This window comes from Oceanibaculum nanhaiense (assembly GCF_002148795.1).
Classification (GTDB): domain Bacteria; phylum Pseudomonadota; class Alphaproteobacteria; order Oceanibaculales; family Oceanibaculaceae; genus Oceanibaculum; species Oceanibaculum nanhaiense.
Map to the genome: position 1 here is coordinate 1 of NZ_MPOB01000002.1, position 57,671 is coordinate 57,671.

Annotated in this window: 47 protein-coding genes (1 of these 47 running past the window's edge); 30 read left to right on the forward strand and 17 right to left on the reverse strand. The window is 66.4% G+C overall.

Going from position 1 to position 57,671, the window contains the following annotated elements:
• The 3 genes from BKM74_RS18665 to BKM74_RS03105 form a co-directional block, all read left to right on the forward strand.
• Positions 1-301, forward strand: a 301-nt coding sequence (locus BKM74_RS18665) for a hypothetical protein (RefSeq protein ID WP_176342372.1), incomplete at its 5' end; no start/stop codon positions are given.
• 108 nt (positions 302-409) lie between these two features.
• Positions 410-1,816 (forward strand): threonine synthase, encoded by a 1,407-nt coding sequence (gene thrC, locus BKM74_RS03100; RefSeq protein WP_086464265.1) that lies wholly within the window; start codon positions 410-412, stop codon positions 1,814-1,816.
• A gap of 3 nt (positions 1,817-1,819) precedes the next feature.
• On the forward strand, positions 1,820-3,091 hold the full coding sequence (locus tag BKM74_RS03105) for a M16 family metallopeptidase (protein WP_086464266.1): 1,272 nt from the start codon (positions 1,820-1,822) through the stop codon (positions 3,089-3,091).
• A 168-nt stretch (positions 3,092-3,259) separates the two neighbouring features.
• On the opposite strand, the gene BKM74_RS03110 is transcribed toward BKM74_RS03105, so the two are convergent.
• On the reverse strand, positions 3,260-3,736 hold the full coding sequence (locus BKM74_RS03110; protein WP_086464267.1) for an Hsp20 family protein: 477 nt from the start codon (positions 3,734-3,736) through the stop codon (positions 3,260-3,262).
• A 297-nt stretch (positions 3,737-4,033) separates the two neighbouring features.
• Between BKM74_RS03110 and BKM74_RS03115 the strand changes: the two genes are divergently transcribed.
• On the forward strand, positions 4,034-4,522 hold the full coding sequence (locus BKM74_RS03115) for a DUF1465 family protein (RefSeq protein WP_245825776.1): 489 nt from the start codon (positions 4,034-4,036) through the stop codon (positions 4,520-4,522).
• A 71-nt stretch (positions 4,523-4,593) separates the two neighbouring features.
• Here the strand turns inward: BKM74_RS03115 and rpmE are convergent, their stop codons facing one another.
• Positions 4,594-4,815, reverse strand: a complete 222-nt coding sequence (gene rpmE / locus BKM74_RS03120; protein ID WP_086464268.1) for a 50S ribosomal protein L31 — start codon at positions 4,813-4,815, stop codon at positions 4,594-4,596.
• 216 nt (positions 4,816-5,031) lie between these two features.
• Here rpmE and BKM74_RS03125 point away from each other — a divergent pair, with 216 nt between their 5' ends.
• The 4 genes from BKM74_RS03125 (at position 5,032) to rpsD (ending at position 10,460) form a co-directional block, all read left to right on the forward strand.
• The gene (locus tag BKM74_RS03125; protein ID WP_176342373.1) at positions 5,032-6,855 is read left to right on the forward strand and encodes an ABC transporter transmembrane domain-containing protein; all 1,824 of its coding nucleotides are present in this window, start codon (positions 5,032-5,034) and stop codon (positions 6,853-6,855) included.
• A 169-nt stretch (positions 6,856-7,024) separates the two neighbouring features.
• Positions 7,025-7,846 (forward strand): universal stress protein, encoded by an 822-nt coding sequence (locus BKM74_RS03130; RefSeq protein ID WP_086464269.1) that lies wholly within the window; start codon positions 7,025-7,027, stop codon positions 7,844-7,846.
• Positions 7,847-8,161: 315 nt separating this feature from the next.
• The gene (locus tag BKM74_RS03135) at positions 8,162-9,637 is read left to right on the forward strand and encodes a DEAD/DEAH box helicase (protein ID WP_086464270.1); all 1,476 of its coding nucleotides are present in this window, start codon (positions 8,162-8,164) and stop codon (positions 9,635-9,637) included.
• 208 nt (positions 9,638-9,845) lie between these two features.
• Positions 9,846-10,460, forward strand: coding sequence for a 30S ribosomal protein S4 (rpsD, locus tag BKM74_RS03140; RefSeq protein ID WP_086464271.1), 615 nt, complete (start codon positions 9,846-9,848; stop codon positions 10,458-10,460).
• 316 nt (positions 10,461-10,776) lie between these two features.
• Here rpsD and grxD read toward each other — a convergent pair whose 3' ends face one another.
• The 5 genes from grxD to BKM74_RS03165 all read right to left on the reverse strand — a co-directional run bounded on the left by grxD (position 10,777) and on the right by BKM74_RS03165 (position 15,558).
• On the reverse strand, positions 10,777-11,112 hold the full coding sequence (gene grxD, locus BKM74_RS03145; RefSeq protein ID WP_086464272.1) for a Grx4 family monothiol glutaredoxin: 336 nt from the start codon (positions 11,110-11,112) through the stop codon (positions 10,777-10,779).
• An 87-nt stretch (positions 11,113-11,199) separates the two neighbouring features.
• Positions 11,200-11,436 carry a BolA family protein gene (locus BKM74_RS03150; protein WP_086464273.1) on the reverse strand — a complete coding sequence of 79 codons (237 nt, stop codon included), beginning with the start codon at positions 11,434-11,436 and terminating at the stop codon, positions 11,200-11,202.
• Positions 11,437-11,469: 33 nt separating this feature from the next.
• Positions 11,470-13,701, reverse strand: a complete 2,232-nt coding sequence (gene purL, locus BKM74_RS03155) for a phosphoribosylformylglycinamidine synthase subunit PurL (protein ID WP_086464274.1) — start codon at positions 13,699-13,701, stop codon at positions 11,470-11,472.
• Between the two features lie 34 nt (positions 13,702-13,735).
• The gene (purQ, locus tag BKM74_RS03160; protein WP_086464275.1) at positions 13,736-14,425 is read right to left on the reverse strand and encodes a phosphoribosylformylglycinamidine synthase subunit PurQ; all 690 of its coding nucleotides are present in this window, start codon (positions 14,423-14,425) and stop codon (positions 13,736-13,738) included.
• Between the two features lie 224 nt (positions 14,426-14,649).
• Entirely contained in the window at positions 14,650-15,558 is a 909-nt protein-coding gene (locus BKM74_RS03165; protein ID WP_086464276.1) for a LysR family transcriptional regulator, read from the reverse strand.
• A 139-nt stretch (positions 15,559-15,697) separates the two neighbouring features.
• Here BKM74_RS03165 and wrbA point away from each other — a divergent pair, with 139 nt between their 5' ends.
• A complete protein-coding gene (gene wrbA / locus BKM74_RS03170; RefSeq protein ID WP_086464277.1) occupies positions 15,698-16,294 on the forward strand; it encodes an NAD(P)H:quinone oxidoreductase in 597 nt (198 codons plus the stop codon).
• 60 nt (positions 16,295-16,354) lie between these two features.
• Positions 16,355-17,071, forward strand: coding sequence for a pirin family protein (locus BKM74_RS03175; RefSeq protein ID WP_086464278.1), 717 nt, complete (start codon positions 16,355-16,357; stop codon positions 17,069-17,071).
• 45 nt (positions 17,072-17,116) lie between these two features.
• Here BKM74_RS03175 and BKM74_RS03180 read toward each other — a convergent pair whose 3' ends face one another.
• Entirely contained in the window at positions 17,117-18,241 is a 1,125-nt protein-coding gene (locus BKM74_RS03180; RefSeq protein ID WP_086464279.1) for a DSD1 family PLP-dependent enzyme, read from the reverse strand.
• A 137-nt stretch (positions 18,242-18,378) separates the two neighbouring features.
• Between BKM74_RS03180 and BKM74_RS03185 the strand changes: the two genes are divergently transcribed.
• The 3 genes from BKM74_RS03185 (at position 18,379) to BKM74_RS03195 (ending at position 22,305) form a co-directional block, all read left to right on the forward strand.
• Entirely contained in the window at positions 18,379-19,335 is a 957-nt protein-coding gene (locus BKM74_RS03185; protein WP_176342374.1) for a DMT family transporter, read from the forward strand.
• 117 nt (positions 19,336-19,452) lie between these two features.
• Positions 19,453-20,994: an acetolactate synthase large subunit gene (locus tag BKM74_RS03190; RefSeq protein ID WP_086464280.1), complete on the forward strand. Its 1,542-nt coding sequence runs from the start codon at positions 19,453-19,455 to the stop codon at positions 20,992-20,994.
• Positions 20,995-21,063: 69 nt separating this feature from the next.
• Entirely contained in the window at positions 21,064-22,305 is a 1,242-nt protein-coding gene (locus BKM74_RS03195; protein WP_086464281.1) for an MFS transporter, read from the forward strand.
• A 6-nt stretch (positions 22,306-22,311) separates the two neighbouring features.
• Here the strand turns inward: BKM74_RS03195 and BKM74_RS03200 are convergent, their stop codons facing one another.
• Positions 22,312-22,722: a universal stress protein gene (locus BKM74_RS03200; protein ID WP_086464282.1), complete on the reverse strand. Its 411-nt coding sequence runs from the start codon at positions 22,720-22,722 to the stop codon at positions 22,312-22,314.
• A gap of 169 nt (positions 22,723-22,891) precedes the next feature.
• Between BKM74_RS03200 and BKM74_RS03205 the strand changes: the two genes are divergently transcribed.
• Positions 22,892-23,458 (forward strand): DUF2478 domain-containing protein, encoded by a 567-nt coding sequence (locus tag BKM74_RS03205; RefSeq protein WP_086464283.1) that lies wholly within the window; start codon positions 22,892-22,894, stop codon positions 23,456-23,458.
• On the opposite strand, the gene BKM74_RS03210 is transcribed toward BKM74_RS03205, so the two are convergent.
• The 4 genes from BKM74_RS03210 to BKM74_RS03225 form a co-directional block, all read right to left on the reverse strand.
• Positions 23,409-23,759: a type II toxin-antitoxin system HicB family antitoxin gene (locus tag BKM74_RS03210; protein WP_086464284.1), complete on the reverse strand. Its 351-nt coding sequence runs from the start codon at positions 23,757-23,759 to the stop codon at positions 23,409-23,411. The two genes, BKM74_RS03205 and BKM74_RS03210, sit on opposite strands and share 50 nt — an antisense overlap.
• Complete coding sequence (locus tag BKM74_RS03215) at positions 23,756-24,010, reverse strand: type II toxin-antitoxin system HicA family toxin (RefSeq protein WP_086464285.1); 255 nt, start codon at positions 24,008-24,010, stop codon at positions 23,756-23,758. The genes BKM74_RS03210 and BKM74_RS03215 overlap by 4 nt, the downstream gene beginning before the upstream one ends.
• A 93-nt stretch (positions 24,011-24,103) precedes the next feature.
• The gene (locus BKM74_RS03220) at positions 24,104-24,967 is read right to left on the reverse strand and encodes an MBL fold metallo-hydrolase (RefSeq protein WP_086464286.1); all 864 of its coding nucleotides are present in this window, start codon (positions 24,965-24,967) and stop codon (positions 24,104-24,106) included.
• Positions 24,968-25,007: 40 nt separating this feature from the next.
• Entirely contained in the window at positions 25,008-25,532 is a 525-nt protein-coding gene (locus BKM74_RS03225) for a rhodanese family protein (RefSeq protein ID WP_086464287.1), read from the reverse strand.
• A 155-nt stretch (positions 25,533-25,687) separates the two neighbouring features.
• On the opposite strand from BKM74_RS03225, the gene BKM74_RS03230 reads away from it, so the two are divergent.
• Complete coding sequence (locus tag BKM74_RS03230; protein WP_176342375.1) at positions 25,688-27,958, forward strand: PAS-domain containing protein; 2,271 nt, start codon at positions 25,688-25,690, stop codon at positions 27,956-27,958.
• A gap of 10 nt (positions 27,959-27,968) precedes the next feature.
• Here BKM74_RS03230 and BKM74_RS03235 read toward each other — a convergent pair whose 3' ends face one another.
• Together BKM74_RS03235 and BKM74_RS18670 are read right to left on the reverse strand one after the other, a co-directional pair.
• Positions 27,969-29,480, reverse strand: a complete 1,512-nt coding sequence (locus BKM74_RS03235) for a sensor histidine kinase (RefSeq protein ID WP_086464289.1) — start codon at positions 29,478-29,480, stop codon at positions 27,969-27,971.
• A 79-nt stretch (positions 29,481-29,559) separates the two neighbouring features.
• Positions 29,560-29,706, reverse strand: a complete 147-nt coding sequence (locus BKM74_RS18670) for a hypothetical protein (protein WP_176342376.1) — start codon at positions 29,704-29,706, stop codon at positions 29,560-29,562.
• A 309-nt stretch (positions 29,707-30,015) separates the two neighbouring features.
• Here BKM74_RS18670 and BKM74_RS03240 point away from each other — a divergent pair, with 309 nt between their 5' ends.
• The 11 genes from BKM74_RS03240 (at position 30,016) to BKM74_RS03290 (ending at position 41,908) form a co-directional block, all read left to right on the forward strand.
• Positions 30,016-31,128: a helix-turn-helix transcriptional regulator gene (locus tag BKM74_RS03240; protein ID WP_140056007.1), complete on the forward strand. Its 1,113-nt coding sequence runs from the start codon at positions 30,016-30,018 to the stop codon at positions 31,126-31,128.
• 261 nt (positions 31,129-31,389) lie between these two features.
• Positions 31,390-31,914, forward strand: a complete 525-nt coding sequence (locus tag BKM74_RS03245; RefSeq protein ID WP_086464291.1) for a PAS domain-containing protein — start codon at positions 31,390-31,392, stop codon at positions 31,912-31,914.
• Positions 31,889-33,199 (forward strand): methyl-accepting chemotaxis protein, encoded by a 1,311-nt coding sequence (locus BKM74_RS03250; protein ID WP_140056008.1) that lies wholly within the window; start codon positions 31,889-31,891, stop codon positions 33,197-33,199. Before BKM74_RS03245 ends, BKM74_RS03250 begins: the two co-directional genes overlap by 26 nt.
• Before the next feature lie 34 nt (positions 33,200-33,233).
• Positions 33,234-33,638 (forward strand): DUF1622 domain-containing protein, encoded by a 405-nt coding sequence (locus BKM74_RS03255; RefSeq protein ID WP_086464293.1) that lies wholly within the window; start codon positions 33,234-33,236, stop codon positions 33,636-33,638.
• A 121-nt stretch (positions 33,639-33,759) separates the two neighbouring features.
• On the forward strand, positions 33,760-36,282 hold the full coding sequence (locus tag BKM74_RS03260) for an ABC transporter permease (protein WP_176342377.1): 2,523 nt from the start codon (positions 33,760-33,762) through the stop codon (positions 36,280-36,282).
• 85 nt (positions 36,283-36,367) lie between these two features.
• Positions 36,368-37,195, forward strand: coding sequence for an FkbM family methyltransferase (locus tag BKM74_RS03265; protein ID WP_245825813.1), 828 nt, complete (start codon positions 36,368-36,370; stop codon positions 37,193-37,195).
• A 2-nt stretch (positions 37,196-37,197) separates the two neighbouring features.
• Positions 37,198-38,451, forward strand: coding sequence for a cytochrome P450 (locus BKM74_RS03270; protein WP_086464296.1), 1,254 nt, complete (start codon positions 37,198-37,200; stop codon positions 38,449-38,451).
• A complete protein-coding gene (locus BKM74_RS03275; protein WP_086464297.1) occupies positions 38,448-39,716 on the forward strand; it encodes a hydroxymethylglutaryl-CoA synthase family protein in 1,269 nt (422 codons plus the stop codon). The genes BKM74_RS03270 and BKM74_RS03275 overlap by 4 nt, the downstream gene beginning before the upstream one ends.
• 17 nt (positions 39,717-39,733) lie before the next feature.
• Positions 39,734-39,979, forward strand: coding sequence for an acyl carrier protein (locus BKM74_RS03280; protein WP_086464298.1), 246 nt, complete (start codon positions 39,734-39,736; stop codon positions 39,977-39,979).
• Positions 39,960-41,162 carry a beta-ketoacyl synthase N-terminal-like domain-containing protein gene (locus BKM74_RS03285; protein WP_086464299.1) on the forward strand — a complete coding sequence of 401 codons (1,203 nt, stop codon included), beginning with the start codon at positions 39,960-39,962 and terminating at the stop codon, positions 41,160-41,162. The genes BKM74_RS03280 and BKM74_RS03285 overlap by 20 nt, the downstream gene beginning before the upstream one ends.
• Positions 41,159-41,908, forward strand: coding sequence for an enoyl-CoA hydratase/isomerase (locus tag BKM74_RS03290; RefSeq protein WP_086464300.1), 750 nt, complete (start codon positions 41,159-41,161; stop codon positions 41,906-41,908). Before BKM74_RS03285 ends, BKM74_RS03290 begins: the two co-directional genes overlap by 4 nt.
• A gap of 4 nt (positions 41,909-41,912) precedes the next feature.
• Here the strand turns inward: BKM74_RS03290 and asnB are convergent, their stop codons facing one another.
• Complete coding sequence (gene asnB / locus BKM74_RS03295) at positions 41,913-43,883, reverse strand: asparagine synthase (glutamine-hydrolyzing) (protein ID WP_086464301.1); 1,971 nt, start codon at positions 43,881-43,883, stop codon at positions 41,913-41,915.
• Positions 43,884-43,885: 2 nt separating this feature from the next.
• Positions 43,886-44,155 (reverse strand): acyl carrier protein, encoded by a 270-nt coding sequence (locus tag BKM74_RS03300; RefSeq protein WP_086464302.1) that lies wholly within the window; start codon positions 44,153-44,155, stop codon positions 43,886-43,888.
• A 285-nt stretch (positions 44,156-44,440) separates the two neighbouring features.
• Here BKM74_RS03300 and BKM74_RS03305 point away from each other — a divergent pair, with 285 nt between their 5' ends.
• The 4 genes in view from BKM74_RS03305 to BKM74_RS18425 are tightly spaced (each overlapping or abutting the next) and all read left to right on the forward strand, a layout consistent with a single transcriptional unit that may run on beyond the window.
• Entirely contained in the window at positions 44,441-46,090 is a 1,650-nt protein-coding gene (locus BKM74_RS03305; protein ID WP_086464303.1) for a cyclic peptide export ABC transporter, read from the forward strand.
• The gene (locus tag BKM74_RS03310; protein ID WP_086464304.1) at positions 46,090-47,742 is read left to right on the forward strand and encodes a cyclic peptide export ABC transporter; all 1,653 of its coding nucleotides are present in this window, start codon (positions 46,090-46,092) and stop codon (positions 47,740-47,742) included. Before BKM74_RS03305 ends, BKM74_RS03310 begins: the two co-directional genes overlap by 1 nt.
• Entirely contained in the window at positions 47,739-50,087 is a 2,349-nt protein-coding gene (gene fabD, locus BKM74_RS03315) for an ACP S-malonyltransferase (protein ID WP_086464305.1), read from the forward strand. The genes BKM74_RS03310 and fabD overlap by 4 nt, the downstream gene beginning before the upstream one ends.
• Positions 50,084-57,671 carry the 5' portion of an SDR family NAD(P)-dependent oxidoreductase gene (locus BKM74_RS18425; RefSeq protein ID WP_099045569.1) on the forward strand. Its footprint extends 12,572 nt past the window's final position, so the window shows 7,588 of its 20,160 coding nt (coding positions 1-7,588); the start codon lies at positions 50,084-50,086; its stop codon lies beyond the right edge, outside the window. Before fabD ends, BKM74_RS18425 begins: the two co-directional genes overlap by 4 nt.

Sequence of the window (57,671 nt, forward strand, 5' to 3'; positions counted from 1 at the left end):
GATAGTTGTTGAGTTTGAAAAAAATATAGAAAACTTATTTGTGAATTTTTCAACAATATCTGGAATTGTGGGCGAATCTATGAAGTATACGCCACATAAAAATGAAAATATTGGATTTATTAGATTCGCTATCGGTGCAGATAATACAAAGATCGCTGGCCTAAATCCTGTGCCATTCACGATAGAGCGTCGTGTGGGTTCTCCTTTCGAACACAATCGCTTTTTTTGCGAGGCACCGCTACCGACTGATAAGCACGTGAAAGCGCTTGAGGCTATAGAGACTAGACTTTCCTCTGCTTAAGCCGAAAGAGGCTACACTCCGCCCCGCCTTGAAGAGTCCCCGGTCCGGCATTAGGTTGTGCGCTCCGATGAACCGCCTTTGGCCCGCGTGAGCGATGGAGCCTGCCCGATGAAGTATGTGAGCACGCGCGGAAGCGCCCCGACCCTCGATTTCGAAGGGGTGCTGCTGGCGGGCCTCGCCACCGATGGCGGCCTCTATGTGCCGCAGGAATGGCCGGTCTTCAGCGCCACCGAGCTGCGCGCGATGCGCGGGCTTTCCTATGTCGAGATCGCAGAGCGAATCATGCGCCCCTTCCTGGGCGGCGCCATTTCCGATGCCGATTTCGCGCGCATCGTGCGGGAGTCCTACGCCAGCTTCGACCACAAGGCGGTCACGCCGCTGAAGCAGCTGGACCAGAATTTCTGGCTGCTGGAACTGTTCCACGGGCCGACGCTGGCCTTCAAGGATGTGGCGCTGCAGCTGCTGGGGCGCTTGTTCGATCATGTGCTGACCAAGCGCGGCGAGCGCGTGACCATCGTCGGCGCCACCTCCGGCGATACCGGATCGGCCGCCATCGAGGCCTGCCGCGACCGGTCGTCCATCGATATCTTCATCCTGCACCCCAGGGGCCGCACCTCCGAGGTGCAGCGCCGGCAGATGACCACGGTGCTGTCCTCCAACGTGCACAATATCGCGCTGGAAGGCACCTTCGACGACTGCCAGGACCAGGTAAAGGCGATGTTCAATGACCCGGCCTTCCGGGCGCGGCAGAACCTGTCGGCGGTGAACTCGATCAACTGGGCGCGCATCATGGCGCAGATCGTCTATTATTTCGCCGCCGGGGTGGCGCTGGGCGCGCCGGACCGCCGCATCGCGTTTTCCGTGCCGACCGGCAATTTCGGCAATGTCTATGCCGCCTATGCCGCAAAGCAGATGGGCCTGCCAATCGAGAAGCTGATCGTCGGGTCGAACCGCAACGACATCCTGACCCGCTTCTTCCAGTCCGGCGAGATGAAGATCACCGGCGTCGAGCCCAGCCTCAGCCCGTCCATGGATATCCAGGTCTCCAGCAATTTCGAGCGTCTGCTGTTCGACATGCTGGACCGCGATGGCGCGCTGGTGGCCGAGACCATGAAGGGGTTCCGCGCCACCGGCAGCTTCACGGTGGGCGATAACCAGCTGGGCCGCGCCAGGGCATTGTTCGAAGCACACCGCATCGACGATACCCAGACCCAGGGAATCATCCGCGCCGTGCATGGCGAAACCGGGGAGATCCTCGATCCGCACACCGCTGTCGGTGTCGGCGCGGCCAGGGCATTAGAGCTCGATCCCGATATCGCGGTGATTGCGCTGGCCTGTGCGCATCCCGCCAAATTCCCCGATGCGGTGGAACAGGCGACCGGCATCCGCCCGGCCCTCCCGCCGCGCCTGGCCGATCTGTTCGAGCGCGAGGAGCGGGTGGCGGTGCTGCCCAACGAGCTTGCCGCCGTGCAGGCCTATGTTTCCGAGAAGACCGGCCAGAAGGAGGCCGTCTGACCCATGAAGAACAGCGACAGCGTGCGCATCACCACCCTGCCGAACGGGCTGCGCGTCGCCACCGACCATATGGCGCATGTCGAATCCGTCTCGCTTGGCGCCTGGGTTGGCGTGGGCACGCGCCATGAGGAAGCCGAGATCAACGGTATCTCGCACCTGCTGGAGCATATGGCCTTCAAGGGCACGGAACGGCGCAGCCCGCAGGCCATCGCCGAGGAGATCGAGGCGGTGGGCGGCGTGCTGAACGCCTATACCAGCCGCGAGAACACCGCCTATTACGCCAAGGTGCTGGCTGATGACGTGCCGCTGGCGGTCGATATCCTGTCCGACATATTGCAGCACTCCACCTTCGATGCGGAGGAACTGCGCCGCGAGCAGCAGGTGGTGGTGCAGGAAATCGGCCAGGCGAACGACACGCCGGACGACATCATCTTCGATTTCTTCCAGGAAACCGCCTATCCTGACCAGCCGATGGGCCGGCCGGTGCTGGGCACGGCGGACAGTGTTAACGCCATGCGCCGCGACACGCTGATGGATTATATCGGCCAGCAATACGGTCCGCAGAAAATGGTGTTCGCCGCCGCCGGCAAGGTCGATCACGACCGGGTGGTGGAGATGGTGGGCAATGCCTTCGCCGATCTGCAGCCGACCGAGGAGAAGACGGAAGCCGCCGCCGCCTATCGCGGCGGCGAGCGGCGGGAGGAGCGCGATCTGGAGCAGGTGCATCTGCTGCTGGGCTTCGACTCCATGTCCTATGACGACCCGGATTATTACGCGCTGTCGGTGTTCTCAACCCTGTTCGGCGGCGGCATGTCTTCGCGGCTGTTCCAGGAAATCCGGGAAAAGCGCGGGTTGGTCTATTCGATCTATTCCTTCCAGTCGGCCTTCCGCGATGGCGGGCTGTTCGGCATCTATGCCGGCACCGGCGACGAGCAGGTGGCCGAGCTGGTGCCGGTGCTGTGCGACAGCTTCCGCACCCTGGCCGGCAGCCTGACGGAAGCGGAACTGGCCCGCGCCCGCGCACAGCTGAAGGCCGGGCTGCTGATGGGTCGGGAATCGACCGGCAATCGCTGCGAGCAGCTGGCACAGCAGCTCATGGTCTATGGCCGCGCGGTTTCGCCGGAAGAGCTGGTGGAGAAGGTGGAGGCGGTCGATGCCGCCGCCGTGGAGCGGGTGGTTGCCCGGCTGCTGTCGGCGCGTCCGACGCTGGCCAGCATCGGCCCGGTCTCCCATGTCGAGACGCTGGACCGCATCGTCGAACGCCTGGCGGCGTAGGGGCAGATACAGAAACGGCGGCATCCGTTGTGGATGCCCCAGAGTCCAAACAGAAACGGCGGCATCCATCTCTGGATGCCCCAGAGTCCAAACAGAAACGGCGGCATCCATCTCTGGATGCCGCCGTGCCCGTCAGGGAAAACGGGAACTATCAGGGATCAGACCGGGTCAGGCAGCCTTCTTGCCTTCGATGGTCTTGCTGGCCGCCGCGCTGCCGGCGATCTCGATCTTGCGGGGCTTTGCCGCTTCGGGCACTTCGCGCACCAGATCGACATGCAGCAGGCCATTCTCCATGCGCGCGCCGGAGACCTTCACGGTCTCGGCCAACTCGAAGCGGCGCTCGAAGGCGCGGCGGGCAATGCCGCGATAGAGGAAACGGCCTTCCTCGGGGGTCTCTTCAGCCTGTTCGCTGCGGCCGCTGATGACCAGCGTGTTGTTCTGCAGCGTCACATCGAGATCGGACTCGGCGAAACCGGCGACCGCCATGGTGATGCGGTACTGGTCTTCCTCCAGCTTCTCGATGTTGTAGGGCGGATAGGTCGGCGCCTGCTGGACGCTGTTGCGCATGCTCTCATCAAGCAGCCGCATCATGCGGTCGAAGCCGACGGTCGAACGGAAAAGCGGGGAAAGGTCGAAACTACGCATTGTCATGTCCTCCTGAAGCAACATGCTGTGTGTGCGGCCCACCCTCTGGGTCGGGCCTTACCTTGCGTGGACCCCGTCAGTGGCGATCCACATCCCAGATATGGGAAGCCGAAAACCGGCGTCAAGAGGTCGAAAGAAACCCGACAGCGCGCGCGGGCACGCGCTGTCGTCCGGCAATTTCAATAGATAGGATGGTTAACGCGGTATCACGGGATATATGCAGCTATGGGCTTGGAATGATTTGATTTTGCCGCCATACTGTTTCACAGGCGGAATGATTTTTGGTGGCAATTTCAGGTGGCACAGGTCGCGAATATGGGCGCGATGCAACAGACCACGCTGCTTCTGGAGCGGACCTACAGCGAGCTTTTCGACCTGATCGTCGAGACGCGGGATTATCTGGAGGCCTGCCAGAGGACACGGTTGCGGCGCCAGCCGGCGCGCGCGGTTCCTAACGGCCGGTCATCGCGACCGGGCCTGGAGCGCGTGCGCATCATGGTCGAGCGGATCGACGAGGCGCAGCTCAGCTGCGAAACCATGCGCATGACCTCGCGCCTGACCCAGGCAATGGCCTGGATCATGGTGCAAAAAGCGGTGCATTACGGCGAACTGACGTCGGAAGAGGCGTGCGAGGAGCGCTATCGGCTGGGCGGCCGGGAGGTGTGCCTGGCGGAGCGGGATATGGCCCGGCTGGACATGCCGGCGCAGCTGCGCCATCTGATGGATCGCAGCCTCACCGTCTATCAGCGCATCGAACGGCTGGACCGGATGCTGGATACGAACTGATCCCCAACGAAAAAGGCGCCGGAAACCGGCGCCTCATCCGCAATTCTGGCCGCAATCGCGGTCGAACAGGCTCAGCCGATACCGAGATTGGCGAAGCGCTTGTTGAACTTCGCGACCTGACCGCCGCTGTCGAGCAGGCGATGCTGCCCGGTCCAGGCCGGATGCGACGTCGGATCGATCTCCAGACGCAGCGTGTCACCTTCCTTGCCCCAGGTGGAACGGGTCTTGTAGGAGGTGCCATCGGTCATCAGGACCGTGATCTCGTGATAGTCGGGATGAATTTCCTGCTTCATAGCCAAATCCGCCGGTCGGAGAATAGAGGGCAAAATATGCGAGCCGCCGTATATACAGAAGCAGGTGCGGTGAGGCAAGCCCCATACGCGCCACGGTTTCAGGTCACGATGTCCCGCCACAAGTTCCGGCGTGACGCCCGGTCGCGGCGGCACCGCTGGAAATGACCGGGAAATTGCTGTAGGGCAAGGGAAAATACGCTGTAGAGGGCGTTGCAGATGGCGATTCGCGAACGGGTCTATACGGAAAGCGGGGCAGCGGTACTGCCGGACGGTGGCAAGCGGCTGGGGCCGTTGCGCCATCTGCTGCGCTTCCTTCGGCCTTACAAGACGCAGATCGCCGGCGCGCTGGCGGCGCTGGTCATCGCCGCTTCCACGGTGCTGGGCCTCGGCCTGGGGCTGCGCTATCTGGTGGACGGGGCCTTTGGCGCCGGCAATCCGGCGCTGCTGGATCAGGCGGTCATCGTGCTGTTCGGCGTGGTGCTGGTGCTGGCAGTGGCCAGCTATGCGCGCTTCTATCTGGTGTCCTGGATCGGCGAGCGGGTGGTGGCCGATATCCGCAAGGCGGTATTCGACCATGTGCTGAGCCTGAGCCCCGGCTTCTTCGAGACGACGCGCACCGGCGAGGTGCTGTCGCGGCTGACCAGCGACACCACGCTGGTGCAGGTGGTGGTCGGTTCGTCGGCCTCCATCGCGCTGCGCAACACGCTGTTGTTCATGGGCGGCACGGTGATGCTGGTCATCACCAGCCCGGTGCTGACCGGCCTGGTTTTCCTGGTCGTGCCGCTGGTCGTCGCGCCGATCCTGATCTATGGCCGCAAGGTGCGCCGGCTGTCGCGCGACAGCCAGGACCGGCTGGCCGATGTCGGTGCCTATATCGAGGAAAGCCTGAACGCGATCCGCACTGTGCAGTCCTTCACCCATGAGGGCGAGGACCGGGCGCTGTTCGCCGCCCAGGTGGAGCGCGCCTTCGCCACCTCTGTCCGCCGGGTCGCGGCGCGCGCCATGCTGACCGCCACCGTCATCGTGCTGGTGTTCAGCGCCGTCGCCGCCATCCTGTGGCTGGGCGGGCGCAGCGTCATCGACGGCACGATCAGCGGCGGCGAGCTGTCGGCCTTCGTGTTCTACGCCGTGGTGGTGGCCGGCGCGGTCGGCGCGATCTCCGAGGTGATCGGCGATCTGCAGCGTGCGGCGGGTGCTACCGAGCGGCTGATGGAATTGCTGGCCGCCCCGTCGCCGGTGCCGGCGCCGTCCCTGCCGGTAGCGCTGCCGGAACCGCCGCTGGGCGGCATCGAATTCGACCGCGTGCGCTTCCATTATCCGGCGCGGCCCGACCGCGCGGCGCTTGAGGAGTTCTCGCTGACCGTGCAACCGGGCGAGAAGGTGGCGCTGGTCGGCCCGTCCGGTGCCGGCAAGACCACGGTGTTCCAGCTTCTGCTGCGCTTCTACGATCCGGAATCCGGTACCGTCCGGCTGGATGGCGTCGATGTGCGGCAGGCCGATCCCAGGGCGCTGCGCGCCCGCCTTGGCCTGGTGCCGCAGGAGCCGGTGATCTTCTCCGCCAATGCGTTCGAGAATATCCGCTACGGTCGCCCCGATGCCAGCGATGAAGAGGTGCGCGCCGCTGCCGAGGCGGCGGCGGCGGATGAGTTCCTGGACCGGTTGCCCGAGGGCTTCAACACTTTCCTCGGCGAAAAGGGCGTGCGGCTGTCCGGCGGCCAGCGCCAGCGCCTCGCCATTGCGCGCGCCATCCTGCGCGACCCCGCCGTGCTGCTGCTGGACGAGGCGACCAGCGCGCTGGATTCGGAGAGCGAGCGGCTGGTGCAGACGGCGCTGGACCGGCTGATGGCCGGGCGCACCACGCTGGTCATTGCGCACCGGCTGGCCACAGTGCTGAAGGCGGACCGCATCGTGGTGCTGGATCAGGGCCGTATCGCCGCCAGCGGCAGCCATGCCGAGCTGATGCGCCAAGGCGGACTCTATGCCCGGCTGGCGACGCTGCAGTTCGACCAGCATGTCGCGGATGCCGCCGTGGGCGGCTGACCCTGTTCTCCTGACTCTGGGCGGCCGACCCTGTCCTGTGTGAAGGGCTGCGTCCTTCTTGATGCAAATCAATGTCACGGGAAAGGGTGTATGATGTTCTCCACTGCATGACGCCCAACGCTCTGGAGCCATCCGGAAGGAAGGCCATCCTCAAGGAAGGAACGCGATCATGTCCATCAAGACTATTGTCGTCACCATCACCGAATCCGACGAGGCTGCGCGCGTCGTTGGTGCCGCCCTCGATCTCGCCGCCCGGCTGGATGCCCATCTGGTTGGCGTTGGCGTGAAACGCCCGATCGCCGTGCCGGTTTATTCGATGGGCGCGATCCCCGATACGGTTCTGGAGCAGCTGGACGGCGCCGAGGAAGAGCGGCTGGGCAAGCTGCGCGACGCCTTCACGCACCAGGTGAAGCTGGCCGACTGGACCTCCCGCAGCGACTGGCGGGTTTATGCCGCGCCGTTGGCGATGGCGGTTGCCGAGGCGGCGCGCTGCGCCGACCTGATCGTCATCGGCCAGCCGGTGGACGATAATGTGCCCGACGATGTGGCGATGCTGCCCGGCGATCTGGTGATGAACGCCTCCACGCCGATCCTGATGGTCCCCAACATCGGCGCGAAGCCGATTGCCGGTGGCGAGGCGCTGGTCGGCTGGAATGGTGGCCGCGAGGCCGCGCGCGCGCTGCATGACGCGCTGCCGATGCTGAAGCTGGCCGGCAAGGTGACGCTGGTCACCGTCGGCGGCGATGCCGTGGTCAGCGGCGAGGAAGCGGCGCAGTATCTCGCCCGCCACGATCTGAAGGTCACGCTGCAGCACGAGCCCTCGACCGAACTCGACCCCGGCGACGTGCTGCTGAACCTGGCGGCGGACCGCGATGCGCGGCTCATCGTCATCGGCGCCTACGGCCATTCGCGCCTGCGTGAATATGTGCTGGGCGGCAGCACCCGCACCATCCTTGACCACATGACCGTGCCGGTGGTGCTGTCGCGCTAGGGCGGAAATCCATGCAACCCTCTCCCGCGAAGGGGAGAGGGTTTCTGCCTGCCTGCATTTGTCCGCAACGGCTAATGCCTTGACATTGCGCTGCGGAAGGCGCATTTGTGCACTGCCGCATAAAGCGGACCTAGGCGCGCCGACCGCGTGAACGCTGCCTTCTCAAGGCAACCGGTACTGTCGCGCGCCACACAGGAATTCCCAGATCGCCCAGGCCACGCGGGGCGTCCCCGAAATGCCCGTGATGGTATGACGCAAGGCCGGCATGAGTCGGCCAGCCGCTGTTTGCGGGCCTGTAAGCGAAAGTTTCCCATTTTGACTAAATTTACCGATCTCGGCCTTGCCGCGCCGCTGCTTCAAGCTGTGACTGCGGAAGGCTACGATACCCCCACCCCGATTCAGGCCCAGGCGATCACGCCGGTCATGCAGGGCCGCGACCTGCTGGGCATCGCCCAGACGGGCACCGGCAAGACTGCCGCCTTCGCCCTGCCGATCCTGCATCGGCTGACCGCCGAGGGGAACCACATCAAGACGCCGCGCGGCTCCTGCCGCGTGCTGGTCCTCAGCCCGACGCGCGAACTGGCCAGCCAGATCGCCGAGAGCTTCCGGGTCTATGGCAAGTTCCTCAACCTCTCCGTCGCGACGGTGTTCGGCGGCGTGTCCGCCGGTCCGCAGATCAAGGCGCTGCAGCGCGGCGTCGATATCGTCGTCGCCACGCCGGGCCGCCTGATCGATCATCTGCAGAGCCGCAGCGTGCGTCTCGACCAGGTCGAGATCTTCGTGCTCGACGAGGCCGACCAGATGCTCGATATGGGCTTCATCCTGCCGATCCGCCGCATCGTGAAGACCCTGTCGCCGAAGCGCCAGAACCTGTTCTTCTCGGCCACCATGCCGCGCGAGATCGAAGGTCTGGCCGGCGAATTGCTGGTCGATCCGGTGAAGGTTGCCGTCACCCCCGTCGCCTCCACGGCGGAGCGGGTGTCGCAGCAGGTCATCTTCGTGCCGGCCGGGCTGAAGCGCGCGCTGCTGGCCGATCTGCTGACCGACGAGAAGATGGGCTTCGGCCGCACGCTGGTGTTCAGCCGGACCAAGCATGGCGCCGACAAGATCGTCCGCTCCCTGGAATCTGCCGGCGTCGTCTCCGCCGCGATCCATGGCAACAAGTCGCAGTCCCAGCGCGAGCGGGCGCTTGCCGCCTTCCGTGACGGCGCCTGCAAGGTGCTGATCGCCACCGATATCGCCGCGCGCGGCATCGATGTTGACGGCGTTACCCACGTCATCAATTTCGACCTGCCGAACATCGCGGAAAGCTATGTCCACCGGATCGGCCGCACCGCGCGCGCCGGTGCCGACGGCATGGCGATCTCGTTCTGTGACCGTGACGAGCGGTCCTTCCTGCGCGACATCGAACGGCTGACCCGCCAGAAGGTGCCGGAGCTGCAGCGTGCCCTTCCGGAAGGCGCAGTCGCGACGGCCGATGAGCCGCGCGAGCGCGGCCCGCGGCCGAATCACGGCCGTCCGAACCAGGGGCGCCCGAATCAGGGCCGCCCGAATCAGGGTCGTCCGAATCACGCGCACAAGCCGCAGCGTCCGCGCCAGGAAGAAGGCCGGGCTGCTGAGTCGCGTGGTAATGAGCCGCGCGGGGAACAGGCCGCCGACTCGATGGCCGGCATGTCCTTCATGAAGCGTGCGCCGCACGCCGACAATGGCAATCGCCCGGCCCGTGCCGAGCAGGGCGAGGGTGCCGGTAAGAGCGGCAACCGCCCGTGGCGCAGCCGCAAGGCCAGCTAACATCTCTCTCATCACCCCCGGTTTTGTGCCGGGGGTGATCGTTTGACTCTTGGTTTGACTCGGGCGCGCCGATCCCTATACTGCGCGCCTTCATTCCCGGGAAAGCGGAGTGGGCGTCAACGCGCGCGCATTCCCGTCCGGGGTCTTACAAGACCCGCAGGACCTACCGGGACATCACCATCCGTATAAACGGAGCAAGGTTTAGAGAATGTCGAAGCGTCAGGAATCCAAATATAAAATCGACCGCCGCCTCAGCGTAAACCTCTGGGGCCGGCCGAAGAGCCCGCTGAACAAGCGCGATTACCGCCCGGGCCAGCATGGCCAGCGCCGCCGCAAGCCGACCGATTACGGCGTGCAGCTGATGGCCAAGCAGAAGCTGAAGGGCTATTACGGCAATATCGGCGAGCGCCAGTTCCGCCGCCTCTATGAGGAGGCCGAGCGCCTGAAGGGCGACACCGGCGAGAACCTGATCGGCCTGCTGGAGCGCCGCCTGGACGCCGTGATCTACCGCATGAAGTTCGTGCCGACCGTGTTCGCGGCACGCCAGTTCGTGAACCATGGCCACATCAAGGTCAATGGCAAGCGCGTGAACATCCCGTCCTACATGGTCCGCGAGGGCGATGTGATCGAGGTGAAGGAAAAATCCCGTCAGCTGCCGCTGGTGCTGGAAGGCAGCCAGTCGGGCGAGCGCGATGTGCCGGACTATCTGGACGTCGATCATGGCGCCATGAAGGGCACCTTCGTGCGCACGCCGAAGCTGGCCGATGTGCCCTACCCGGTGTCGATGGAACCGAACCAGGTGGTCGAGTTCTACTCGCGCTAACCGGTACGGGACATCCCGATTACGACGCGGCCCGGCCTCACAGCCGGGCCGTTTTCGTTTGGGGAGCGGGGGAATTCATTGAGCGGCCTTATGCTTCGAGACGCGACCTAACGGTCGCTCCTCAGCATGAGGTCACCTAGTGTCACTGCCGGTGATCCCACTCTCCCCTCGTCCTGAGGAGCGCGCTTAAGCGCGCGTCTCGAAGGACATCGGGGAGGGAAACCCTTCTCCCGCAAGGGGAGAAGGGGGATAAGGCAACGTAAAAGGCCGCCCAAATGGGCGGCCTTTCCGGTATCCGATACAGGCGGAAGAGCGGCTATTCCACCGCGACCTTGAAGCCGCGGGTGCTGAGCATCTCGGTCAGCTCGCCGGTCTCGTACATCTCGCGCACGATGTCGCAGCCGCCGACGAACTCGCCCTTCACATAGAGCTGCGGGATGGTCGGCCAGTTGCTGAAATCCTTGATGCCGTCGCGCACCGACGGGTCTTCCAGCACATTGATGCCCTTGTAGTCGAGCCCGAGATGGTTCAGCACCTGCACGACGACGGCGGAGAAGCCGCACTGCGGGAAGGTCGGGGTGCCCTTCATGAACAGCACGACATCGTTGCTGTCGATCTCGCCTTGAATGCGGTCGCGAACCGTAGCGTCCATGGTTCCAATTCCTTTGCTTGCGCCGGCAAGGCCGGCGGCTGGTGCGTTGCGCCGGCTGTCCCGGCGGCTGGCTGTAGGTTCCCGGTTTTAAGCGTCTGGCACCGAGGTCTGCAACGCCAGCGCGTGCAGCTCGTTGCCCATACGGCCCTGCAGCGCCTGATAGACCATCTGGTGCTGCTGGACACGGCTCTTGCCGGCGAAGGATGATGAGACGACATGGGCGGCATAATGATCGCCGTCGCCCCGCAGATCCTCGATCGTCACCGCGGCATCGGGCAGCGCCTGTTTGATCATGCGCTCGATCTCGCCCAAATCCATCGGCATCTGCTCGTCTCCCTATCCGTCGCCGGTAAGCTTTTACGCGTTCCCTGCCGCCGCCTGATCCATGTAGGACGGGAACCAATCCTCATGGGCCCGGCGCAGCGCTCCCACCGATATGGCACCGGCACCCGCCACTGTCAATTCGGCCCCACCAGTTATCCCGATGCGTGCCGCCGGCACACCGGCCTTTTCCGCCGCCGCCAGCAGGCTTGCGGGATCGGATGTCGCGACGACATAGCAGGCCTGATCTTCGCCGAAGCACCAGGCGGCGAGCTCCTTGCCGGTGGCCTTTGGCTCAAGCGCGGCACCTACGCCGCCGGCCATCGCCATCTCGGCGACCGTGACCAGCAACCCGCCATCGGAGAGATCATGCACGGCGCTAAGTGTGCCGGCGCGAATCTGCGCGCGGACGAAATCGCCATTGCGGCGCTCGGCGGCCAGATCGACCGGCGGCGGCGCGCCCTCGCGGCGCTGCTCGATTTCCTGCAGATAGAGCGACGAGCCCAGCCAGCCGGCATGATCGCCGATCAGCACCATCGTTTCGCCGGGTTTGCGCAGCGCCAGCGTCGCCTGCTGCGCCACGTCCGGCAGCAGCCCGACGCCGCCAATCACCGGGGTCGGCAGGATGCCCTTGCCATTGGTCTCGTTGTACAGCGAGACATTGCCGGACACGACCGGGAAGTCGAGCGCGCGGCAGGCCTCGCCCATGCCTTTGATGCAGCCGACCAGCTGGCCCATGATTTCCGGGCGCTGCGGGTTGCCGAAATTCAGATTGTTGGTGACGGCGATGGGGTCGGCGCCCACGGCAGTCAGATTACGCCAGCTTTCCGCCACCGCCTGCGCGCCGCCCGTCTCCGGGTGGCTGTAGCAATAGCGCGGCGTGCAGTCGGTGGTGATGGCGATGCCCTTGCTGCCGCCCTCGATGCGCACAACGGCGGAATCGCCGCCCGGCCGCTGGATGGTGTTGCCCATCACCAGATGATCGTACTGTTCCCAGATCCAGCGCCGGCTGGCGAGGTGCGGCCCGCCGACCAGTTCCTTCAGCGCGTCCAGCACGCCGATCTCACGCTTAAGGTCCGCCGCCGCGATGGTGGCCGGCTTTTCGGTCGGCACCCACGGCCGGTCATATTCCGGCGCTTCGGCGACAAGCGGTGCCACCGGGATGTCGGCATAGGTCTCACCGTGCATCTTCAGCACCAGATTGCCGCTGTCGGTCAGCCGGCCGATGACGGCGAAATCCAGCTCCCACTTGTCGAAGATCGCCCGGGCCTTGGCTTCCGCCTCCGGCTTCAGGACGATCAGCATGCGCTCCTGGCTTTCCGACAGCATCACCTCATAGGGGGTCATGCCGGTCTCGCGCATCGGCACGCGGTCGATCTCCAGTTCGATGCCAAGCTCGCCCTTGGAGGCCATCTCGACGGAGGAGGAGGTGAGGCCGGCTGCGCCCATGTCCTGGATGGCGACGATGGCGTCCTCGGCCATCAGCTCCAGGCAGGCTTCGATCAGCAGCTTCTCGGTGAACGGGTCGCCGACCTGCACGGTCGGGCGCTTCTCCTCGCTGTCGTCGGTGAATTCGGCTGACGCCATGGTGGCGCCGTGGATGCCGTCGCGCCCGGTCTTGGCGCCGACATAGACCACCGGATTACCGACGCCCGCCGCCTTGGAATAGAAGATGCGGTCGGTGCGCGCGATGCCCACCGTCATGGCGTTGACCAGGATGTTGCCATTGTAGGACGGATCGAAATTGGTCTCGCCGCCGACCGTCGGCACGCCGACCGAATTGCCGTAGCCGCCGATGCCCGACACCACGCCGGACACCAGATGCCGGGTCTTCGGATGGCTGGGGTCGCCGAAGCGCAGCGCGTTCATGTTGGCGATGGGCCTGGCACCCATGGTGAACACGTCGCGCAATATGCCGCCGACACCGGTCGCAGCGCCCTGATAGGGTTCGATGAAGGAGGGGTGGTTGTGGCTCTCGATCTTGAAGATCGCCGCTTGCCCGTCGCCGATATCGACCACGCCGGCATTCTCGCCTGGCCCCTGGATGACGCGCGGCCCCTTGGTCGGCAGCGTCTTCAGCCAGATGCGCGAGGATTTGTAGGAGCAATGCTCGCTCCACATCACCGAGAAGATGCCAAGCTCGGTGATGCTCGGTTCGCGGCCCATGATCTTCAGGACGCGGTCATATTCCTCGGTCGTCAGCCCGTGTTCGGCGACGATCTCGGGGGTGATGGCGACGTTCCGCCGGCTGGCCTCGGTTGCGGTCATGCCAGATGGGTTCCCATGAAGCAGTGTGAAGAAATCAGGATAGCGCGCGCACGATGCCGTCGAACAGGCCGCGCCCGTCGGTGCCGCCCTGGATCGCCTCGACGGCGTCCTCGGGATGCGGCATCAGGCCCAGCACTGTCTTGGTCTCGTTGAAGATGCCGGCGATGTTGCGGGCCGATCCGTTCGGGTTGCCGGTGCTATCGACCGCGCCATCCGTCGCGCAATAGCGGAAGGCCACGCGGCCCTCGCCTTCCAGCCGGTCCAGCGTTGCCTCGTCGGCGAAGTAATTGCCGTCATGATGGGCGACCGGCACGTTCATCACCTGCCCCTCGGCGAGACCGCTGGTGAAGAGCGACTGGCTGGTCTCGACGCGCAGATCGACATTGCGGCAGACGAATTTCAGATCGGCATTGCGCATCAGCGCGCCGGGCAGCAATCCGGTTTCGGTCAGTACCTGAAAGCCGTTGCACACGCCCAGCACCGGCACGCCGCGCTTGGCCTTGGCGATCACGTCGCGCATCACCGGGGAGTGCGCGGCCATCGCGCCGCAACGCAGATAATCGCCATGGGCAAAGCCGCCGGGAATGACGATCAGATCGACCTCGGGCACCTCGCTTTCGCGGTGGAAGACGAGATAGGGGTCGACGCCGGAGGATTGCCGGAGCGCCGCGCGCATATCCTGCTCGCGGTTGGTGCCGGGGAAGAGAATGATGGCGGATTTCATGGCGCTGTCGCCCCTTGCGGCCTGGAGTGCGAATTGGGGGTGCGAAATCGGGGCGACACTATGCCCGCAAGCGCCGAAAGGCAAGCGGAAGCGGGGGCGGGGAGATGCCATTCTCTCCTTCGTCACCGTCGGGCTTGACCCGAGGGTCCAGACAAGCGGCACCGTTCGCTGGATGGTCGGATCAAGTCCGACCATGACGAAGGAAATGGAATGCCCTGCTCACGCTACAAATCCCGGTCCCAATAGGGCTTGCCGCCAAAGCGCTTGGCGAGGAAATCGGTGAAGGCCCGCACCTTGGTCGAGACGTGCCGCGCATGCGGATAGACCGCGTGGATCGCCCCTTCCGACAGTTTGTAGTCGCGCAGGATCGGCACCAGCTGCCCGCCGCGCACCGCGTCTCCGGCCAGGAAGCTGGGCAGCACGATGATGCCGAGGCCGGCGATGGCGGCCTCCATCAGCACGTCGCCATTATTCGCCCGCAAGGGCCCGGCCACGCGCACCCGGATGATGCCTTCCGGTCCGGAGAAGCGCCATTCGTCGCCGGTCGTCTGATAGGCGTAGCACAGGCAGTCATGGCGCTGCAGGTCGAGCGGCGTCTGCGGCATGCCGCGCCTTGCCAGATAGTCGGGCGAGGCGACGGTCAGCATGTGGGCATCGGCCAGCCGGCGCTGGATCAGCGTCGAATCCGGCAGCGAGCCGATGCGGATCGCCATGTCGTACCCTTCCTTCACCAGATCGACGAAGCGGTCGGTCAGCGTCATATCGATGGTGACGTCCGGGTTGACATAAAGGAAGTCCGGCAGGGCCGGCGCCAGATGCTGCCGGCCGAAGCTGACCGGCGCGTTCAGCCGCAGCGTGCCGCGCGGCGCGTCCTGCAGGCTGGTTGCCGCCTGCTCCGCCGCTTCCGCTGCGGCCACCACCTCCTGTGCGCGCACGAAGAACAGCTCGCCCGCCTCGGTCAGGCTGATGCGCCGCGTGGTGCGGTTCAGCAGGCGCACGCCGAGCTGGTCCTCCAGCTTCGCAACCTGCTTGGAAATCGCGGATTTGGACAGGGTCAGCTTCTCCGCCGCCGCGGAGAAACCGCCTTCCTCCACCACCCGGGCGAAGACCAGCATCGCGTTCAGATCCTGCATGTCGGCACCGTTGTTTCCGTCCGGAAACAGTATTGTGCCATAGGCTGGATTTAAGAGACAGTCATTCGGCGCTATCTCTTGCCCATCAGATCGGTCCGGTCGCGAGCCGGGGTCACAACAGATGCGAAGGAGCAGGCACATGGCGAAAATTCTGGTTCTCTATTATTCCTCCTACGGCCATATCGAGACGATGGCGAAGGCCGTCGCCGAGGGCGCCAAGGGCGCCGGCGCGGAGGTTACGATCAAGCGCGTGCCGGAGCTGGTGCCTGAGGATGTGGCGAAGAAGTCCGGCATGAAGCTGGACCAGGATGCCCCGGTCGCCAAGCCGGACGAGCTGGCCGATTATGACGCCATCATCTTCGGCGCGCCGACGCGCTTCGGCACCGTCGCCTCGCAGATGCGCAATTTCATCGACCAGACCGGAGGTCTGTGGATGAAGGGCGCGCTGGTTGGCAAGGTGGGCAGCGTGTTCACCTCGACCGGCACCGGCAGCGGCAATGAGTCCACCATTCTGGGCTTCATCCCGACGCTGATGCATCAGGGCATGATCGTGGTCGGTGCGCCCTACTCGATTGAGGAGCTGACGGATATCAGCGAATTCCGCGGCGGCTCGGCCTATGGCGCCGGCACCGTGGCCGGGCCGGATGGCAGCCGCCAGCCGAGCGAGATCGAGCTGACCATCGCCCGCAAGCAGGGCGCGCATGTCGCGGGGATCGCCGCGAAGCTGGTGAAGTAATTTTTTGACGGCCTGTCCGGCTCAGGAATGCCGGGGCAGGCGAGGCAAGGAGTGCGTATCATGATTGAGGTTCGTCCGTTTTCCACCCTGGGCGGTGCCGACCATGGCTGGCTGAAGGCCAAGCATCATTTCAGCTTCGCCAATTATAACGACATGTCCCGCATGAGCTGGGGCGCGCTGCGTGTCTGGAACGATGACACGATCTCGCCCTTCACCGGGTTCGACCCGCATGGCCATCGCGATATGGAAATCGTCACCTATGTTCGCAAAGGGGCGATTACCCATACCGACCGGCTGGGCAATGTCGGCCGCACCGAGGCGGGCGACGTGCAGGTGATGAGTGCCGGCAAGGGCATCGTCCACTCCGAGTACAATCAAGAGCCGGACGACACCCAGATCTTCCAGATATGGATCCTGCCGAACAAGCGCCATGCCGAGCCTTACTGGGAGGCCCGCAACTTCCCGAAGGACCGCAATGGCAAGCTGACCGTGCTGGCCTCTGGCCGGCCGGACGACACCGGCGCGCTGCCGATCAACCAGGACGCGGCCGTGCTGGGCGGCAGCTTCAAGGCCGGCGACCGCACGAGCTACACTCTCGGCAAGGGGCGCTACCTCTATCTCGTCTCGACCGACGGGAAGATCGAGGTGAACGGCACCCGCGCCGAGTCCCGCGATGGCGTGGCCATCCGCGATCTGGACAGCGTCGAGATCACGGCGCTGGAGGATACCCAGATCGTGCTGGTCGATGCGCCGGACCTGGATGCTGTGGCGGCGTAAGCGGCCAGGAAAATGACCCTCTCCCCTCGTGGGAGAGGGTTTTTTTTACGTCAGCGCGCCGCGCGCGGTGACCTCCCACAGCGCTTCGACGCGGCCGTTGCGGATACCGACGATCCAGTCATAGAGGTTGACCGTCGGGTCGCAATGGCCGGGGATCAGCCGCAGCTTGTCGCCCAGCTTCGGGCTGTTTCCGGGATTGGACAGGGTCAGCACGCCATGCTCGTCCGAGGCGCGCACCAGTTCCGCCCCGTCCATCTCATGGACTGTCGGCAGGCCGGAATCGACGCTGAAGGCCTTCAGCCCGGCATCCAGATAGGCGCGCTCCGCCGCCGGGTGACTCATCACCGTGGTGTGGATGAACAGCGCGTGCCGGAAAGTATCCACGACCTGCCCGCCTTCCTTCAGATTGCGGGCATAGTCCGCGTCCATGAAGATATAGGAGCCGGCCTGAAGCTCGTTATAGACGCCTGACGCCGCCTCCATCTCGAAGGTGCCGGTGCCGGCGCCGCCGACGATCAGGCAGTCGAGGCCCGCCGCGGTCAGCCCGTCCAGTGTCTCGCGCACCATCGCTACCGCCTTGTCGATGGCGGCGCGGCGCTCGCCGATGTCGCGGATGTGCTGGGCGCGGCCCTGATAGGCCTGCAGCCCGGCGAATTCCAGATTCTCCTTGGCCGCGATGTGCCGGGCCAGCGCCACCGCCGGCGCGCCGGGTGCGACGCCGCAACGGTTGGCCCCGACATCGATCTCCACCAGCACCGGCAGGCGCACCCCGGCACGGGCCGCCGCCGCGTCCAGATCATCGACATTGCCGGCATCGTCGGCGCAGACCCCGACCCAGGCGCGGCGGCGCAGCGCCGCCAGCCGGTCGAGCTTGGCCTTGCCCACCACCTCGTTGCTGACCAGCACATTGTCGATGCCGGCGGCGATCATCGCCTCGGCTTCAGAGACCTTCTGGCAGCAGATGCCGATGGCGCCCAGCGCCATCTGGCGCTTGGCGATCTCGGCGCATTTATGGGTCTTGGCGTGCGGGCGCAGCCGCACCCCGGCGGCCTGCGCGGCGGTGGCCAGCAATTGCAGGTTGGTCTCGAAGGCGTCGAGGTCGAGGATCAGCGCCGGGGTATCCACCTCGGACAACGGGTCGCCAAGGGCGGCAGGGGCAGGTATCGGCATGGCGTGGTCTCGCGCGGTGGGAGGCGGGCAGCATTGCACCGGGAACGAGCCTACCGTGTGGCCGCACGGCGTGACAAGCGGCGGTGGGACGGATAAAGAGGGCGGGGGATAATCGCCATGAAAGCGGGGTAATCAAGGTGGACAAGGCTTCCACGCCGCCAGCGCGTACAGAGGGGCCTACAGGGAGCCCGACAGGAGGCCCGATCGGCTGGCTGTTCGGCAATGCCTATCTGCTGCTGGTGCTGACCACCTTATCCTGGGGCGGCAACGCGGTGGCCGGGCGGCTGGCGGTCGGCGAGGTGTCGCCGATGGCGCTGACCGCGCTGCGCTGGACAGGCGTCGTGCTGCTGATCGCGCTGTTCGCCCGCCACCGGCTGATCGCGGAATGGCCGGTGCTGCGCCGGCATCTTCGCTATCTGTTCGCGCTCGGCGCGCTGGGCTTCACCGGCTTCAACGCACTGTTCTATATCGCCGCCCATTCCACCGTGGCGATCAATATCGGCATCATCCAGGGCTCGATTCCGGTCTTCGTGCTGCTGGGTGCCTATGCGGCCTACCGCACGCCGGTCACCGGCCTGCAATTCGCCGGCGTGGCGATGACGATCTTCGGCGTCGCAATCATTGCCGTGCAGGGCGATATCGCGCGGCTGGCCGATCTCGCCTTCAATAATGGCGATCTGCTGATGGTCATGGCCTGCCTGCTCTATGCCGGCTACACCGTGGCCTTGCGGAAACGCCCGGCGGTATCGGGGCTTGCCATGTTCTCGGTGATGGCCGTAGCCGCGCTGGTGACCTCGCTGCCGCTGGTCGGTATCGAGGCGGCGCTGGGCCGGTTCCAGTGGCCGAGCCTGACCGGCTGGGCGGTGCTGAGTTTCATCATCCTGTTCCCCTCCTTCCTGGCGCAGATCTTCTTCCTGCGCAGCGTGGAGCTGGTGGGGCCGGGCCGGGCCGGCGTCTTCGTCAATCTGGTGCCGATCTTCTCAGCATTGCTGGCGGTGCTGATCCTGGGCGAGCGCTTCCAGCTCTACCACGCGCTGGCGCTGGTCTTCGTGCTGGGTGGTATTGCACTGGCGGAGCGCCTCCGCCGGGCGTGAGTTCCCCTTGCGATAGAAGCATGGCTGAATGTCAATCTCGTTTGCAACTTGACCGGCGTCCGGCGGGGCGTTACCCCGGATGCCAGCCATCTCGGAATAATCGCGAAAGAAACCATCATGAACGGCGCTGAAAGTCTGGTGCGGACCCTGAAGGCGGGCGGAGTCGATGTCTGCTTCACCAATCCCGGCACCTCGGAAATGCACTTCGTTGCCGCCCTCGACCGGGTCGATGGCGTGCGTTGCGTGCTGTGCCTGTTCGAGGGCGTGGCGACCGGTGCGGCGGACGGCTATGCCCGCATGGCCGACAAGCCTGCCTCGACGCTGCTGCATCTCGGGCCGGGGCTGGGCAACGGCATCGCCAATCTGCACAACGCCAAGAAGGCGCGCAGCCCGATGGTCAACATCGTCGGCGAGCATGCCACCTATCACGTGCAGTATGACGCCCCGCTGACCGCCGATATCGAAGGCACGGCAAAGCCTTATTCGCACTGGGTGAAGACCTCCGCCAGCGCCGCCACCATCGCCAGCGATGCCGCCGACGCGATTGCCGCCGCGCGCACCGCGCCGGGCCAGATCGCCACGCTGATCGCGCCGGCCGACGCCACCTGGGAAGAGGGTGCCGGCATCGCGCCGGTGCCGGCGATCCCGGAGCGCGCCAAGGCCGACGAGGCCGCCATCCTGGCCGCCGCCAAGGCGCTGAAATCCGGCGAGAAGGTGATGATCCTGCTGGGCGACAAGGCGGTCCGCGCCGAGGCGCTGGAACTGGCCGCCCGCATCGCCGAGAAGACCGGCGCCGGCCTGCTGGCCGAGACCAGCAATGCCCGTATGGAGCGCGGTCAGGGCCGCGTCGCCATCGAGCGGCTGCCCTATCCGGTGGATCAGGCGGTCGCCGTGCTGGCCGAGGTGAAGCATCTGATCCTGATCGGCTCGCGCAATCCGGTCGCCTTCTTCGCCTATCCCGACAAGCCCAGCCTCATCGCGCCGGAAGGCTGCAACGTCATCATGATGGCGACCCCCGCCGAGGATCAGCCGGAGGCGCTGGCGCGCCTGGCCGATGCGGTGGGTGCTACGCAGAAGCTGGTGATCGCGGCGCGCGAGCGGCCTTCCATCCCGACCGGGGCGCTGACGCCGGAGACCATCGGCGCCGTGGTTGGCGCGCTGCTGCCGGAAAACGCCATCGTCTGCGACGAGGGTGTTACCACCGGCCGGCGCTTCTTCCCCTCGACCCATGCGTCGGGTCCGATGGACTGGCTGCAGCTCTCGGGCGGCGCGATCGGCGTCGGTATCCCGATGGCAACGGGGGCGGCGGTCGCCTGCCCGGATCGCAAGGTGGTCTCGCTGCAGGCCGATGGCAGCGCCATGTACACGGTGCAGGGTCTGTGGACGCAGGCGCGCGAAAAGCTGGACGTGCTGACGCTGATCTTCTCCAACCGCAGCTACAACATCCTGCGCGGCGAGCTGGCCAATGTCGGCGCCAACAATCCGGGGCCGAAGGCGCTGAACATGCTGAGCCTCGCAGACCCCGACATCGGCTGGGTCAATCTGGCGCGCGGCCTCGGCGTCGATGCGACGCGGGTCGAGACCGCCGAACGGCTGGCCGAGGTGATGAAATCAGCCCTGCGCGCCAAGGGGCCGCATCTGATCGAAGTCGTGATGTAAAAAGAGCAATCGGGGCTGGCGCCGGAAAACAAGAGCGCCGCCCCTTCAGGGGCCGGGAGGAACCGCCCGATGAGCGACCGCGACGGCGCCCTCCGCATGCAGGAGGGCGATCCGCCCTATGCCTGGTTTCGTCTGGCGATCTCGCTGCTGGTGACCACCATCGGCGGCGTCGGCCTGTGGTCGGTCGTCGTGGCCCTGCCGGCGGTGGAGGCGGAATTCCAGGTCGCCCGCGCCGATGCGGCCTTGCCCTATACGCTGCTGATGGTGGGATTCGCTGTCGGCGGCATTCTGATGGGCCGGCTGGCTGACCGGTTCGGCGTGCTGCCGCCGCTGGTCGGCGGCACCTGCATGCTGGCGCTGGGCTACATCCTGGCCGGGCAGGCGCAGAGCCTGTGGCAGTTCGCGCTGGCGCATGGCGTGCTGATCGGGCTGCTCGGCAGCTCCGCCACCTTCGGGCCGATGATCGCCGACATCTCGCGCTGGTTCACGAAGCATCGCGGCATCGCCGTGGCGATCTGCGCCTGCGGCAGCTACATGGCCGGCACGGTGTGGCCGCCCATCGCGCAGCATTTCATCGACAGTGTCGGCTGGCGCATGACCCATGTCGGCATCGGCCTGTTCTGTCTCGTCACCATCCTGCCGCTGACGCTGCTGCTGCGCCGCCGCGCGTCGGCGCCTGTGATCCTGGCGGCAGCGGGCAGCCCATCAAAGCCGGCCGCGCCCAACCTCTCACCGCGCCTGCTGCAGGGGCTGCTGGTGGCGGCCGGCGTGTTGTGCTGCGTCGCCATGGCCATGCCACAGGTCCATATCGTGGCACTGTGCGCCGATCTGGGATTCGGCTCGGCGCGCGGCGCGCAGATGCTCTCGCTCATGCTGGCGACCGGCATCATCAGCCGGCTGTTCTTCGGCTGGCTGGCCGACCGTATCGGCCCACTCTGGACCTTGCTGACCAGCAGCGGGTTGCAGGCACTGTCGCTGCTGCTGTTCCTGCCGTTCGACGGGCTGGCGCCGCTGTTCATCGTCTCCGCCCTGTTCGGGCTGGCGCAGGGCGGCATCGTGCCGACCTATGCGATGATCGTGCGGGAATATTTTCCGGCATCCGAGGCCGGCGCGCGGATCGGGCTGGTGCTGTCGGCGACGCTGGTCGGCATGGCGATCGGCGGCTGGATGTCGGGGGCGATCTACGATCTGACGTTGTCTTACGAGGCGGCCTTCCTGAACGGCTTTGCCTGGAACCTCGCGAACATCGCCATTGCGCTGTTCCTGCTCTTGCGGCTCGGTGACGGCCGGCGCGCGATGGCGCCGGCCTGACCGCTTTTAACGAGTCACCAGCACCGAACAGGCCGCGTGGCGGACGACGCGGGCGGCGGTGGAGCCGAGGAAATAATCCTGCAATCCCGGCCGGTGCGAGGCGACGATGATGAGGTCGGCGCCGATCTTTTCGGCATGGTCCAGAATTTCGCGGGCCGGATTGCCGTCGCAGACATGGATGGCGGCGGCAACGCCGCTGTCCTTCACCAGCTTCGCCATATCTTCCTTTGCCGCCTTGGTGTTCTTCTCGATCAGACCGGTCGGCAGTTCGGCGCGGACATAGCCCGGCAGGTCTTCCAGTACGTTGATCGCGGTAATCTTTGCGCCGGCATCGGCCAGACTGGCGGCCACGGAAAGCATCGCCGCGCCTTTTTCCGCCTGCGTCAGGTCGATGGGAACCAGAATATTCTTGTACATTTTGTCGCTCCTCTCCTTTTGGGTGCCGCTTATGCTTGATAGTAGATATTTCGCGGCCGGGAACATTGACCCATATCAAGCCTGCGCCTGTAGGATGGCACTGGCAAGGCGACGCACCATCGACTAGCCTTTTCGAAATCAACCTGTTGGGCTGTCAGTTGAACGCCGCATGACCGAGATCTCCTCCGCCATCGCCGATATCCCCTTCAAGGGCCGCGCGCCGATCGACGCATTGCTGGCGACGGTGGTCGGCCAGTTGCGCCAGGGCGGGGTGCGGGTCGCCGGCTTCCTGCAGGAGGATGATTCCGGCATCGACGGAACGGATGCTTGCGGCAGCATGCGGCTGCGCGATCTGGATAATGGAGCCGTCCATGGCATCTCCCAGGATCTGGGGCGATTCTCGACCGGATGCCGGCTCGATTCAGCGGCGCTGACCGAGGCTGCGGGCCTGCTGGAAGCCGCCATCGATGCAGGGGCGGAACTGGTGGTCGTCAATCGTTTCGGCAAGGCGGAGGCCGACGGGTCCGGCCTGCGCCCGGTGATCGCGCGGGCGATGGCCGCCGGCATTCCGGTTCTGGTGCCGGTGCGCGAGGATTACGCCCCGGCCTGGGCCGACTTCCATGGTGGCATGGCAGACAGCCTGCCAGCCGAGGCCGAGGCGGTGCTTGACTGGTGTCACCGCGCCCTCAGGCGGCATTCTCTTCCTTTTCCAGATAGCGCCGCAGCGCCTCGCTGACCACGGCGTTGAGGTTCAGGCCCTTGCGGGTGGCAAGGATCATTGCCCGACGGTGCAATTCCTGCCCTGGCCGGACATTGAAGCTGCCCTTCAGCGGAATATCCGGATCGCGCCGTTCGGCGGTGCAGAAGGCAAGATAATCGTCCACTGCCTCGTGGAAGGCCGCCTTCAGGCTTTTTGCGTCCGCCGCCTCGAAGGTCACGAGGTCGCGGATGAATTCCAGCTTGCCGTGAAAGACCTCGTCTTCCTCGCTGAATTCGACCGATCCGAAATAATTCCTGTATTCCAGAAGCTTGCTCATATCAGCCCTGCCTCGCCGAGGGTTCGGACAATCTCATCGATCACATACATCTTCACGATACTGCCGGGATGGGGCTTGTGCAGCAGCAAGGCCGGGGCCGCTTTATGCACGAAGCGGCGTCGCGATCCGCCGGTCTTGCCTGCTGCCGCTTCGGTATAGCCCAGACCTTCCAGCAATCTGACAAGCTCTGCCCAGGTAAAGTCGCGGGGTCGGCTTTTCAGTCGCGCGGCCAACTTGTCCCAGCGTGTCATGCGCTCTCGGAGCCTGTCTTTAACCTTCACGGATATAGGCGAGTCGAGGATATTTTGCAACTATATTCAGTTGCTATTAAGACTGTTGCGACCCTAAAGCGCGTTCAGGGGCAGCTTCAGGTAGCGAACACCATTCTCCTCCGGCGGCGGCAGATCGCCGGCGCGCATGTTCACCTGCACCGAGGGCAGGATCAGGCGCGGCATCGACAGGGTGGCGTCGCGCGCGGTACGCATGGCGGCGAAATCATCCTCGCTCACGCCATCATGCACATGGATGTTGTGCGCACGTTCCTCGGCCACGCTGGTTTCCCAGCGATAGTCGTCACGGCCCGGCGCCTTGTAGTCATGGCACAGGAACAGCCTTGTTTCCGGCGGCAGCGCGAAGATCTTACGGATCGACCGATAGAGCTGGCGCGCGTCACCGCCGGGAAAGTCGCAACGCGCGGTGCCGTAATCCGGCATGAACAGTGTGTCGCCGACAAAGCCGGCATCGCCGATGATGTAGGTCATGCAGGCCGGCGTGTGGCCCGGCGTGTGGATGGCCCTGGCCTCGATGCTGCCCAGCCGGAAGGTCTCGCCATCCTGGAACAGATGCTGGAACTGGCTGCCGTCGCGGGCGAAGCCGGGCTCCGCGTTGAACAGATCGCCGAAGGTCTGCTGCACCTGGGCGATGGCTGCGCCGACCGCCAGCCTGCCGCCCAGCTTTTCCAGCAGGTAAGGCGCGGCCGACAGGTGATCGGCGTGGATATGGGTCTCCAGAACCCATTCGATCGACAGGCCCTTCGCCTTTACATGCGCGATCAGCCGGTCGGCGGAATCGGTGCGTGTGCGCCCCGAGGCCGGATCGAAATCCAGCACCGAATCGATAATGGCCGCCTTGCCGGTCGCCGGATCGGAGACGATGTGGCTGACCGTGTTGGTCGCCTCGTCGAAGAAGCTGTCAACGGTGGGGCGCATGGCGTCCTCCAATTCTCTGTTCCCGGTCAGGATAGCGGTTTCAGGCGAGGCTGGCACGGTTCCAGGGCATGCGTTTCAACAGCCGGGCCATGCCGCAGAAACCGGTCAGGCCGGCGAAGACGAGGCCCGCCCCGACGAAACCGCTGAGCAGGATGAACCAGGGCGAGACGGTGGCCGCCAGCACGGCGCCGGCCAGCGCCAGGGAGCCGGCGGCGATCTGCACTTGGCGCATCAGGTCGAGCGGCGCGCGCGGGTTGAAATGCACCGGTAGGCCGGCCTTCTTCCAGCCGTCGAGGCCGCCTTCCAGCGCATAGGATTCAGGGAAGCCCTTCGCCAGCAGCCGTGCCGCGGCGATAGCGGTACGGTTGCCGCTGCGGCAGGTGAAGCAGACGGCCCGGCCATGTTCGACCGTCAGATCCTCGGTATCGATGGCGTTCAGCGGGATCAGGCGTGCGCCGATGATATGCTCGCGGGCATATTCATCCGGCTCGCGGATGTCGATCAGCAGCATGCCGCCGCTGGCAAGGCGCTGCTGGAGGGCGTCGGGGGCGATGGGGGTGAGCATGGCGAATCCTATATCTGTGACTATTTGAAGATATGGTGTTTCTTTGGTCGCCTGCAACAGCTGTTGTCGAAATTGCACAGGGGAGTAGTCTAAAAAATAAAAGAACTTCCACGTTAGGGAGACAGCCTCTGCTGGACCGGCAAGAAGCTGCGGATATGCCCGGCGGAAAGAACCGCACCGTCACCACGATCGCGATGACGGGATTGGCGGGCATATTCGTCATCACGCTGTTGGCCACCATTTCCTTCGGACTGGCCGGCATCTGGTTTGTCGATGTCGCGCGCTCCTACACTGCTGGCGCCAATTATTATTCCCGTTATCAGAAGAGCGCGGTGCTGGCGCTCCTGCGGTATGGCGACAGCCGGGACGAGGCGGATTTCGAGGCCTATCGCAGGGCCATCGCGGTGCCACTGGCCGACCGCGCGGGGCGACTTTCCCTCGACGATCCGCAACAGCCGGTACGGGCCAGCTATCCGAATCTGATCGCCGGTCTGAACCATCCCGGCGACGTGCCGGGTATGGCCTGGATCTTCCATATGTTCAGCGACACTGCATTGCTGCGCCCCAGCGTAGAGAGCTGGAGCAAGGCGGATGGGCTGCTGCTGGAGATCGAGAAGGTGGCCGCCGACATGCGTGAGGCGATCCGACAGGGGCCGTGGAACCGCGAGCGCAACGCCGTCTTCACGGCGCGGCTGCTGGGCCTCGATGCGCGGATGACCGAGGTGCAGGATCGCTTCGCCGAACAGGTGAACGCGCTGGGCCGGTCGGTCAGGCACTGGTTCGTCCTGGGGCTGGTCGGGCTGGGCGGGCTGCTGGTCCTGATGGCGCTGGTCTATGGCAAGCGGCTGCAGCGGCGTCTTGCCGGTCTGGAGGCTGAGGGGCTGGAGCGCGAGGCCCGGTTCCGCGACATTGCTGACATGTCCGCCGACTGGGTCTGGGAGACCGACCGCGATGACCGTTTCGTCTATTGCTCGGAACGGCTGCTGGCGGTGACCGGCCTGCCGCTCTCCAGCTTCATCGGACGGCCGCGCGGGGAAATGTGCGGCGTGGGCGCGGAGAACGCACAGTTCCGGGAGGACTATGTGGCGGCCATCCAGCACCGCCGTTCGTACCGCGATCTCGAATACATATTCAAGGTGCCGGACCCCGGGTCGGACCGGGAAAGGGGCATCCGTCTGCGCATCAGCGGCGTGCCGGTGTTCGACCGTCAGGGGCGGTTCCGGGGCTATCGCGGCACCGGCCGCGACGTCACCCGCGAGGTGGCGATCCGGCGCGAGATCGATGAACAGCGCGAATTGCTGGAAACCGTGCTGCTGAACCTGCCGCAGGGGCTGGCGGTGTTCGACGCCGAGGCGCGCCTGCGTTTCTGTAATGACCCGTTCCAGCAGATGATGGAATTGCCCGAGGCGCTGTGCCGTGTCGGCACCGGGGCGCAGGATATTCTGCGTTATCTGACCGAGCGCGGCGAATATGGCCCGCAGCAGGATGTGGAGGTCAAGGTGCGGGAACGGCTGGACTGGTTCCGCGCTGGTACCACCGCTTACCAGCACCAGCGGCCAAACGGCACAATCCTGATGCTGCGCAGCATCAGGCTGCCCTCCGGCGGTTTCATCGTGTCCTTCCTGGACGTCACGCAGCAACGCGCGCTGGAGACCGGGCTGGTGCGCGCGAAGGAGGAGGCGGAGCTGGCGAACACCGCCAAATCCGACTTCCTGGCCAATATGAGCCACGAGCTGCGCACGCCGCTGAACGCCATCATCGGCTTTTCGCAGATGATGGAACAGGCGATGTTCGGCGAATTGTCAGGGCGCTATCGCAGCTATGCGGGCGACATAAGGCTGAGCGGCGAGCATCTGCTGTCGATCATCCAGGATATTCTCGACCTCGCACGCGTCGAATCCGGCAAGCTCGCCTTCGAGCAGGATTATATCGACCTGCACCGTATCGCCGAGGAATGCTGCACCATGCTGCGGCCGGCGGCGGACAGGGCCGAGGTCCGGCTGGTCAACGCCATTCCGACGGAAGCCCCCGTGCTGCTGGCCGACGAGCGGAGAATCCGGCAGATCCTCATCAACCTGATCGGCAACGCGATCAAGTTCTCGCCGCGCGGCAAGGATGTCACCGTCGGGCTGGAGGATGTTGCCGACGGTCTGGCGCTGACGGTCGCCGATCAGGGCATCGGCATGACGAAAGAGGAGACGGAACTGGCCTTCGAGCCGTTCGTGCAGCTGAAGATGGGCATGGTGCGCAAGCATGAAGGCGCGGGGCTGGGGCTGGGGCTGGCGCTGGTACGCCGCTTCGCCGAGGCGTTCGGTGCGACCGCCATGATTGACAGCGCGCCGGGTGTCGGCACCACGGTACGCATCCGGTTTCCGCACGACCGGGTACAGCCGGACGGCGGCGGTGCGTCAAGGCTGGCGCCGTGACGGGAAGGCTCTAGTCGCTGGCATCGTCGGCCGGCGGCAGGAGGCGTGCGGCCGGCAGCCAGGCTGTGACAATCGTCCCCTCGCCCTCGACGCTCTCTATCTCCAGCCGGCCGCCATGCAGATCCATGAACCGCCCGGCGAGCGACAGCCCCAGCCCGAGCCCCTGGCCAACGATGCCATAATCGTTCAGCTGCACGAAGGGCTGCATGACGCTGTCCAGCTTGCTGGCCGGGATGCCGATCCCACGATCGCTCACCCGGATGCCGAGATCGCCGCCCGGCGTGCGGATGGCGTCGATCACCACCGGTGACCCGGCCTCGGAATATTTCAGCGCGTTGGACAGCAGGTTGAGCAGCACCTGGCGCATCAGCCGCGGGTCGATGTCCAGTGTCGCGTCGAAACCGATCTGGACCTGGACGCGCCCGCTCTCGGCACCGTTGTCGAAGGCCCTGGCGCAGAAGGTGACCAGATCGGACAACAGGGTCTGCTGTGTGCTGAGGGCGAGGTTGTTGTTGTCCAGGCGGCTCAGTTCCAGCACATCGTTGATGAGGGTCAGCAGATGCTGGCCGGCATCGTTGATATAGGTCGCATATTCCTCGTAGCGGCTATTGCCCAGTGGTCCGAAAAGCCGGGTGCGCAGCATGTCGGAGAAACCGATGATGGCATTGAGCGGCGTGCGCAGCTCATGGCTGATATGGGCGAGGAAGGCGCTTTTCGCGCGGTTGGCGGCATCGGCCTCGGTGCGGGCGCGCTGATGCGCGCTCTCGCGTTCCTTGTGATGCGTGATGTCGCGGTAAAAGCAGATCCAGGCCGGCTGATTGCCCATGATCGCCCGGCTGGCGGCGATCTCCACCGGCGAAAGGCTGCCGTCGCGCCGGCGGATCTGCGTGTCGTGCAGCACCAGCGCTTCATTGTCGGGGCATTGGGCGAGGGCATCGAGCACCCGCTCCCGTTCGGCCGCCGGGTAGAGCGCGCCCTGATGCAGGCCGACCAGATCGCCGGGGGCGCAGCCCAGCAGGCTGCCGGCCGCCTGGTTGGCGTCGGTGATGGTGCCGCTATCGGCATCGACCAGCAGGATGGCGTCGGGCGAGGCCGCGAGGATCGCCCGCTGCCGCGCCTCGGCCAGGCGCAGCTTGCGGTCGGCCTCGATCCGCTCGGTGACGTCGCGCAGGACGGCCACCATCAGCGGCGTGCCGGCGAGACTGGTCCGCAGGATTGAAGCTTCGGCGTGGAACAGGATGCCGTTGCGCCGCCGCCCGGTAATGAGCGCGCGGTCATTCATGTAGCGCGACGGATCGCCGGAGCGGATGAAGGCATCGATTGCCTTGCCATGACGGTCGCGTAAGGAATCGGGGAGCAGCATGTCGAGTGGCTGGCCGATGGCTTCTTCTCGCGTGAAGCCGAACACCGTCTCGGCCGACCGGTTGAAGAACCGGATGCGGTGGTGTTTGTCGATGCCGATCACCGCTTCCGCCAGATGATGCAGGATCTCGACGGCGATATCCGATTTGAACTGCTTCATAGCGGTGTCTTTGGCGACCTATGGGCAGATAAACCCCAGCCTTTGTCGCCCGGCGGCGCTGGCGCGGCGTTGCGCTGGATCAATTGGCGCGTATCCCGGCGAAGAAACCCGTCATCTTGTCATCGGCCCACAATGCCCCAGTTTTTTCGCCGATCGTGGAATCGATCCGCAGGAAGCAGCGGTGCGCGCGATCGCTTTCCTTGAGCGTCACCGGGGCGGTTTTCATGTTCTGCTCCTTTGGGGGACGGGGAATCAGGGAAAGCTAAGATAAGCGGAAATATGCTTATTTATTTAAAATGAAAGCCGAAATTACATGAATAGTCCCTTGATAAAAATCATGAAATGTGATGATGTATGTCAAGGAAAACAGAGGTTTTTGACTATAAATCCTGAGGGGATGGTCAGAAATAATGACCACATAAAATTTATGGATATCTGATTCCGTCTCCATTAAGAATGTTCCGCCTGCGCAATGGATGCGGGGTTCTACGAAAAGAGCATGCGCAGACGTGCCGGAACGTGAACGGGGATAAAAATGTCAGCGGAAGCCAGGTCCGGGCGATTTTTGCCGGACTTCCAGTCTGTTCTGTCGGATATCACGCGGCTGATCGAGGCGCGGGCGGTCAGCCTCTACACGCCGCATATCGCGCCGTCCGATCCGCGGGCGATCTGGGCCGCCACCGGGATGCCGCAGGAGGCGCTCAGCGAATATGCCGCCTATTACGGCAATTTCGATGTCTGGGCCCAGGCCGTGACCCGTGACGGCCTGCCGCCGAAGGGGAGCCTGATCGACACGGATGAGATGGTGCGGGCGCAGGATTTGCGGCGCAGTGAATTCTACAATGATTACCTGAAGCCGTATGAAATCGGCCGCTGCCTGGTCTCCGTGGTGGATGACGGCAAGCTGCCGGGTTTCCCGCGTGTGCGTCTGAGCATCATGCGGGCGGAAGGGCAGCGCGCGTTCGACGATCAGGAGAAAGCGACCCTGGGGGCGATGCAGCAGCTTTTGCGGACCGTCATCCGGTTGCACCAGAACACCATCGCCTCAGGCGAGCAGTCACAGCTCGAGACCCTGGCGTTCGACCGGCTGAAGGAGCCGATCTTCATCCTCGACGCCGCCGCATCGATCCTGGCCTCGAACGAGGCCGCGCGGCGGGTCGCGCAGTCGGACCCGCGCTTTCAGCTCCTGCGCGGCCGGCTGGTGCTCGCCGAGACCAGGGACAATGCCGAACTGCGCACCGCCCTAACCGCCCTGGATGCGGGGCGTGAGGTCCCGGTCTTCCTTCAGCTTGGCGGAAATTCGGCTGGCGGAAGCCCGCTGTCGCTGATCCTGACCCGCCCCTCTGGATTGGCCGTGACGCAGATGCAGAACTGCATTGTGCTGCAGATTCTCGAGGCGGCCGCCGCCGGTGCGGGCGACAAGGAATTGCTGGTTGCCCGGCTCGGGCTTACCGATGCGGAAGCCGTGGTGGCGCTGGGTGTCGCCCGGGGCTTGTCGCATGAGGAAATTGCCCAGTTGAGGCACACCAAGGTCAGTACGGTGCGGACGATTCTGCAGCGTCTCTACGACAAGCTCGGCATCAACAAATCGACTGAGCTTGCGCGTCTCGTCTATCAGACACTATCCCACGACATCTTCCTGCGCTGAACGTCCACCCGCGCGGCCCCCGTTCCGCCTGGGCGGTCCTTGCACAGGTGGTATGTGTGGCGGGATGGTTAATAAATCTTTACTCTATTTTTCCTTAAATTCTGGGCGATGGCCCCGCGCCTGCCGCGATATCGCAAGCTTGCGGCGCTGCCGCGCGGCGCGGCCTTTTCCTACGGTCCTTGAAATGACAATTGTCAAACGATACATCCGAGGGCTAAGCGGCAGCAAAATACTGGCTGAAAAGCCGGAGAGAGGATGAGAATGGCGAGACAATCGGTGCGGCCAACAGGGGCGCAGGTCGATTTCGGCGAGAACGAGATCATCGTCTCCAAGACCGACCCGAAAGGGCGCATCACCTATTGCAATGACATATTCGTGAAGGTTTCCGGCTACAGCGAATCGGAGACGCTGGGCCAGCCGCACAGCTTCATCCGGCACCCCGAAATGCCGCGCAGCGTGTTCAAGCTGCTTTGGGACAAGATCCAGGCCGGCCAGGAAATCTTCGCCTATGTGAAGAACCGCACCAAGAACGGCGGCCATTACTGGGTGCTGGCGCATGTGACACCCAGCCTGGACGATAAGGGGCGGATTCTGGGATATCACTCCAACCGCCGTTTCCCCAAGGCGTCTGCGCTTGCGGTCATCGAGCCGCTGTACAAGGAACTGCGCGTCATCGAAGAGAAGCCTGACAGCCGCAAGGACGGGCTGAAAACCGCCTATGATCGCCTGAATGCCATTCTGCAGGAAAAGGGGCTCGGCTATGACGAATTCGTCCTCTCTCTCTAAGGCCGGGAGCGCCGCCCTGCTGGCGGCCCTGGCCGCCCTGGTCGCTGCCCTGCTGCCTTGGCTGTCCTTTGCCGGGGCTGGACTCTATGCCAGCGCCGCCGCTGCCGTGTCGGTGCTGTGCGCGCTGGCGGCGATGCTGTTCCTGGCGAAGGCCCGGCGCTGGATCGTGCGCACGCAGGAAGTCTGCGCCGCCGTGGCTGACGGCGATTTCGAGCAGCGGCTGACGCACCTCGACGAGGGCGGCGAGATGCTGGCCCTGCTGCGCGCGGTCAATCATCTGGTCGATGTGACCGATGCCTTCGTGCGCGAGGCAGGGGCCGCCATGGACTATGTCGCCAAGGGCCGGTTCTTCCGCAAGATCCAGCCGCAGGGCTTTGGCGGGCACTTCCTCGTCAGCGCCAACCGGATCAATGATGCTACGGAGAGCATGGGCGCCAAGGTGGCGCATTTCGCCAGCCTGACCGACGGTTTCGAGAGCCAGGTCGGCAGCGTGGTCGAGGTGGTGGCCTCGGCGGCGACGCAGCTGCAGGCAACCTCTTCCAGCCTGACCGGGCTGGCCAACAGCACCATGACCCAGACCACGGCGGTGGCCGCTGCGACCGAACAGGCCTCGGCCAATGTCGGGGCGGTCGCCTCGGCGTCGGAGGAGCTGTCGGCTTCCATCGGCGAGATCACCCGGCAGGTCGGCGATTCCCTGCGCACCATCGAGGCGGCAAATGGCAAGGCGAAACTGGCGAACGACCAGGTCGCGACGCTGAGCCAGGCGGCCGAGGAGATTGGCAGCGTTATCACCCTGATCCGCGAGATTGCCGAGCAGACCAACCTGCTGGCGCTGAACGCGACCATCGAGGCGGCGCGCGCTGGCGAGGCGGGCAAGGGCTTCTCCGTCGTCGCGTCGGAGGTGAAGAGCCTGGCCAACCAGACCGGCGAGGCGACGGCCCGCATCCAGGATCAGGTCGAGGGCATCCGCGCGGCGACCGGCAAGGCGGTCCACGCAATCGGGGATATCGTCAGCGCGATCGAGGATGTCAGCCGGATTTCCGCATCGGTGAACCTGTCGGTCGAGGAGCAGGCGGCGGCGACCTCGGAAATCTCCAAGAATGTGCAGGAGGCATCGGCCGGCACGGCGGAGGTCGCACGCAGCACCACGCTGGTGCTGGAATCGGCCGGCGAGACGGAGCACGCGGCGCGCGACGTGCAGTCGGCGGCTGGCGAGCTGTCGCGCCAGGCGGAAGTGCTGCGCGCCGAGGTGGATCGTTATCTGGGTGCCGCCCGCGCAGCCTGACGGGGGTGATGCCTGACAGCAGGAGCTTGGGGCGATGGTGGATTTCGAGATCCTGCACCGGTTGATCCTGCTGGCGCAGCAGGCGATCAACGCTGTCGGCGCGCTGATCGTCACCTGGGGCGTGGCCGAGGCGCTGGTACGCTTCCTCAGGCTGAAGCTGATGCGTGGCGGCGATGGCATGACCTATGGCACGCAACGCATCCGCGAACGGCTGGGGCTGCATCTGCTGCTGGCGCTGGACGTGTTCATCGGCGCCGACATCCTGGGCACCGTGGCCGATCCGGACTGGACCAAGGTCGGGATTCTGGGCGCCATCGTCGCCATCCGCATCGTGCTCAGCTACCTGCTGACCCGCGAGATCGAGGAGGCCCACCGCGTGCTGAGCGGCATCGATAACGGCGCGGAACCGGCCAAGCCCCCTGACAAGACCAAAAGCTGACGCCGACGCTGCGCCGACAATCCTTCCGGCCGGACCGGAAAACCGGCTATATCCTATGGCTTTCGCACCCAGCCCGAGGAGAGGGCCGGAAAAGCATGGGCCAGAGGGAGGAACAGGCGGCGTGACGATCCTGCGGTTGGCCTTGCGCGATCTGCGCGGCGCGATGGGCGGCTTCTGGCTGCTGATCCTCTGCGTCGCGCTGGGAACGGCGGCGATGGCGGCGACCGGCCTGTTGTCGCGCATGGTGCTGGACGGCGTGCAGGCCGGCGCGCGCGCCGGTATCGGCGGCGATGTCTCGCTGCGGCTCTATCACCGCCCGCCGCCACCGGAGCATCTGGCGCTGTTCGCCGAGGCCGGGACTGCGAGCCTGACCGCCGAGCTGCGGCCGCTGGCGCATGGCGGGGCCGGGGGCGGCAGCACGCTGGTCGAGATGAAGGCGGTCGATGCCGCCTATCCGCTCTATGGCGATGTCGAGCTGGAATCCGACATGCCGCTGGCCCGGACGTTAGGTGGGGCGCTGGCGGCACGCGACGGCATCTGGGGTGCCGCCGTGGCCGAGGAATTGCTGGAAGCGCTGGGCCTCGCGCTGGGCGACCGCATTCTGATCGGCGGGCAGGCATTCGAAATGCGGGCGCTGATCCGCGCCGAGCCGGACCGTGCGCTGCGCGGCTTCACGCTGGGGCCACGGGTGATCGTCGCCTTGCCTGCCATCGCGGGCAGCGCGCTGGTGGCGCCCGGCACCCAGACCTACTGGTACAGTCGTCTGCGGCTGCGGGACGGGCTGACGGCCAGCGACTGGATCCGGGGTTTCGAACAGCGCTTCCCGGAGGCCGGTTACCGCATCGTCGATGCCGCGGACGGCGTGCCCGGTGTGGAGCGCAGCATGGGTTTCGTCACCTCCCTGCTGATCCTGCTCTCGCTTGGCATGGTGCTGATCGGCGGCGTCGGTGTGGGCGGTGCGGTTGCCGCCTATCTCGATCGCAAGCGCGACACCATCGCCATCCTGAAAGGTCTGGGCGCCACGACCGCCACCATCCGGCGGCTCTACCTCGTGCAGATCATGGCGGCATCGCTGTGCGGCATCGCCCTCGGGCTGGCGCTCGGCATCGCCGCCACGCGCGCGGCAACACCCTTGCTCGCCGGCTGGCTGCCGCTCGATCCGGCGATCCGGCTGACACCGCTGGCGAGCGCCGCCGGCTTCGGGCTGCTGGCGAGCCTGATCTTTGCCCTCTGGCCGCTGGCGCGGGCCGCGCTTCTATCGCCGCAAGAGCTGTTCCGCGACCTGCTGGTGGGCGAGCGGCAGCGTCCCGGCTGGCGGACGCTCGCCGGACTGGTGCTGCTGGCGGTGCTGCTCCTGTTGCTGCTGGTCTGGTCGGCGCCGCTGCCGGTGGTGGCCGCCCTGTTCGCCGCCGGGGCGGCACTGGCGGTGCTGGGATTTCTGCTCCTCGGGCGGGCCGTCATGTGGGGCGCCGGATGGGCCGTGCGATGGGTTGGAGGCCGCACCCGCCGCCCGCTGCTGCGGTTGGCGCTCGCCAATCTGCACCGTCCCGGCGCGCCGACAGCGCCGCTGGTGCTGGCGCTGGGCCTCTGCCTGACGCTGCTGGTGGCGGTGACGTCGGTGCGGGACAATGCGGCGGTACATCTGCGCGATAATTTGCCGGCGACGGCGCCCGACCTGATCCTGCTGAACCTGCCGCCGGAGGAGGCCGCACGCTTCGAGACGCTGATGGCGGCGCAGCCCGCGCTGGCCCGCTGGTCCCGCGCACCCTTCCTGCATGGACGGCTCGACCGTGTCGAGGGCGTGCCGGTCGCCGATTTGCGCATCCCGGCGGAAATCGGCTTCGTCGTCCGGGGCGACCGCGGGCTGTCCTGGCGGGCCGATCCGCCAGCGGGCGGCCTCGTGGCCGGTGACTGGTGGCCGGCGGATTATAAAGGTCCGCCGCTGCTGTCGGTGGATGCGCGGGTGGCGGAAAAGCTGGGCGTCACGGTCGGCGACCTTCTGACGCTGAATGTGCTGGGCGAACCGCTGGAAGGGCGGATCGCCAATCTGCGCCGGGTGGACTGGGCGGGGCTCGATCTCGATTTTCCGATCCTGCTGTCGCCGCCCGCCGATCCGCCGCCGCACCGCGAGATCGCCGCGCTCTGGCTGCGGGATGCGGCGGCGCTGGAGACAGTGCGGGCGGCACTCGCCGACGCCTTCCCCGAATCGCCGACGATTGAAGTCGCGGAGGTCATCGGTTTCCTGGCGGGGGTGGCGGCGCGCGGCGGGCAGGTGATGACGGCCCTCGCGGCGGCCAGCGGGTTTGCCGCCCTGCTGGTGCTGGCGGGCGCCGTGCTGGCCGGGCAGCGCCGGCGGGCGCGCGAGGCGGTGCTGCTGAAGATGCTGGGGGCGACGCGCCGGCAGCTTGCGGCGGCCACCCTGCTGGAATACGGGCTGATCGCGGCGGCCGCCGGGCTTGCGGCGCTGCTGCTCGGCAATCTCGCCGCCTGGGCGGCTATCGGCGGCTGGCTCGACTTCCGGCCGGCGCTGGGCAGCGCGCTGGTCTGGCTCGCCGGGGCGGTCGCGGTCATGGCGCTGGCCGGGCTGGCTGCCCTGAACCGCGCGCTCGCCCGTCCGCCCGCGCTGATGCTGCGGCAGGGTTAGGCAAACCGCATATAGGTTTCCCTTGCCGCGGCGTCTCCGCATGATAGCGTTCCGGGGAATTTTCGGCGGGAGACATCCTTTGAGTGTGACGACAAAGACAGCCCTTCCAGACGGGCGCACCATCCTGTGCGTGAACCCGTATGAGGTGGATTTCTCGGTCCATGAAATCTTCTCCGAGGATTTCGCCGCGCATGGCATCGATCTGCCGGCAGATGGCATCTATTTCGATGTCGGGGCGAATATCGGGCTGTTCGCGATCTATCTGCGTGATCATTGCGCGCAAGGCCGCATCTTCGCCTATGAGCCGATGCCGGCCGCCTTCGCCGCGCTGGCCGGCAATGCCGCCGCGCTGACGCCGCCGGCCGAGGCAATCTCGCTGGGGCTGGGCCGGGCGCCGGGCACGCTGGAATTCGACTATTTCCCCGGCATCTCCGCCCTGTCCACGGCGAACCGCGCGGTTGGCGAGAAGCTGTCAGCCGGGCTGAGGGAGGTCCTTGCCGGCAGTGGCGCCTCCGAGGCGGTGCGCGAGATCGTCGAGCGCATCGGCACCACGGAACGGATGGAAGAAGCCGATTTCCTGGATACGCTGTTCCGCCGCGAGAGCGTGACCGCCGAGATCGACACGCTGTCCAACCAGTTGGCCAGTCGCGGGCTGGAGACCATCGATCTGTTGAAGATCGACACCGAAGGGGCGGAGAAGGAGGTGCTGGCCGGCATCGCCGACTCCGACTGGCCGAAAATCCGCCAGCTGCTGGTCGAGGTGCATCTCGGCCGCGAAGAGACCGAGATCATCGAGGCTGATCTGCAGCGGCGCGGCTACCGCACCAGCATCGGCGGCCATCCGCTGTCTGAGGGTGGCGCCCCGGTGTTCCATATCTATGCGACCAGAGGCCTGACTGGGGGAAAGCGGTGAGCATGGAGGAGACCGGCGCCATCGACTGGTGGGGGCTGTTGACCAGCCGCGATTTCCTGGAAAACCCCTATCCGGCATTGCACCGGATCCGCGAGCAGGGGCCGGTGCATTTCGATGCGGCGAGCGGCATCTATTTCGTGCTCGGCCACGAGGAATTCTCGCGCATCCTGAAGGCGCCGGAGATGGGGCGCGACACCCGCCTGTGGCGCGGCGGCTGGTACGACGAGGCCTATCGCGAGAACGATCCGGTCGGCTACCGGCTGTTCGGCGATTTCCAGCCGCAGATGATCAACGCCAACCCGCCCGACCACGGCCGCATGCGCGGCGTGTACGAGCCGGCCTTCCGCGCCCAGGCGATGGTGGCGCTGGAAGCGATTATCGAGGCGGAGGCCGTCCGGCTGCTCGACGCGCTCCCACGCAGCGGCACGGTGAACATGATCGACGGCTTCGCCGGGCCGATGCCGCTGCGCGTGCTGTGCAACCTGTTCGACATGCCGCAGAGCCTGGACCAGACCATCGCGCGCTGGAGCGCCTCGCTGATCCGCATCGGCGACATCTTGATGACGCCGGAGCAGAAGCAGGAGGCGCTGGACGCGCTGACCGAATTCAAGGATTTCCTGCGCAGCCATATCGCCGAACGGCGCAAGCGGCCCGGCGATAGCCTGATGGATATGGCGATCCGCGCGCATGACAGCGGCACCACCGATGAGGAGGAGATGCTGACCAACCTCGTCTCCATGCTGGTGGCCGGGCATGAGACGACGGTGACGCTGGTCGGCAACGGCCTCTTGCTGCTGCTGCGCCACCCGGACCAGATGGCGCGGCTGCGTGCCGATCCGGCGCTGATTCGCCCGGCGCTGGAGGAATTCATGCGCTGCGAGCCGGGCGGCAACATGATCCTGCGCGTCGCCATCGACGATTATCCGGTGGGCGAGACCGTGATTCCCGCCGGTGCGCCAGTGATCGGGCTGATCGGCGCGACCAACCGCGACCCGCGCCGGTTCGAGCAGCCGGACGAGTTCGATGTCGGGCGGCGGCCGAACGCGCATCTGACCTTCGGCGGTGGCGCGCATGTCTGCATCGGCGCGCCGCTGGCCCGGCTGGAAGGCCGCATCGCCTTCACCAGCCTGCTGGACCGCTACCCGCATATGGAACTGGCGGGCGAGCCGGAATGGCGGCTCGACCGGCTGAACGCGCGCGGCCTCGCCACCCTGCCTGTAAAACTCGGGCCCGTAACACTTGGAGACGCAGCGTGAGCGGAACAGTCGGGATCGAGGCGCTGAATGTCTATGCCGGTGCCGCCAGCCTGGATGTGCGCGAGCTGTGCGTGCATCGCGGGCTGGACATGCCGCGCTTCGAGAATCTGCTGATGCGCGAGAAGACGGTGGCGCTGCCCTATGAGGACCCCGTCAGCTATGCCGTCAATGCAGCGAAGCCGCTGCTCGACCGTCTGGACCCGGCGGAGCGGGACTGCATCGAGATGGTGGTGGCCTGCACCGAATCGGGCATCGATTTCGGCAAGTCGATGAGCACCTATATCCATCATTATCTGGGGCTGCCGGGCAATTGCCGCCTGTTCGAGATCAAGCAGGCCTGCTACTCCGGCACCGCCGGGCTGCAGATGGCGGTGAATTTCGTGCTGTCGCAGACTTCGCCCGGCGCCAAGGCGCTGGTGGTGGCGACCGACATCTCGCGCTTCGCGCTGGCCGATGAATCGGCAATCCAGGAATGGGCCTATTCCGAGCCCAGCTCCGGCTCCGGCGCGGTGGCGCTGCTGGTCAGCGACACGCCGCATCTGCTGGCCATCGATCCCGGCGCCTATGGCAATCACGGCTTCGAGGTGATGGATACCTGCCGCCCCGGCCCGGATACCGAGGCCGGCGACGCCGATCTGTCGCTGATGGCCTATCTCGATTGCTGCGAGAAGGCCTACAAGGATTACGCCCGCCGGGTAGAGGGCGCGGATTTCCGCGAAACCTTCGGCTATCTGTGCTTTCACACCCCGTTCGGCGGCATGGTGAAGGGCGCGCACCGACATCTGATGCGCAAGCTCTACAAGACCCCACCGCCGGAGATCGAGGCGGATTTCCAGCGCCGCATGGCGGGCAGCCTGGCCTATGGCCAGCGCGTCGGCAATACGGCGGGCGCCTCGGTCTTCCTCGGGCTGGCCGGCACGCTGGCGACTGGCGATTTCAGCAATCCGCAGCGCATCGGCTTCTTCTCCTACGGCTCCGGCTGCTGCTCGGAATTCTACAGCGGGGTGGCCACGGCTGAGGGCCAGAACCGGATTCGCGCGATGGGCATCGATGCGGCGATGGATTCCCGCCACCGCCTGTCCATCGAGGAATATGAGCGGCTGCTGCGCGGCAATGCCGCGCTGCGCTTCGGCATGCGCGACGCGGTGCCGGACCGCGACATCGTGCCGGGCGCCTGGCAGGCCTATGAGAACCGTGCGTCAGGCAGCCAGCGGCTTGTCCTGCGCGCCATCGAGGGCTATCACCGGCTCTACGACTGGATTTAGGACGGAAGGGCCAGGACTTGGACAGCGACAGCATCCTCACCATCATCGTCGCGCAGATCCGCACCGTGGTGCCGGATCTGGCGACCCATCCGATCGGGCGCGCGGATGCGATGGCCGATCTTGGCCTCGATTCCATCGAGCGCAGCGAGATCGTGCTGGCGACGCTGGAGGAACTCGGCCTCGACATCCCGATGGTGCAGCTGCACGGGCCGCGCAACATCGGCGAGCTGGCCGATCTGCTGCATGCCAAGCACGCAGGCTAATCCAGTTTCCATCGTTATTGCCGGCATCGGTGTCGCCGCCGGCCGGGGCTATGGCAAGGATGCCCTGCGCGCCGCCCTGTTCGGGGAGGCGCCGGCCATCGGTCCGTTGCGCCGGGATGGGCGGCAATTACCGGATGGCAGCTCATCCTTCATCGGCCTGGAACTGCCGGAACCGCCGGAGTTGCTGCCGGCCCGCATTGCCAGGACGGCGGGCCTGCCGGGCCGTGCCGCCATCGCCGTGCTGGACGAGGCCTGGCGGGAAGCCGGTCTGGACCAAGTCGACCCAATGCGCATCGGGCTGGTGGTTGGCGGCAGCACTCTGATGGCGCGCGAGCAGATGCTGGCGCAGCGCGATTATGCCGGGCGCATGGCCTATTGGCCGCCGCGTCACGGCCATATGTTCCTCGATACCGATATTGCCGGGCTGTGCGCGGCGACCTGGCCGATCCGCGGCTTCACGATGAGCGTCGGCGGCGCGTCCGCCAGCGGCGCGGTCGCGGTGATCCAGGCGGCGGAGGCGGTGCGCAGCGGCCGGGTCGATGCCTGCATCGCGCTGGGGGCGCTGCAGGATGTCTCCTGCCTCGATCTGCAGGGCTTCCGGGCGCTGGGCGCGCTGGCCGAGGTCTGCCGGCCGTTCGACCGCGACCATGCCGGCTTCGTCTATGGCGAATCCACGGCTGCGCTGGTGCTGTGCCGGGCGGATGCCGCCCCGGCGGGGCAGTACGGCACGCTGGCCGGCTGGGCGCATCTCGCCAATGGCCATCGCGGACCGGACCCCTCCCCGGAAGGCGAGCTGGCGGCGATCCGCGCGGCGCTGGCGATGGCCAGCCTGTCGCCCGACGCCATCGAGTATGTGAACGCTCACGCCACCGGCACGCCGCTGGGCGACGAGACCGAGCTGGCGGCGCTTCGCGCGGCGGGGCTGGGGCACGCCCGCATCAACGCCACCAAATCGCTGATCGGCCATGGGCTGGCCTCGGCGGGCGCGGTGGAACTGGCGGCGGTGCTGATCCAGATGCGCCACGGAAGGCTGCACCCGACCCGACATCTCGACAACCCGCTGGACCCGTCGATGGGCTTCGTGCGCGGCGCACCGGAAGAACGCACAATCCGCACGGCGCTGAAACTCTCCTTCGGCTTCGGCGGGGTGGATACGGCGCTTGTCGTAAAGGGGGACGCATGAACGGCGAGACGGTTCGGCTGGAGATCGACAAGGGCATCGCCCGCCTGCGCCTCGACCGGCCGGAGGCCGGCAATGCGATCAATGCCGGCATGGTGGCGGATCTCGGCGCGGCGCTGGCACGCTGCGAAGCGGAGGGGGCGACGATCCTGGTCCTCGAAGGATCGGGCGACAGCTTCTGCGCCGGCGGCGATTTCGAGGCCACGGCCTCGGGCGAGACGCTCGACCCGGCAGCGCTCTACGATCTCTGGCGGCGGCTGGCGGAAGGCCCGTTCGTCAGCGTGGCGCTGGTACGCGGGCGCGCCAATGCCGGGGGTGTCGGCCTTGCCGCCGCTTGCGACATCGTGCTGGCCGACCGCAGCGCCAGCTTCGGCCTGTCGGAGATGCTGTTCGGCCTGTTCCCGGCCTGCGTGCTGCCCTTCCTTGCGCGGCGCATCGGCGCGCAGAAGGCGCATTACATGACGCTGATGACGCGCCCGCTGCCCGCCGAGGAGGCTGCCAGCTGGGGGCTGGTCGATGCGCTGGGCGACGAGGCGGAGGCGCTGCTGCGCCGGCATCTGCAGCGGCTGCGCCATCTCGGCCGGCCGGCCATCGCGCGCTACAAGGCGCACCGCGCGGCGACCGACGATAGTCTGGCGCGTGGCCGCGACGCCGCACTGGCCGCGAACCGCGAGATGTTCGCCGACCCCGAGGTGCAGCGGAACATCCGCCGCTATGTGAGCGAGATGAAGTTCCCCTGGGAAGTCTAGGTTTTTAGGCCGCCAGCGGCTTGCCGCGCAGATCGACGGTGCGCATCGGTGGCGGCGTCACGCGGGTCAGCCCGGCGCCTTCGCGCTGGACGAAGAAGCGGTGCAGCAGGGCGATGGACAGCAGGAAGACGAAGCACTGGTCTTCCTTGGTGCCGATCTCGTCGGCCGGGCGGTTCAGCACCTTGTCGGTCAGCCGGCGGGCGAATTTCGCGTCGATAAAGGGCAGCTTGGCCAGCTCCGCTTCCGACAGCAGCGCTTCCAGATAATCCGGGCGGGCGCTGGCGAAGGCGGCGCTGTCCGGCGCGCGATAGGGGAATTTGCGCTTGGTCACGATGGATTCGGGCAGCTCGTCCGCGAAGGCGCGGCGCAGCAGGCGCTTTTCCTCGAACCCATCATCGAAGCGCAGATTGGTGGCGCTGGCCGCCGCGACCACCGCCGGGTCGAGGAAGGGGCAGCGATTCTCGACGCCATGCGCCAGGCTCATCCGCTCGCCCTGGGTGGACAGCAGATAGCCGGCCAGCAGCGTCTTGTATTCCAGCCATTGCGCCTTGTGGATGTCGCTCATCCCGGCATAGCCGGGCGCCTCGGCGACCAGCCGGGAAATCGCGGCGAACGGATCGCCCGCTTCGCGCAGCAGCCTTGTGGCGAAGCGGCCATTCTGGAAGCGCATCTCGTGCGAGAACAGGCCGGGCATCCGCTCCTCGGCGAATTGCTGGTACAGGCCGGTGAGTGCCGCGATCTCCTGCGGGCCGTAATGGGTGAGGTGCGGGTAGAGCCTGCCCAGCCGGTCGCGCCGGACATCCTCGCCCAGATCGTTCCAGGCGCGGCGCAGCAGCACCTCCTTGAACAGATCGTAGCCGAGGAAGGCCTCGTCCGCGCCTTCGCCACTGAGGATCACCTTGATGCCGGCGTCGCGGGTCAGGCGCGACAGCAGGAACATCGGCACGAAGGCACAGCGGAAGGCCGGAACCTCGGCATGGAACACGGCATCGGGCAGGGCGCTGGCAATATCGCCATGGCTGATGGTCAGCGCCTGATGCCGGCTGCCGAGAAAATCCGCCATCTCGCGCTGCTGCGGCGATTCGTCGAAGGCGGCATCCTCGAACGCGACCGAGAAGGTGGACAGCCTGTGCCGGCTTTCGCGTTGCGCCAGCAGCGCGGTGATCGCGGAATCGACGCCGCCGCTGAGATAGACTCCGACCTCGACATCGCTGCGCAGCCGCAAGGCGACGCTGGCCTGCAGCCGCTCGCGGATCAGCTCCAGCGCCTCGGCCTCGCTGGCCACACTCTCCGCCGAATCGAAGGACAGCGCCTCGTAGCGGTGGCGGGTGATGGTGCCGTTCTCGACGCTCATCCATTCGCCCATCGGCAGGCTGTCGATGCCCTTGAAGCCGCTCTGGTCGGGCAGCGGCGTCCAGCAGGCGAGGATCGAGGCGAGCTGGTCGGCATCCTGCTCGAAGGCGAAGCCGGGCACGGCGAAGAAGGATTTCATCTCCGAGGCGAAATAGAACTCCCCGCCGCGCCGCAGATAGAACAGCGGCCGCTTGCCATAACGGTCGCGCGCCAGCACCAGCCGGCCGCTGGCGCGGTCATAGATCGCGAAGGCGAAGCCGCCATTGAATCTGGGCAGGCAGTCCGGCCCCCAATGCAGCCAGGCCTGCAGCACCACCTCGGTGTCGGAGCGTGTGAGGAAGACGCGCCCGGCGGCTTCCAGCTCGGCGCGCAGTTCGAGGTAATTATAGATTTCGCCATTATAGGCCAGCCAGTAGCGCCCGGACGGGTCGCTCATCGGCTGGGTGCCGGAGGCAATGTCAATGATTGACAATCGTGCCGTGCCCAGTGCCGCCCGGTCGTCCAGCATGGTGCCCAGTCCGTCCGGCCCGCGATGGCCAATGGCGGCCAGCATGGCGCGGATCGTCTCCTGCCATGCAGCGGAATCGTGCGCTGCTCCAATGAATCCGGCGATGCCGCACATGGTCAGTCGTTGGTCGAGGCGGTGGGGACGGCGGCAGAAGAGGCGGTCTTGCGCGCCACGAAATCGCGGATCTGGGCCAGGCTGACCAGCACGTTGCCGGTCATCTCCGCCTCGGTGAAACGGAAGCCATATTCCTGTTCCAGGAAGCGGCAGAGCTGCACATAGCCAAAGGAATCCATGACCCCTTCCTTGAACAGGTTGGTGTCCTCGGGAAAGCTGTCGTCATACTCGATGAGGAACTGTTCCTCGATGAACGCGCGTATCTTGTCCATGGCTTGCGTGGCGCTTTCTGGGGGCTTTCGGGGACTTCCGGGCAGGTCGGTTAGAGGAAAATGGCGCACCAGACGCCTGATGCAAACTGTAGCGCAGTTCGCTCGGCCTGTCTGCGCCTGAGGTCTGCGCGGGCAACGTCAAGTCGCTTTTTATCTATTTATCACAAATGTATTTTTTGCGCATTTCTGCCAATGGGTTAATACTTGCGTATTCGGCACCGGGCGTGGCGCGCTGCGTTCCGGCAAGAACCGTGATTGTCAGGGAACGAGGGTCGGCCCGCTCGCATGTATATTCTGCGCCTGCTTCAGAGCGGATCCCCCCAGGCCTATCGGGGGCTGTTCCTCGTAACCTGCCTGTCCGGCCTGTCGAACGTGGTGCTGATCGCGCTGATCAACCATGTCGCCGAGCGCGCGGAACAGCAGGACCCGGTCGGCCTGCAGCTGCTGCTGGTCTATCTCTGCACCTTTGCCTTTTATTACGTCGCCGACCGTGCCTCGCTGCGCCAGGCCAACCTGTTGGTCCAGCAGCGGCTGAGCGCGCTCAGGCTGCGTGTCGTCGGCAAGATCCGCCGGGCCGATCTGCGGGCCGTCGAGAATATGGGGCATGGCGAGCTGTATGCGACGGTGGCGCAGGAGATCAATCATCTCTCGCAGAGCTTCCCGCTGCTGGTCAATGCCGCGCAGGGCGTGTTCCTGCTGGCGTTCTGCCTGCTGTATATCGCCACCCTGTCGCTGATCTCGTTCCTGGTGATGGCGGCCTTCACGGTGATCGGCCTGTATATCTTCTGGCTGCGCCGCAAGGTGCTGGCCGACGCGATGGCGGAAGTGCATGTGTGCGAATCGGCGATGCTGGAATCGGTGTCGCACTTTACCGACGGCTTCCAGGAAATCCGCCTGAACGCCGACAAGAACGACTCGCTGTTCCGGCATTTCACCAAGGTGCTGGACAGGCTGGAGACGGAGGTGATCGGCGTCGGCGGCAAATGGGTCGTGCTGCTGCAATTCTCCAACGCCTTCCTCTATGCGCTGGTCGGGCTGGTGGTCTTCGTGCTGCCGATGTTCTTCGAAGGCTATACCGACGCGATCTACAAGATCGTGGCGGTGTCGATCTTCTGCGTCGGGCCGGTCACCGGCCTTACCTCGGCGGCGCCGATCTTCTCCAAGGCGGATGTCGGGCTGGGCCATGTGTTCCGGCTGGAGCGCAAGCTGGACAACCGGTTGGCCGGCGGCACCTCGGTGGTGACGGTGCCCGAGGAGTCGCGGTTCCGGGGCTTCCGGACCATTGACTTCGAGGGGGTGTGCTTCACCTATCGTGGTCCCGACGGCACGCCCACCTTCACCTCCGGCCCCTGGGATTTCGCACTCCGCCATAGCGAGATCGTGTTTCTGACCGGCGGCAATGGCAGCGGCAAATCGACGGCGATGAAACTGATCTGCGGCCTCTATACGCCGGATGCCGGCCGCATCCTGGTCGATGGTGTGGCGGTGGAGAGCGGGACGCGTCAGGAATATCGCGAGCTGTTTGCCGGCATCTTCCCGGATTTCCACCTGTTCGACCGGCTGCACGGGCTGGAGGATGTCGATCCCGATACGGTCACCGCGCTGATCGCCCGCATGGAGCTGTCGGACAAGGTACGGTTCGAGAATGGCCGCTTCTCCAGCGTCGATCTCTCGACCGGGCAGCGCAAGCGCCTCGCGCTGATTGCCGCGTTGCTGGAGGACCGCGAGGTCTATCTGTTCGACGAATGGGCGGCCGACCAGGATGCGCATTTCCGCGATGTGTTCTATGGCGAGCTGCTGCCGGAGCTGAAGCGCCGCGGCAAGGCGGTGCTGGCGGTGACCCATGATGACCGCTACTGGGGGCGCTGCGACCGCCGCCTGCATCTCGATCTCGGCCGGATGAAGCCGGTTGGGGATGAGGCGGAGGGCGGCTGATGGCACTGCTCGATTTCATCCTGCGGGCCGGCCGCCGCCCGTTGCAGATCATGGGGCTGCTGACAATCATCGCCGGCCTGGCCAATGCGCTGCTGGTGGTGATCGTCAACGAGGTCGCCAAGCATGTCGCGGAAGCCGAACGGCCGGGGCTGACGACCGCGCTGATCTTCATCCTTGCCTTCCTGATATACTATCAGTGCAACCAGTTCGCCCTGTTGCGCGCCAACCGGATGATCGAGGTGCTGCTGAACCGGCTGCGGCTCGGCGTCATGGACCGGCTGCGCCGCGCCGAACTGCGCGATGTGGACCGGCTGCGGCGCGGCCAGCTCTACACGCTGGTATCGCAGGAGACGAACTATCTCTCGGTGACCTTTCCGCTGCTGGTGGATTCCTTCCAGCAGGCGATCCTGCTGATCATCTCGCTGGCCTATCTGCTGTACCTGTCGCCGGCGGCCTTCCTGGTCTTCCTGGTGTCGGTCTTCCTTGGCGTGCTTGCCTATCACCGGATCAACAGCCGGATGAGCGGGACGCTGCGCCGGCTGAATTATTTCCAGGGGCGCCTGCTCGACGCCATCGGCGACCTTATCAACGGCAGCAAGGAGCTGCGGCTGAACAGCCGGAAGAGCGAGTCGGTGTTCCAGGCCTACCGCAAGCTGTCGCGCGCCACGGAAGCCACGCTGGTCGCCTCCGGCGAGCAATGGACCGCGATGATCCTGCTCAGCAGCGCGGTGATTTTCGCCATGCTGGGAATCGTCGGATTCGGCTTCCCGCATTTCGTCGGCAATCACGGCGATATCGTCTTCCAGCTGATCCCGGTGCTGTTGTTCTGCGTGGCTCCCTTCGCCAAGATCGTCAGCCAGTCGCCGATGTTCGTGCGCGCCGAGGTCAGCCTGCAGGGCGTCCTGGAGATCGAGCGCCAGCTGGGCGCGTCCGACATGCTGAGCCCGTCGGACGCGCGCGCGGCGGCGGCGGCCTACCGCGATTTCCGCACCATCACCTATTCGGGACTGACCTTCACCCACCGCGATGTGGCCGGTATCGGCACCTTCACGCTGGGCCCGCTCGACCTGACCGTGCAGCGCGGCGAGACGCTGTTCCTGGTCGGTGGCAATGGCAGCGGCAAATCGACGGCGCTGCGCCTGATAACCGGGCTGTACGCGCCGGAGGCCGGCGCGATCCGGGTGGACGAGACGCCGATGGTGGGCCGCGACGTGGCCGGTTTCCGCGAACTGTTCGCCGCCATCTTCGTCGATTTCCACCTGTTCGACCGGCTCTACGGGCTGGAGCATGTGCCGGCCGAACAGGTCAATCTGATGATCGAGGAGATGGGGCTGGCCGGGAAGGTGCGTTACGAGGACGGGCAGTTCTCCACCACCCATTTGTCCACCGGCCAGCGCAAGCGGCTGGCGCTGATCGCCACCCTGCTGGAAGACCGGCCGGTCTATATCTTCGACGAATGGTCGGCCGAACAGGACGTGCATTTCCGCGCCTATTTCTACAATACTGTGCTGAAACGCCTGAAGGCGCAGGGCAAGACCGTCATCGCGGTCACCCATGACGAACGCTACTGGCATCTGGCCGATCGCGTGGTGAAGCTCGATCTCGGCAGGGTCGAGTGGCAGCGCAAGGGCAGTGAGTTGGAGGCGCCATGAAGGCCTTCCTGTTTCCAGGGCAGGGCGCGCAGCGCATCGGGATGGGGGAAGGGCTGTTCGAGGCTTTCCCGGAGCAGACCGCCTGCGCCGATTCCGTGCTCGGCTATTCGGTGCGTGAACTGTGCCTGACGGGGCCGATGGAGCGGCTGACCCAGACCCAGTTCACCCAGCCAGCCCTTTATGTCGTCGGTGCGCTGACCTGGCTGAAACGTAAAGCCGAAGGTGCGAAGGCCGATTATCTGCTGGGCCACAGCGTCGCCGAATATGTCGCGCTGTTCGCTGCCGGCGCAGTGGATTTCGAGACCGGGCTGCGGCTGGTGCAGAAGCGCGGCGCGCTGATGGCCAATGCTGCCGGTGGCGGCATGGCGGCGGTACTGGGGCTGGACGCGGCCCAAGTGGAGGAGATCATCCGCCGGCACGGCCTCACCGATGTCTTCGCCGCCAATGTGAACACGCCGAAGCAGATCGTGGTGTCGGGCCGGCGCGAGGCGGTGGAGGCCGCCGAACCGCTGTTCCTGGAGGCCGGCGCCTCGCATTACCGCGTGCTGCAGGTCAGCGGCGCCTTCCACACGCCCTTCATGCAGCCGGCGCGCGACGCCTTCGCGCGGTTCCTGGAAGATTGCGAATTCCGCCCACCGCTTGTGCCGGTGATCTCCAACGTGACCGCGCGGCCGCACAAGCCGGAGACGATCCGGTCGCTGATGGCCGAGCAGATGACCGCGCCGGTGCGCTGGAGCGACAGCATCCGCTACCTGCTGTCGAAGGGGCTTGCCTTCGAGGATTTCGAGGAGCTGGGGCCGGCCGGCGGTGCCGTGGTGAAGCCAATGGTGAAGCGCACTCAGCTGGAGGCCGGACCGCTGGATGCCGCAGTGCTGGCGGCGGAGGAAGAAGCGGAAGCAGCAAAGGCCCAACCGGTCGCGAAAGCGCCCGTCAGGGAAGCGCCGGCCATGGAAGCGCCCGCACGCATGAATGGCACACGCCACAAGGCCGCCGGTTTCGGGGCCGCGACGCTGGGCTCGGCGGAATTCCGCGAGGATTTCGGCGTGAAATACGCCTATGCCGCCGGCGCCATGTATCAGGGCATCGCCTCGGCGGAGCTGGTGATCCGAATGGCCAAGGCCGGGTTGCTGGGTTTCTTCGGTGCCGGCGGCCTGCCGATGCCGGCGGTGGAGCAGGCGATCCAGCGTATCCAGGCGGAAATCCCGCCGGGCGCGCCCTTCGGCATGAATTTCATCGCCCATGCCAATTTCCCGCAGCTGGAAGAAGATCTGGCCGACCTGCTGCTGCGCCATGGCGTGCGCGTCATCGAGGCGTCCGCCTTTATGGAGGTGACGCCGGCGCTGGTGCGCTACCGCGCCAAGGGGCTCACCCGCGAGGGTGGTAAGCTACGCGCGGCCAACCGCATCATCGCGAAGATTTCCCGGCCCGACGTGGCGGCGCAGTTCCTCGCCCCGGCGCCGGGGCGGCTGCTGACCCGCCTTCTGGAGTCGGGCGGCATCACCCCGGATGAGGCGGCGCTGCTGCGCGAAGTGCCGATGGCCGATGCACTGTGCGTCGAATCGGATTCCGGCGGCCATACCGACCAGGGCATGCCCTTCACGCTGATCCCGGCGACGCTGAAGGTGCGCGACGACGCGCAGGCGCGCTTCCCCGGCTTCGGCCGCCTTCATGTCGGCGCCGGCGGCGGTATCGGCACGCCGGAGGCGGCGGCCGCCGTCTTCGTGCTGGGGGCGGATTTCATCCTCACCGGATCGGTCAACCAGTGTACCGTGGAGGCCGGCACCAGCGACGCGGTGAAGGACATGCTGGAAGGCATGAATGTCTATGACACCGACTATGCCCCCTCCGGCGAGATGTTCGAGATGGGCTCCAAGGTGCAGGTGCTGAAGAAGGGGCTGTTCTTCCCGGCCCGCGCCAACAAGCTGGTCGCGCTCTATCGCCAGCACGAATCACTGGAGGAGATCGAGCCGTCGCTGCGCCGGCAGATCGAGGAGCGCTATTTCAAGCGCAGCTTCGAGGAGGTGTTCGCCGATGTGAAGGCGAGCTATCGCGCCGCAGAGGTGGAGCGCGCCGAACGCCTGCCGAAGCACCGCATGGCGCTGGTCTTCAAGCGCTATTTCAGGGACACCACACGCTGGGCGCTGGCCGGCGATCTGGAGCATAAGGTCGATTTCCAGGTGCATTGCGGCCCGGCGCTGGGGGCGTTCAACCAGTGGGTTGCGGGCAGCGAGCTTGCAAGCTGGCGCAACCGCCACCCCGATCTGATCGCCGACCGGCTGATGGCGGAGACCGCCAACCTGCTCTCCCGCCGCTTCTCGATCCTGCTGGGGGAGGGCGGATCATGAGCCGCCCCATCGCCATCATCGGCATCGGGCTGCGCCTGCCCAAGGCCGATAATCTCGACCAGTTCTGGCACCATCTGGCGGCGGGCCGCTCGCTGATCTCGGAAGTGCCGGCGGATCGCTGGGACAAGTCGGCGCTGCACGGAAATCCGGCCGCCGGTAATAAGAGCGCCAGCATCTGGGGCGGCTTCATCGAGGAGGCCGATTGCTTCGATGCGCCGTTCTTCAGCGTGTCGCCGCGCGAGGCCGCCTGGATGGACCCGCAGCAGCGTTTCGCGCTGGAGATGGCCTGGCACGCCATCGAGGATGCGGGCTATCGTGCTGCCGAACTCGCCGGCAGCCGCACCGGCGTCTATATGGGCGTGTGCCACTGGGATTATGCGGAGCTGCTGGAAAAGCACCTGGCGCAGACCGACGCCTATATGCCGACCGGCATCGCCTTCTCGATCATCGCCAACCGGGTCTCGCATTTCTTCGATCTGCACGGCCCCAGCATCGCCAATGACACTGCCTGCGCCGCCTCGCTGACGGCGATCTACGAGGCGGTGCGCGCGCTGGAGGCCGGCGATTGCGAGATGGCGCTGGCCGGCGGCGTGAACCTCGCCTGGTCGCCCAACCATTTCGTCGCCTTCTCCAAGGCCGGTATGCTGTCGAAGGAGGGCAGCGGCAAGGCCTTCGACGACCGCGCCGACGGCTATGTGCGCGGCGAGGGCGGCGGCGTGCTGCTGCTGAAGCCGCTCGACAAGGCGCTGGCCGATGGCGATCCGGTGCATGCGGTGATTCGCGGCATCGGCGTCAATCACGGCGGGCGCACCAGCTCGCTGACCGTCACCAGCCCGGATGCGCAGGCCGAACTGATCGAATCGGTGCACCGCGCCGCCGGCGTCAATCCTGACCGGGTGAGCTATATCGAGGCGCATGGCCCCGGCACGCCGCTGGGCGACCCGATCGAGATCGCCGGGCTGAAGCAGGCTTTCGCCACGCTGCATGCGGCGGCGGGCACCGAGCCGGTGGCGGACAGCTGCGCTATCGGGTCGGTGAAGACCAATATCGGCCATCTGGAAGGGGCGGCGGGCGTCGCCGGCATCGCCAAGCTGTTGGCGGCGCTGCGCCATGGCGCGCTGCCGGCCAATGTCGGCTTCGAGACGCTGAACCGGCTGATCGACCTCAGCGGCTCGCCCTTCCGCATCCAGGCGGAGCGGCGCGACTGGCCCAGCGATCCCGAGCGCCCCCGGCTGGCCGGCATCAGCTCCTTCGGCTTCGGCGGCGCCAACGCCCATGCCCTGCTGGAGGAAGCGCCCCTCCGTGCCGATGTGAGCCGCGGCGATGGCCCGGTCATCCTGCCGCTCTCGGCCCGCGATGACGGCCGGCTTGCGGCCTATGCGGAAAGGCTGCGCGACTGGCTGGCAGACGCGCCGGACGATCTCTCGCTGGCCGATCTCGCCTACACCTTCCAGACTGCACGCGAGCCGATGGAGGCGCGCGCCGCCTTCGTAGCCACCGGCAAGGAAGGGCTGATCGACGCGCTGGAAAGCTTCCTCGCCGGCGAGATTTTGGACGATGCGCCGCACGCCGACCTCGCCGCGCGCTGGCGCGCCGGGGAGGATGTGGACTGGTCGGTTCTGTACGAGGGTGGCTCGGCGCCGCGTCGCATCCATGCGCCGCTCTACCCCTTCGCGCGGCACCGCTACTGGATGGATGCGTCGCTCGTCGGCAAGGATACGGAAGCCTTCCCGCACCCGCTGGCGCAGCGCAACCTGTCGGGCCTCGATGGGCCGCGCTACCGCTCGCATCTCGGGCGCGAGGCCTTCTACTGGGCCGATCACCATGTTGGCGGGCAGCAGATCCTGCCTGGCGTCGCCTGCCTTGAGGCGGCCCGCGCCGCACTGGAGCAGGCGCGCGGCGGCGCGCCGCTGACCGGCGGCCTTGTCTTCGAGCAGGTCAGCTGGACCCGGCCGATCCGCGCCGATGCGGTGCCGGTCGCGGTGGAAACACGGCTGCGGCCTGAGGAAAAAGGCGGCTTCACCTTCACCATATCGGCGGCGGATGGCGCGGCGAATGCGCAAGGTGTGCTGCGCCTGGCAGCGCTGGACACGCCGCCGGCGCTGGATATCGCGGCGCTGGCCAAAGCCCTGCCGGAGACCATCGATCCCGCCGAGTGCTATAGCCGGCTGACGGAAAGCGGCGTCGCCCATGGCCCGGCCTTCCAGGCGCTGCGCACGGTAAGACGCGGTCCGGACGGCGTCCTGGCGGAGCTGCGGCTGGGCCGGTCGCTGCACGGAACGCTGGCGCAATTGCCGTTGCATCCGGTGCTGCTGGACGCCGCCATTCAGGCCTGGATCGCGCTGGACGGGGAGGCGCCCCCCGGCAGCGCCGTGCCCTTCGCCTGCGGGCGGATCGAGATGCGTGGCCCCTGTACGCCAGTCATGCACGCCCATGTCCGTCGCGTCGCCGGATCGGTGCGCAGCGATGCGGTGGTGCGCCTCGACATCGACCTGACGGACAAGGACGGCAAGCCCTGTCTTGCCTTCCGCGATCTGGCGCTGCGGCTTGTTGCGCCGAAGGCGATGGAGGATGCGGCACCGGCGGTGGATAACGCTGAGGCGCCGACCGTGCACCTGGCCGGCCGCTGGGTGGAACGCCCCGTGCAGGTGCAGGACGCGCCGCGCGAGACGCACATCTACCTCGCTGGTTTCGCGCCTGATATCGCGGAACAGCTTGCCGCGCGCACCGGCCTGCCGGTCGAGTGCCTGCCGGATGCAAATGATCCCGCCGCGCGCGCCACTGGCTGGTTCCGCCATCTGCATGGCGCGCTGGCAGCGCGCATGCGTTTGAGGCCGGCGCTGCCGCAGCGTTTCCTCGTGCTGGCCGGGCCGAAGGCGCCAGCCTGGCTGGCCACGCCGCTGGCCGGGCTGCTGCGCACGGCGGCGCAGGAGAATCCGAAATTCTCCGGCGCGGTAGTGGCGGTGGAAGGATTGGCGGATATCGATCGGCTGGCCGCGCTGCTGGCGGCGGAGGCCACAGCCGCCGATGACGTCGCCGAGCTGCGCCACGATGCCGCCGGCAACCGCTTCGCCTGGCGTCCGCAGGAGACTGCGCCGGCAGGCGATGCGCCTTCCCTGAACCCCGAGGCCGCCTACTGGATCACCGGCGGGCTGGGCCGGCTGGGGCTGATCCTCGCCGGCTGGCTGGCGGCGCGCGGGGCGCGGCACCTCGTGCTGTCGGGCCGCCGGGTCGCGCCGGACGCAGCGGCAGAAGCGGCGCTGGCGGCGCTGCGCGCGGGCGGTGCCGAGGTGCACCTCGAAGCCTGCGACGTCACTGATGCCGAAGCGGTGGCAAAAACCGTGGCGCGCATCGAACCCCAGGTCGGGCCACTCAAGGGCATCATCCATGCCGCCGGCCTGCTGGATGACGGATATATCCTGACCAAGGCGGCGGACAGCATCGCGCCGGTACTGGCGCCGAAGATCGCCGGCACGCTGAACATCGACCGGGCGACCCGCGACACAGCGCTCGATTTCCTGCTGCTCTGTTCCTCGATCGCCGCCAGCTTCGGCAATGCCGGGCAGGGCGATTATGCCGGCGGCAACGCCTTCCTCGATGGCTTCGCCGAACACCGCACCCGGCTCACCGAGGCCGGGGAGCGCCACGGTGTCACGATCTCCATCGGCTGGCCGCTCTGGGAAGAGGGCGGCATGAGCGTCGATGCAACCGGGCGGGCCGCACTCGCCCGGCGCTTCGGGACGGTGCCGATGCCGACGGCGGCGGGCCTCGCGGCGCTGGACCGTGCCTTCCCGGCGGGCACGCCCCGGCAGGTGGTGCTGCATGGCGCGCGCGACCGCATCGATGCCCTGCTGGCCGAACCGGTTCCCCTGCCGCAGGCACCACCACCCGTTGCGGAAAGTGGGGAAGCTGCCGACGATGGCGACCTTGCCGCGCGCACCATCGCCTTCCTGAAGGAGGTGCTGGCCGAACGGTTGCAGATGGACCCGGCGCAGATCCGCGCCGACCGCAGGCTGGAGGAATACGGCCTCGATTCCATCACCATCGTCGAGGCGACGGCGCAGCTGGAAGAGGCGCTGGGGCCGCTCTCCAAGACGCTGTTCTTCGAATATGTCGATCTCGCCGGCATCGCCCGCCATCTGGTCGAGGAACGCCGCGCCGCGCTGCTGGCCGCGCTTCCCGGTGGGCCAGCGCCGAAAGCGGCCCCGGCATCGGCTGCCTTGCGCGCCGAGCCGCCCGCTAAGGTTTCCGCCGCGCCGCGGCCGGATGATCGGAAGCAGGAGGACCGGCACGACATCGCCATCGTCGGCCTGTCGCTGCGCGTCGCCCGCGCCGCCAGCCAGGACGAGTTCTGGCAGATGCTGTCGAACGGGCTGGACGGGTTCGAGGCCTATCCCGCCGAGCGCTGGAACCATGCCGCACTGCTGCACCCGGAACGCGATGTGCTGGGCAAGACAGTGGTGAAGACCGGCGCCTTCCTGAAGGATATCGACAAGTTCGACCCGCGCTATTTCCGCATCTCGCAGCATGAGGCGGAACTGATGTCGCCGGAGGTGCGGCTGTTCCTGGAGGCCAGCGTCGAGGCCTTCGAGGATGCCGGCTATTCGCGCGAGTACATGCAGGCGCGCTATGGCGGCGATGTCGCGGTGCTGGTCGGCTCGATGACCAACGAGTACGACCTCTACGGCTTCCAGAACATGCTGGTGCGCGGCGCGCTGGCCAGCGGCAGCTATACCGGCACCGTGCCGAACATGGTGTCCTATTTCTACGGCTTCACCGGCCCGTCCTATTTCCTCGACACCATGTGCTCGGCCTCCTCGACCTGCGTGCATGAGGCCGTCCATATGTTGCGCGCCGGGCGCTGCAAGATGGCGCTGGCCGGCGGTGTGAGCCTGCTTTTGCACCCGCAGAAGCTGATCGCCACCTCGCAGGAGCATTTCACCAGCAAGACGGCGGAGAAGATCAGGGGCTATGGGCTGGGCGCCGACGGCACCATCCTCGGCGAGGGTGTGGGCGCGCTGGTGCTGAAGCCGCTGGCCGATGCCGAGCGCGACGGCGACCATATCTATGGCGTCATCATCGGCAGCGGCATCAGCAATGCCGGCGTGCGCAACGGCTTCACCGTGCCGAACCCGCACCAGCAGGCCGCCGCCATCGAACAGGCGCTGGACGATGCCGCCATCGATCCCGCCACCCTCTCCTATGTCGAGGGGCACGGCTCCGGCACGGCGCTGGGCGACCCGATCGAGGTGAAGGCACTGACCCAGGCCTTCCGCAAATACACCGATGCCAAGGGCTTCTGCCCGCTCGGCACGGTGAAGTCGAACGTCGCCCATCTGCTGGCCGCCGCCGGGGTGGCCGGCATCGCCAAGGTGCTGGCGCAGCTGCGGCACAGCCAGATCGCGCCCTCGCTGCATGCCGAGGTGCTGAACCCGAACATCCCGTTCGAGGATACGCCGTTCCGGGTGCAGCGCGAGCTGACACCCTGGACCCGTCCGCGCGATGCCGCCGGGCGGGAGCTGCCGCGCCGGGCCGGTGTCACCTCCATCGGCGCAGGCGGGATGAACTCGCATATCCTGATCGAGGAACACGCTGCCTCGCCACGCGAGGCGCATCCCGGCGGGCCGGAGCTGCTGGTGTTCTCCGCGATGTCGGAGGCGGCGCTGATCCGGTTGCTGTCGCGCCTGCGCGACCATGTTGCAGCCCATCCCGATCTGGTGCTGGCGGACCTCGCCTATACGCTGCAGACCGGCCGTAACGAGCTGCCCTGCCGGCTGGCGCTGGTGGCGGATGACATCGCCCGGGTGCCGGCGCTGCTGGCGGCTTTCTTGTCGTCGCCGCGCCCGGACCCGCGCTGGCATTTTGTGCGCAGCATCCTGGAGGTGGAGCCACCAGCCGATGCGGCGCGGCTGCGCCAGGACATCGGCACTCGCGCGCTCGACCGCCTTGCCGCTGCCTGGGCGGCGGGGGCGGTCCTCGACTGGGACGCGCTGCATGAAGGAAGGCAGCCGCGCCGCGTATCGCTGCCGGCCTATCCGTTCGAGCGGGTGCGCTGCTGGTACCCGGAATTCGCCGATGCGCCCTCGGTGGTCAATCCGCTGGGATCGGCGCTGAAGCTGCATCCCTTCATCGGGGTGAACCGCTCCGGCCTCGACGGGTTGCGCTACAGCACCGCGATCCATCCGGGCGAGTTGCTGGATTACAGTTTCACGCAAGGTCGCACGCAAACCATCCTGCCGATTGTCGCGGTGGAGATCGTGCTGGCGCTGGGCCGCATCGCCGGGCTGGCCGGGCCGCTCTCGCTGCGCGGCCTCACCGTGCGCGGGGCCGTCGCTTGGGAAGACGGGGCGGAGCTGCACGCTGCGCTCGACCCACAGGGCGACAGCCTGCTGGTCCGGCTGGAGATGGCGGATGCGGCGGGCAACCGCACGCCCTATGCCGAGGCGCTGGTGCTGGCGGAGGCCACCGCCCTGCCGCCGGAGAGCGTACCAGCGACTGGCGAGGCGCTGGACGGTGCGGCTATCACGGCACGGCTGGCCGAGCGCGGCTATGCCTTCGCGCCTTATCTCGAGGTGGTGACGCGCGTGCTGGCGCTGCCGGGTGGCGGCTTCCTCTGTGATCTCGCGCGGGAGCATCCGCAGCAGGATTTCTTCACGAAGAATGTGCAGCTGCCGCCGCGCGTGCTGGCCGCCGCCTATCAGGCGATGCTGCTCGATATGCCGCCCTCTGAGGCGCCACCGCTGCTGGCCGGGATCGCGTCGGCGGTGCTGGGCGACCGTGCCGAGGAGGTCGCGCGGCTGCTGGTGCGTCCGCAGGGCGACGGCGCCTATGCGGTGCGGCTGTTCGATGCCGGCGGCGCGGTGCTGGGCGCGCTGGACGGGGTGCTGTTCGCGGCCCCGGAGGCGCTGGATCGTGCGGCCCCTGCGCCGGTGCCAGTCACGGCGAGTGCCGCCGATGGACTGGTGGGTGAGTTGCGCGCGCTGGCGGCAGCGATCCTGAAATTCCCCGCCGAGGAGCTGAACCCGCGTGAGCTGTTCTATGAGCTGGGCTTCGATTCGATCTCGCTGACCCGCTTCGCCGGGGAGATTTCGGAGGCCTATAAGGTCACCCTGTCGCCGGCGGTGTTCTTCGAGTGCGAGCATATCGAGGCGCTGGCCGCCCATCTCGTCAGCCGTCACGGCGTTGTGGCGGGCACGGCGGCGCCAAAACCCGTCGCGGTGCCGCTGAAGGCTCAGCCGGTCGCGGCGGTGCGTCCGGCATCGCCGCCCCCGCCTGACGGCGCAGTGGCGATCATCGGCCTGGCCGGGCGTTTTCCCGGTGCGGCGACGGCGGACGAGTTCTTCGCCCGGCTGCTGGCCGGCGACGATCTGACCGGCGCATTGCCGCTGGCGCGCTATGGCGCAGCCTACCGCGCACGGCTGGAACAGGCGGGCTTCCCGAAGCGCGGCGGCTTCCTCGCCGATATCGACCGCTTCGATGCCGGCTTCTTCCGTATTTCCCCGGTCGAGGCGGAACGGCTGGACCCGCAGCAGCGCCTGATGCTGGAGACCGCCTGGCGGGCGCTGGAGGATGCCGGCTACCGCC

Bases quoted from the DNA above. Each gene is read 5' to 3' on its own strand.
- BKM74_RS03110 (WP_086464267.1), bottom strand. From the start codon at position 3,736: ATGCGTAGTTTCGACCTTTCCCCGCTTTTCCGTTCGACCGTCGGCTTC.
- fabD (WP_086464305.1), top strand. From the start codon at position 47,739: ATGAAGGCCTTCCTGTTTCCAGGGCAGGGCGCGCAGCGCATCGGGATG.
- BKM74_RS03150 (WP_086464273.1), bottom strand. From the start codon at position 11,436: ATGCCGATGGATTTGGGCGAGATCGAGCGCATGATCAAACAGGCGCTG.
- BKM74_RS03190 (WP_086464280.1), top strand. From the start codon at position 19,453: ATGAACGGCGCTGAAAGTCTGGTGCGGACCCTGAAGGCGGGCGGAGTC.
- BKM74_RS03235 (WP_086464289.1), bottom strand. From the start codon at position 29,480: ATGAAGCAGTTCAAATCGGATATCGCCGTCGAGATCCTGCATCATCTG.
- BKM74_RS03290 (WP_086464300.1), top strand. From the start codon at position 41,159: ATGAACGGCGAGACGGTTCGGCTGGAGATCGACAAGGGCATCGCCCGC.
- BKM74_RS03180 (WP_086464279.1), bottom strand. From the start codon at position 18,241: ATGCCGATACCTGCCCCTGCCGCCCTTGGCGACCCGTTGTCCGAGGTG.
- BKM74_RS03195 (WP_086464281.1), top strand. From the start codon at position 21,064: ATGAGCGACCGCGACGGCGCCCTCCGCATGCAGGAGGGCGATCCGCCC.
- BKM74_RS03225 (WP_086464287.1), bottom strand. From the start codon at position 25,532: ATGCTCACCCCCATCGCCCCCGACGCCCTCCAGCAGCGCCTTGCCAGC.
- wrbA (WP_086464277.1), top strand. From the start codon at position 15,698: ATGGCGAAAATTCTGGTTCTCTATTATTCCTCCTACGGCCATATCGAG.
- BKM74_RS03105 (WP_086464266.1), top strand. From the start codon at position 1,820: ATGAAGAACAGCGACAGCGTGCGCATCACCACCCTGCCGAACGGGCTG.
- BKM74_RS03125 (WP_176342373.1), top strand. From the start codon at position 5,032: ATGGCGATTCGCGAACGGGTCTATACGGAAAGCGGGGCAGCGGTACTG.
- asnB (WP_086464301.1), bottom strand. From the start codon at position 43,883: ATGTGCGGCATCGCCGGATTCATTGGAGCAGCGCACGATTCCGCTGCA.
- BKM74_RS03205 (WP_086464283.1), top strand. From the start codon at position 22,892: ATGACCGAGATCTCCTCCGCCATCGCCGATATCCCCTTCAAGGGCCGC.
- BKM74_RS03245 (WP_086464291.1), top strand. From the start codon at position 31,390: ATGGCGAGACAATCGGTGCGGCCAACAGGGGCGCAGGTCGATTTCGGC.
- rpsD (WP_086464271.1), top strand. From the start codon at position 9,846: ATGTCGAAGCGTCAGGAATCCAAATATAAAATCGACCGCCGCCTCAGC.
- BKM74_RS03165 (WP_086464276.1), bottom strand. From the start codon at position 15,558: ATGCAGGATCTGAACGCGATGCTGGTCTTCGCCCGGGTGGTGGAGGAA.
- BKM74_RS03270 (WP_086464296.1), top strand. From the start codon at position 37,198: ATGGAGGAGACCGGCGCCATCGACTGGTGGGGGCTGTTGACCAGCCGC.
- purQ (WP_086464275.1), bottom strand. From the start codon at position 14,425: ATGAAATCCGCCATCATTCTCTTCCCCGGCACCAACCGCGAGCAGGAT.
- BKM74_RS03240 (WP_140056007.1), top strand. From the start codon at position 30,016: ATGTCAGCGGAAGCCAGGTCCGGGCGATTTTTGCCGGACTTCCAGTCT.
- BKM74_RS03310 (WP_086464304.1), top strand. From the start codon at position 46,090: ATGGCACTGCTCGATTTCATCCTGCGGGCCGGCCGCCGCCCGTTGCAG.
- BKM74_RS03300 (WP_086464302.1), bottom strand. From the start codon at position 44,155: ATGGACAAGATACGCGCGTTCATCGAGGAACAGTTCCTCATCGAGTAT.
- BKM74_RS03255 (WP_086464293.1), top strand. From the start codon at position 33,234: ATGGTGGATTTCGAGATCCTGCACCGGTTGATCCTGCTGGCGCAGCAG.
- BKM74_RS03200 (WP_086464282.1), bottom strand. From the start codon at position 22,722: ATGTACAAGAATATTCTGGTTCCCATCGACCTGACGCAGGCGGAAAAA.
- BKM74_RS03230 (WP_176342375.1), top strand. From the start codon at position 25,688: ATGCCCGGCGGAAAGAACCGCACCGTCACCACGATCGCGATGACGGGA.
- grxD (WP_086464272.1), bottom strand. From the start codon at position 11,112: ATGGACGCTACGGTTCGCGACCGCATTCAAGGCGAGATCGACAGCAAC.
- BKM74_RS03130 (WP_086464269.1), top strand. From the start codon at position 7,025: ATGTCCATCAAGACTATTGTCGTCACCATCACCGAATCCGACGAGGCT.
- BKM74_RS03250 (WP_140056008.1), top strand. From the start codon at position 31,889: ATGACGAATTCGTCCTCTCTCTCTAAGGCCGGGAGCGCCGCCCTGCTG.
- purL (WP_086464274.1), bottom strand. From the start codon at position 13,701: ATGACCGCAACCGAGGCCAGCCGGCGGAACGTCGCCATCACCCCCGAG.
- BKM74_RS03285 (WP_086464299.1), top strand. From the start codon at position 39,960: ATGCCAAGCACGCAGGCTAATCCAGTTTCCATCGTTATTGCCGGCATC.
- BKM74_RS03210 (WP_086464284.1), bottom strand. From the start codon at position 23,759: ATGAGCAAGCTTCTGGAATACAGGAATTATTTCGGATCGGTCGAATTC.
- BKM74_RS03305 (WP_086464303.1), top strand. From the start codon at position 44,441: ATGTATATTCTGCGCCTGCTTCAGAGCGGATCCCCCCAGGCCTATCGG.
- BKM74_RS18670 (WP_176342376.1), bottom strand. From the start codon at position 29,706: ATGAAAACCGCCCCGGTGACGCTCAAGGAAAGCGATCGCGCGCACCGC.
- thrC (WP_086464265.1), top strand. From the start codon at position 410: ATGAAGTATGTGAGCACGCGCGGAAGCGCCCCGACCCTCGATTTCGAA.
- BKM74_RS03175 (WP_086464278.1), top strand. From the start codon at position 16,355: ATGATTGAGGTTCGTCCGTTTTCCACCCTGGGCGGTGCCGACCATGGC.
- rpmE (WP_086464268.1), bottom strand. From the start codon at position 4,815: ATGAAGCAGGAAATTCATCCCGACTATCACGAGATCACGGTCCTGATG.
- BKM74_RS03215 (WP_086464285.1), bottom strand. From the start codon at position 24,010: ATGACACGCTGGGACAAGTTGGCCGCGCGACTGAAAAGCCGACCCCGC.
- BKM74_RS03220 (WP_086464286.1), bottom strand. From the start codon at position 24,967: ATGCGCCCCACCGTTGACAGCTTCTTCGACGAGGCGACCAACACGGTC.